Source organism: Microbacterium sp. BDGP8, assembly GCF_029991045.1.
Taxonomy (GTDB): domain Bacteria; phylum Actinomycetota; class Actinomycetes; order Actinomycetales; family Microbacteriaceae; genus Microbacterium; species Microbacterium plantarum.
Genome location: NZ_CP120712.1, coordinates 2,897,379 through 2,951,447, shown reverse-complemented (window position 1 = coordinate 2,951,447; position 54,069 = coordinate 2,897,379). Strand labels below are relative to the sequence as shown.

The window sequence follows — 54,069 nt, the reverse complement described above, 5'->3', positions numbered from 1 at the left end:
GTGTCGCCATGAACCCGGTCGACCACCCGCACGGTGGTGGTGAGGGCAAGACGTCCGGTGGACGTCACCCCGTCACTCCCTGGGGCCAGGCTGAGGGTCGCACCCGCCACCCCAACAAGGAGAGCGACAAGTACATCGTCCGCCGTCGCAACGCCGGCAAGAAGCGCAAGTAGGAGTAGAGGAAGATGCCTCGCAGCCTGAAGAAGGGCCCCTTCGTCGACGAGCACCTGCTTCGCAAGGTGGTCGCGCAGAACGAAGCCGGCTCCAAGAACGTCATCAAGACCTGGTCGCGCCGTTCGATGATCATCCCGGCCATGCTCGGCCACACGATCGCGGTGCATGACGGACGCAAGCACATCCCCGTGTTCGTGTCCGAGACCATGGTCGGCCACAAGCTGGGCGAATTCGCGCCCACCCGCACCTTCCGCGGCCACGTGAAGGACGACAAGAAGGGCCGCCGCCGCTGACGCGGGGGCAGTTCCAGAGAGGACAGAGGAGGAGAGACATGGTGGAATCCACCGCGCGCGTGAAGCACATCCGCGTGACCCCTCAGAAGGCTCGTCGTGTCGTCGCGCTCATCAAGGGAAAGCAGGCTCAGGAGGCACTCGCCATCCTGAAGTTCGCCCCGCAGAGCGCCAGCGAGCCGATTTACAAGCTCGTCGCCTCGGCCGTCGCGAACGCTCGCGTCAAGGCCGATAAGGACAACGAGTTCCTGGACGATGCAGACCTGTACGTGAAGAACGCGTACGTCGACGAGGGCACGACGCTCAAGCGTTTCCAGCCCCGCGCCCAGGGTCGTGCCTTCCAGATCAAGAAGCGCACGAGCCACATCACGGTCGTGCTGTCGACGCCGGAGAACGCGGATGCCGCGGCCGCCGGTACGAGCAAGAAGGCGAGCAAGTAATGGGACAGAAAGTCAACCCGTACGGCTTCCGCCTCGGCATCACCACGGACCACGTGTCGCGTTGGTTCTCGGACTCGACCAAGCCGGGCCAGCGTTACGCCGACTACGTCGCCGAGGACATCAAGATCCGTCGTCTGCTGACCACGTCGCTCGACCGCGCCGGCGTCAGCAACATCGAGATCGAGCGCACCCGTGACCGCGTCCGCGTCGACATCCACACCGCCCGCCCGGGCATCGTGATCGGTCGTCGCGGCGCCGAGGCCGAGCGCATCCGCGCCGACCTCGAGAAGCTCACCGGCAAGCAGATCCAGCTCAACATCCTCGAGGTCAAGAACCCCGAGGCCGACGCCCAGCTCGTCGCGCAGGGCATCGCCGAGCAGCTCTCCGCTCGTGTGGCTTTCCGCCGCGCGATGCGCAAGGGTCTGCAGGGCGCTCAGCGCGCCGGTGCCAAGGGCATCCGGATCCAGGTCTCGGGCCGCCTCGGCGGCGCGGAGATGAGCCGCTCGGAGTTCTACCGCGAGGGCCGCGTGCCCCTGCACACGCTCCGCGCGAACATCGACTACGGCTTCTACGAGGCCAAGACCACCTTCGGCCGCATCGGCGTGAAGGTCTGGATCTACAAGGGCGACCTGACGGCCAAGGAGCTCGCTCGCGAGCAGGCCAACGCGCCGAAGACCTCGCGCGGTCGCGACGACCGCGGTGACCGCCGTCGCGGTCCCCGCAACGAGGCCCCCGTGGCAGAAGGAGCGTCGGCCTGATGCTTATCCCCCGCAAGGTCAAGTACCGCAAGCAGCACCACCCCAAGCGCGATGGCCAGGCCACCGGCGGCACGAAGGTCTCCTTCGGCGAGTTCGGTATCCAGGCACTCACGCCCGCTTACGTGACCAACCGTCAGATCGAGTCCGCTCGTATCGCCATGACGCGTCACATCAAGCGTGGCGGCAAGGTGTGGATCAACGTCTACCCCGACCGTCCGCTCACCAAGAAGCCCGCCGAGACCCGCATGGGTTCGGGTAAGGGCTCGCCGGAGTGGTGGGTCGCCAACGTCAAGCCGGGTCGCGTCCTCTTCGAGGTCGCCGGAGTCAACGAGGAGCTCGCTCGCGAGGCCCTGACCCGTGCCATTCACAAGCTGCCGCTGAAGGCACGCATCATCAAGCGCGAGGAGGGCGACGCGTAATGGCTGTCGGCACCAAGACGCTCGCCCCGAGCGAGCTCGACACGTTCGAAGACCAGCGCCTCGTCGAGGAGCTGCGCAAGGCCAAGGAAGAGCTGTTCAACCTGCGCTTCCAGTCGGCCACCGGCCAGCTCGAGAGCCACGGCCGCATCCGTGCGGTCAAGCGCGACATCGCGCGGCTCTACACGGTGATCCGCGAGCGCGAGCTCGGCATTCGTGCCACGCCCGTCGCGGAGGCGCCGAAGGCGAAGAAGACCAAGGCCAAGAAGGCGGATGACGCCACCGAGGCCGCGAAGGAAGAGACCGAGTAATGGCTACCGACAAGAACGCCGCTGAGGCTGTCGCCGAGGGCCACGAGCACGGCGAGCACGACGTCCGCGACCCGCAGGCCCGCGGTTACCGCAAGGCTCGTCGCGGCTACGTCGTGAGCGACAAGATGGACAAGACGATCGTCGTCGAGGTCGAGGACCGCGTGAAGCACCCGCTCTACGGCAAGGTCATCCGCCGCACGTCGAAGGTCAAGGCCCACGACGAGGCCAACACCGCCGGCATCGGCGACCTCGTCCTCATCAACGAGACTCGCCCGCTGAGCGCCACCAAGCGCTGGCGTCTGGTCGAGGTCCTCGAGAAGGCGAAGTGATCTCATGATTCAGACCGAATCCCGCCTCAAGGTCGCCGACAACACCGGCGCCAAGGAGCTGCTCACCATCCGCGTGCTCGGCGGCTCCGCCCGCCGGTACGCCGGACTGGGCGACATCATCGTCGCCACCGTCAAGGACGCGATCCCCGGTGGCAACGTCAAGAAGGGTGATGTCGTCAAGGCCGTCATCGTCCGCACCGTCAAGCAGACGCGCCGTCCCGACGGCTCGTACATCAAGTTCGACGAGAACGCCGCCGTCATCCTGAAGAACGACGGGGAGCCCCGTGGCACCCGCATCTTCGGACCGGTCGGTCGTGAGCTTCGCGACAAGAAGTTCATGAAGATCGTCTCGCTCGCCCCGGAGGTCATCTGATCATGGCGAACATCAAGAAGGGTGACCTGGTTCAGGTCATCACGGGCGCCAAGCCCGAGCGCGGCGGCGACCGTGGCAAGCAGGGCAAGGTCCTCGAGGTCCTCGTCGAGCAGAACCGCGTCATCGTCGAGGGCGTGAACTACGTCACCAAGCACACCCGCGTCGGCCAGACGCAGCGTGGCACCAAGACGGGCGGCATCGAGACCTTCGAGGCCCCCATCCACATCTCGAACGTCCAGGTCGTCGACCCCGAGACGAAGAAGCCGACCCGCGTCGGCCACCGCGTCGAGGAGAAGACGAAGGACGGCGTGAAGCGCACCGTCCGCGTGCGTTACGCGAAGAAGAGCGGCAAGGACCTCTGAATATGAGCAGCACCACTGCCGCGGCGGCTGGCAAGATCCAGCCCCGCCTGAAGCAGAAGTACCAGAGCGAGATCAAGAAGGCTCTGCAGGAAGAGTTCGGCTACGCCAACGTCATGCAGATCCCCGGTCTCGTGAAGGTCGTCGTGAACACCGGTGTCGGCGAGGCAGCTCGCGACAGCAAGGTGATCGACGGCGCCGTGGACGACCTGACGAAGATCACGGGTCAGAAGCCGATCGTCACGAAGGCCCGCAAGTCCATCGCGCAGTTCAAGCTGCGCGAGGGCCAGGCCATCGGTGCGCACGTCACCCTCCGCGGTGACCGTGCGTGGGAGTTCATCGACCGTCTCGTGAACCTCGCGCTGCCCCGCATCCGCGACTTCCGCGGTCTGTCGCCCAAGCAGTTCGACGGTCACGGCAACTACACCTTCGGTCTGCAGGAGCAGGCGGTCTTCCACGAGATCAACCAGGACCGGATCGACCGCGTCCGTGGTTTCGACATCACGATCGTCACCACGGCGAAGTCGGATGACGAGGGACGCTCGCTGCTCCGCCAGCTCGGCTTCCCGTTCAAGTCGGACGACGCCCAGGCGTAATCCGGTACAATCGATCGTTCGGCCTCGGGGCATGCTCCGGGGCCGAACGACTGCACAACTGAATATGGACATTCATCGAAGGTCGCCTGTCGTGTAACGGCAGTCGAAACCTCATGATCGAAGGAACACACCTATGACGATGACAGACCCGGTCGCAGATATGCTGACCCGTCTGCGCAACGCGAACTCGGCGCACCACGACTCCGTGTCGCTGCCGAGCTCGAAGCTCAAGACCAACATCGCCGAGATCCTCAAGCAGGAGGGCTACATCTCCGGCTGGGAGGTCACCGATGCCCGCGTCGGCCAGACCCTCACCATGACGCTGAAGTACGGCCCCAACCGCGAGCGGTCGATCGCCGGCATCAAGCGCGTCTCCAAGCCCGGTCTCCGCGTGTACGCGAAGTCGACCGAGCTGCCCACGGTCCTCGGTGGCCTGGGCGTCGCGATTCTGTCCACCTCCTCTGGCCTCCTCACGGACCGCCAGGCCGACTCGAAGGGCGTCGGCGGGGAAGTCCTCGCCTACGTGTGGTGATCTGATGTCGCGTATTGGACGTCTCCCCATCGACATCCCTGCCGGTGTGACCGTCGAGGTCACCGGACAGGACGTCCTCGTCACGGGCCCCAAGGGCGAGCTGCGACTCACCGTCGCCAAGCCCATCGAGGCCAAGGTCGAGGAGAACCAGGTTCTCGTCACCCGTCCGGATGACGAGCGCGAGTCGCGTGCCCTGCACGGCCTGACCCGCACCCTGATCAACAACAACATCATCGGCGTGACCCAGGGCTACACCAAGGGTCTCGAGGTCGTCGGCACCGGTTACCGCGTCGCTCAGAAGGGCTCGTCCGTCGAGTTCGCTCTCGGCTTCTCGCACCCCGTCACCGTCGAGGCACCCGCCGGCATCACCCTGACCGTCGAGGGCAACAACAAGCTCACGGTCAGCGGCATCGACAAGCAGGCGGTCGGCGAGACCGCGGCCAACATCCGCAAGATCCGCAAGCCCGAGCCCTATAAGGGCAAGGGTGTGCGGTACGCGGGCGAGGTCGTCCGCCGCAAGGCCGGAAAGGCTGGTAAGTAAGCATGGCTGTGAAGAGCAAGTCCGACGCGCGCGCGCGTCGTCACGCCCGCCTTCGCAAGAAGATCGTGGGCACCGAGGCCCGGCCGCGCCTGGTCGTGACCCGCTCGGCCCGCCACGTCTTCGTGCAGCTCGTCGACGACGCCAAGGGTCACACCGTGGCTTCGGCGTCGACCCTCGAGGCCGACCTGCGCACGTTCGACGGTGACAAGACCGCCAAGGCCCGCAAGGTCGGCGAGCTCGTCGCCGAGCGCGCCAAGGCCGCCGGCGTCGAAGACGTCGTGTTCGACCGCGGTGGCAACCGCTACGCGGGCCGTGTCGCAGCGATCGCCGACGGCGCTCGCGAGGGAGGTCTGAACCTGTGAGCGATGCAGTGACCAACAACAACGGAGAGAACCCTGTGACCGAACAGGCTACGACCGAGCAGGCCGCAGGCACCGCTCCCGTCGAGCGCGAGGCCCGCGAGCCCCGCCGCGGCAGCCGCGAGCGCAGCAACAACCGCGATCGCGGTTCGCGCGACGCCGACAAGAGCCAGTTCCTGGAGCGCGTCGTCACCATCAACCGCGTGTCGAAGGTTGTCAAGGGTGGTCGTCGCTTCAGCTTCACCGCTCTCGTCGTCGTCGGCGACGGCAACGGGCTGGTCGGTGTCGGCTACGGCAAGGCGCGTGAGGTCCCCCTCGCCATCTCGAAGGGTGTCGAAGAGGCCAAGCGCAACTTCTTCCGCGTTCCCCGCACCGGCTCGACCATCCCGCACCCCGTGCAGGGTGAGGCAGCCGCCGGCGTGGTGCTCCTGCGCCCCGCCGCCGCCGGTACCGGTGTTATCGCCGGTGGTCCCGTCCGCGCCGTGCTCGAGTGCGCCGGTATCCACGACGTCCTGTCGAAGTCGCTCGGCTCGTCGAACACGATCAACATCGTGCACGCGACCGTCGAGGCACTGAAGCAGCTCGAGGAGCCCCGTGCGGTCGCCGCACGCCGTGGCCTGGACTTCGACCAGGTCGCACCGGCTCGCCTCGTGCGCGCTGAGGCCGAGGCGAACGCCGCACAGAAGGTAGGTGCCTGATGGCCGCTCGACTGAAGGTCACCCAGGTCAAGTCCAAGGTGAGCGAGAAGCAGAACCAGCGCGACACGCTGCGTTCGCTGGGTCTCAAGCGGATCGGCGACTCGGTCGTCCGTCCCGACGACGCGCAGACGCGCGGCTACGTCAAGACCGTCGCGCACCTCGTGAAGGTTGAGGAGATCGACTGATGGCTGAGAAGAAGGACGACAAGAAGGCGAAGGCCGAGACCACGGCCGCTCGCCCCGGTGTGCTGAAGGTCCACCACCTGCGTCCCGTGCCCGGATCCAACACGGCGAAGACCCGTGTCGGCCGCGGTGAGGGCTCGAAGGGTAAGACCGCGGGCCGCGGAACCAAGGGTCAGAAGGCCCGGTACCAGGTCAAGGCGGGCTTCGAGGGTGGCCAGATGCCGCTCCACATGCGCACCCCCAAGCTGCGCGGGTTCAAGAACCCGTTCCGCGTCGAGTACCAGGTCGTGAACCTGGACAAGCTCGCGGAGCTCTACCCGCAGGGCGGTGACGTCACCATCACCGACCTGGTCGCGAAGGGTGCCGTCCGCAAGAACGAGAAGGTCAAGGTGCTCGGCACCGGCGACATCTCGGTGGCGCTGAACGTGTCGGTCGACAAGGTCTCGGGCTCTGCCGAGCAGAAGATCGTCGCGGCCGGCGGGTCCATCAAGTAATTCGCCAGCGAGGGCCGGAGTTCGCTCCGGCCCTCGCTTCGTCGTATCCGAGGCGCGCCTGTGAACGGCCTGGGATACCCTGGTTGACGGTGTCTTCCCGAGACGCCGCCCATCCCTTGGGAGGAATCCACTTGTTCAGCGCCATAGCGCGGGTTTTCCGCACTCCGGATCTCCGGCGGAAGATCGGCTTCACCCTGGCGATCATCGCCATCTACCGCCTGGGCGCGCATGTGCCGACGCCGTTCGTGAACTTCCCGAACGTGCAGAGCTGTCTCGACCAGAGCGGCACCGCGCAGGGCCTGCTCTCGCTCGTGAACCTGTTCTCGGGCGGCGCCCTGCTGCAGCTGTCGATCTTCGCGCTCGGCGTCATGCCGTACATCACCGCGACGATCATCGTGCAGCTGCTGCGCGTGGTCATCCCGCACTTCGAGACCCTCTACAAGGAGGGTCAGTCCGGCCAGGCGAAGCTCACGCAGTACACCCGCTACCTGACCATCGCGCTGGCGCTGCTGCAGTCCACGACGCTCGTCACGGTCGCCCGCTCGGGTCAGCTGATCCCGGTGACCGGTGTTCCCGAGTGCGCTCAGCTCGTGACCTCGGAGGCCTGGTACGCCCAGCTCCTGATGATCATCACGATGACCGCCGGCACCGGCCTGATCATGTGGTTCGCCGAGCTCGTCACCGAGCGCGGTGTCGGCAACGGCATGTCGATCCTCATCTTCACCTCGATCGCCGCCACGTTCCCCGCGGCCCTCTGGTCGATCGCGATCGCCCGCGGCTTCGAGATCTTCCTGCTCGTGCTCGCGGTGGGCATCGCCGTCGTCGCCCTCGTCGTCTTCGTCGAGCAGTCGCAGCGGCGCATCCCGGTCCAGTACGCCAAGCGCATGGTCGGCCGGCGCACGTACGGCGGCACGAACACGTACATTCCCATCAAGGTCAACATGGCGGGTGTCGTCCCGGTCATCTTCGCGTCGTCGCTGCTGTACATCCCCGCGCTGATCGCGCAGTTCAACCAGAACCCGGATGCCGACGGCAACGTGCCCGGCTGGGTGGCCTGGATCCAGCAGTACTTCACGACCGGCGACAGCCCGCTGTACATGGCGGTCTACTTCCTGCTGATCATCGGCTTCACCTACTTCTACGTGGCCATCACGTTCAACCCGGTCGACGTCGCGGACAACATGAAGAAGTACGGCGGGTTCATCCCCGGCATCCGCGCCGGCCGGCCCACCGCGGAGTACCTCGACTACGTCCTCACCCGCATCACCGCTCCCGGCTCGATCTACCTGGGTCTCATCGCCCTGCTTCCGCTGATCGCGCTGGCGACGGTCGGTGCCAACCAGAACTTCCCGTTCGGCGGCGCCTCGATCCTCATCATCGTCGGTGTCGGACTCGAGACGGTGAAGCAGATCGACGCGCAGCTCCAGCAGCGCCACTACGAAGGGCTGCTGCGATGACGGCTGCACGTCTGCTGATCGTCGGGCCCCAGGGCTCGGGCAAGGGCACTCAGGGAGTGCGCATCGCCGAGGCGCTGGGCATCCCCGCCGTCTCGACGGGCGACGTCTTCCGGGCGAACGTCAAGGAGGGCACCGAGCTCGGCCAGCAGGTCAAGGCGATCATCGACGCCGGCGACCTGGTTCCCGACGAGCTGACGAGCGCGATCGTGCGCGACCGGCTGGAGCAGGCCGACGCTGCCGGCGGCTTCCTGCTCGACGGGTACCCGCGCAACCTGGCTCAGGTCCGCGATCTCGACGGTTTCCTCCAGGGTCGCGGCGAAGAGCTGACGGCCGTGATCGAGCTCGTCGTCCCCCGCGAGGAGTCCATCGCGCGACTCTCCAAGCGTGCGGCCGAGCAGGGTCGCGACGACGACAACGAGGAGTCGATCGCCAAGCGCCTCTCGATCTACGAGAACGAGACCGCCCCGATCCTCGACGTCTTCCGCGAGCGCGGGATCGTCGATCAGATCGACGGTGTCGGCTCGCTCGACGAGATCACCGAGCGGATCACCGCGGCTCTGACGGCCCGCGGCATCACGGCGTGATCGGTCGCCGCTCCATCTACAAGTCGCCTGCCCAGCTGCAGGCGATGGTCGAGCCCGGCCTGATCACGGCCGCGGCCCTGCAGGCGGTACGCGACCACGTGGCGCCCGGCGTGACGACGCTCGAGCTCGATGCCATCGCCGCGGACGTGATCCGCTCACGCGGTGCCGAGTCGAACTTCCAGCTCGTCCGGGGTTACCGCCATACGGTGTGCGCGTCGGTCAACGAGCAGGTCGTGCACGGCATCCCGAACTCGCGTCCGCTGGAGCCGGGCGACATCCTCTCGATCGACGCCGGCGCGCAGTTCCGCGGCTGGAACGGCGACTCCGCGTTCACGATCGTCATCCCCGATCCGGAGCGACCGGAGCTCGTCGCGCCGCGCGAACGGCTGTCGCAGGTCACCGAGGAATCGCTGTGGGCGGGCATCGCCGCGATGGCGAACGCCAAGCGCATCGGCGAGATCGGTGATGCGATCCAGACCTCGATCGAGGCGTCCGGCGAGCAGTACGGCATCCTCCGCGACTACGTCGGGCACGGCATCGGCCGCAAGATGCACGAAGCGCCCTCGGTCTTCAACTACCGCGTGGCCGACCTCGGCCCCGAGGTGAAGCCCGGTCTCGTGCTCGCGATCGAGCCGATGGTCGTGGCCGGCTCGGAGGAGACGTTCACCGAGGACGACGACTGGACGGTCTCGACCATCGACGGCTCGGACGGCTCCCATTGGGAACATAGCGTCGCGGTGCATGATGGGGGCATCTGGGTTCTCACGGCGCCCGACGGTGGCGCCGCGGGGCTCGCCCCGTATGGAATCGTGCCGACGGAAATCGGCTGAGGAGAGAAGTGATGGCTACTGCGGCGACGGGCAAGACCAACTGGTTCGCGATCTGGGTGTCGACGGCCGTGGTGGTCGTGGTGGCCCTCATTGTCGCGCTGGTCGTGTGGATGAACAACAGCGCGACCGACCCCGGCACCCCGCCCACGGGGTCGGGCATCGAGCAGGAGACCGGCGCCGTCGTCGTCGGAGACGGCTCGCAGACGCTCGACACGTATGTCGACTTCATGTGCCCGATCTGCGGTCAGTTCGAGACGACCTACGGACCCGAGATCCTCGATCTCGTGAACGACGGAACGATCACCCTCAAGATCCACCCGATCTCGATCCTCGACCGTGCGTCGCAGGGCACCGAGTACTCGACGCGTTCGGCCAATGCGATGTACTGCGTCGCCGAGGCCGACCCCGACGCCGCCGTCCCGTTCATGCAGGCCCTCTTCGAGCAGCAGCCCGCCGAGCAGTCGACGGGTCTCACCGACGAGCAGCTCCTGCAGATCGCATCCGATGCGGGGGTGACGGGCATCGACTCGTGCGTCACCGACCGCACCTACGAGTCCTACGTCGCCGCGAAGACCAAGGAGACGCCGCTCCAGCCCGGATCGGACCGCGTCGGAACGCCGACGATCGCCGTCAACGGCGAGACGATCTCGAACAGCACGATCCCGGCCCGCGGTTCGTTCGCGACGCTCTTCAACTGAGCGGAGCGGGGCGACGCGCCGTGCGAGATACGGCGAGTTGCTGGAGCGTGCGGTAGCGCGTATGCTTGCTCTTTGGTGCGTTGCGCCTCTCTTGGCGTGTCACCGAAAATCCCATCCAACGCAGACCGACCGGCCTGCACAACTGTAAGCGAGCGTATGGCGAAGAAAGACGGTGTCATCGAGATCGAGGGCGTGATCTCCGAGGCTCTGCCCAACGCGATGTTCCGCGTCGAGCTCAGCAACGGACACAAGGTCCTCGCAACGATCTCGGGCAAGATGCGGCAGAACTACATCCGCATCATCCCCGAAGACCGCGTGGTCGTGGAGCTCAGCCCCTACGACCTGACCCGCGGTCGCATCGTCTACCGCTACCGCTGAGCCCAGCGCACGCCGGTCGAGAAGTAACGCCCCGGAGCCCCTGCTCCGTCGGCGAAGACAGCGAATCAGGAACATCATGAAGGTCAACCCCTCCGTCAAGCCCATCTGCGACCACTGCAAGGTCATCCGTCGCCACGGTCGCGTCATGGTCATCTGCAAGTCGAACCCGCGTCACAAGCAGCGCCAGGGCTGATCGGATGCCGCGTCTACGCGGCACCCGGTACGACGACAACTCAATACACCTCAGGCAGATCAGAACCCGCGCGGCGCAGCCGGCGGGGGACACCTCGGGACGAAGGCCCGAGCACCGATCCTGCTCCACACCTTCGATTACTCCTAGGAGAACCGCATGGCACGTCTTGCCGGCGTTGACATCCCGCGCGACAAGCGCGTGGTGATCGCCCTCACGTACATCTACGGCGTGGGCCGTACCCGCTCGAACGAGATCCTCGCAGCGACGGAGATCGACGAGAACATCCGCGTCAAGGACCTCACCGACGACCAGCTCGTCGCGCTCCGCGACTACATCGAGGGCAACTACAAGGTGGAGGGTGACCTGCGCCGCGAGGTCGCCGCCGACATCCGCCGCAAGGTCGAGATCGGTTCCTACGAGGGTCTGCGCCACCGCCGTGGCCTGCCCGTGCGCGGTCAGCGCACCAAGACCAACGCGCGTACGCGCAAGGGTCCCAAGCGCACCGTCGCCGGCAAGAAGAAGGCGCGCTAAGGCGCGGCCCCCACAGGTTTAGGAGAACACGCACATGGCACAGGCCAAGTCCGCAGCGCGCAAGCCGCGCCGCAAGGAGAAGAAGAACATCGCGCTGGGCCACGCCCACATCAAGTCGACGTTCAACAACACGATCGTCTCGATCACCGACCCGTCGGGCGCCGTCATCAGCTGGGCCTCCTCGGGTGGCGTCGGCTTCAAGGGCTCGCGCAAGTCGACCCCCTACGCCGCCGGCATGGCCGCCGAGTCCGCTGCGCGCCAGGCGCAGGAGCACGGCGTCAAGAAGGTCGACGTCTTCGTCAAGGGCCCCGGTTCGGGCCGCGAGACCGCGATCCGCTCGCTGACGGCCGCCGGCCTCGAGGTGGGGTCCATCCAGGACGTCACGCCGCAGGCCCACAACGGCTGCCGTCCCCCCAAGCGCCGCCGCGTCTGAGCTGACACGGATCCGGATGCCGCATCGCGCGGCATCCGGACTTCCGTCGTTTCCTTGAAAACTCAACACCTCACTGAATTGCACGTGTCATATAGCGGTCACGTGATCGAAAGGAACACATAGTGCTCATCGCACAGCGTCCCACTCTGACCGAGGAGAAGATCGGCGAGTTCCGCAGCCGGTTCGTCGTCGAGCCGCTCGAGCCCGGCTTCGGCTACACCATCGGCAACGCGCTGCGCCGCAGCCTGCTGTCGTCCATCCCGGGTGCCGCCGTCACCAGCATCCGCTTCGACGGTGTGCTGCACGAGTTCAGCACAATTCCGGGTGTGAAGGAGGATGTCACCGAGATCATCCTCAACATCAAGCAGCTGGTCGTCTCGTCCGAGCGCGACGAGCCCATCACGGCGTACCTGCGCAAGACCGGTGCCGGTGAGGTCACGGCCGCCGACATCTCGGCTCCCGCCGGTGTCGAGGTGCACAACCCCGACCTGGTCATCGCGACGCTCAACGACAGCGCGAAGTTCGAGCTCGAGCTCGTCATCGAGCGCGGTCGCGGCTACGTCTCCGCGACCCAGAACCGCAACGAGTACGCCGAGGCCGGTCAGATCCCGATCGACTCGATCTACTCGCCCGTGCTCAAGGTCAGCTACCGCGTCGAGGCCACCCGTGCCGGTGAGCGCACCGACTTCGACAAGCTCGTCCTCGACGTCGAGTCGAAGGCGTCCATCTCGCCGCGCGACGCCGTCGCTTCGGCCGGTCGTACGCTCGTCGAGCTGTTCGGTCTCGCCCGCGAGCTGAACGTCGAGGCCGAGGGCATCGAGATCGGCCCCGCGCCGGTCGCCGAGGTTCTCACCAACGAGCTGTCGATGCCGATCGAGGACCTCGACCTGTCGGTCCGCTCGTACAACTGCCTCAAGCGCGAGGGCATCAACACGGTGTCCGAGCTGGTCGCCCTCTCGGAGACCCAGCTCATGAACATCCGCAACTTCGGTCAGAAGTCGGTCGATGAGGTGCGCGACAAGCTCGTCTCGCTCGGCCTGTCGCTGAAGGACTCGGTTCCCGGGTTCGACGGTGCGCACTTCTACGGCGGATACGACGACGAGAACCTCTGAGCCCCCCTTTCTTCCTGGAGTAATCAAAAATGCCTAAGCCCACCAAGGGTCCCCGCCTCGGAGGCGGCCCCGCACACGAGCGCCTGCTTCTCGCGAACCTCGCCGCGGCCCTGTTCACCCACAAGTCGATCACCACGACCGAGACCAAGGCCAAGCGCCTGCGTCCGTACGCCGAGCGTCTGGTGACTTTCGCGAAGCGCGGCGACCTGCACGCCCGCCGTCGCGTCGCGTCGGTCATCGGCGACAAGAGCGTCGTTCACGAGCTCTTCGCCGAGATCGCTCCGCTCGTCGCCGAGCGCGAGGGTGGCTACACGCGTATCACCAAGATCGGCAACCGCAAGGGCGACAACGCTCCCATGGCTGTCATCGAGCTCGTGCTCGAGCCGGTGAACCCGAAGCCGAAGTCGGCCAAGAAGTCGGCTGCTGCCGCTCCGGCCGCCGCCGAGGAGGCTCCGGTCGAGGAGGCTCCCGTCGAGGAGACCACCGAGGCTCCCGCCGACGACGCCGCGACCGACGCCGGCGCCGAGTCGCCGGAGGAGGGCGCAGCCGCTGAGGCTGCCGCCGAGGACGCCGCTGAGGCTCCCGCCGAGGACGACAAGAAGTAACAGCGCTTCGCGCTGACATCGGGCCCGCACTCTCTTCGGAGGGTGCGGGCCCGATGTGCAAGGGTGGAAGGGTGAGCACGCCGAACGCACCGACCTGCCCCGCCGTCGCGCACTGGCGCACGGCGACCCGCGACGACATCGACGTCATCCACGGCGTGCTGGTGGCCGCCGACCGGGTGGACCACCCGACATGGACGACTCCGCGCGAGGACGTCGCCGAGACGTTCGAGCTGTCGCACGTCGACCATGAACGCGACACGTTGATCGCGTTCGATGAGACCGGCGAGGCGCTCGCGGTCGGTACCGTCACCCTGCATCCCTCGCGCGAGGAGCACCTGCACATCTACCTCACCGGCGCGGTGCGGCCCGACCGGCGCGGCCGCGGGATCGGCACCGCGCTCTTCGGATGGCAGCACGAACGCGCCGAGGAGCAGCTGCGCGAGGCGGCGGCAGCGGATGCCGCGGCGGCGAGCCTGCCCGCCGAGATCCAGGTGTACGCGTCCGAGAAGGACACGGCTCTCGAGCGCATCGCCGAATCGCTCGGCTACCGCACCGAGCGCTGGTTCTCGACGATGCACCGCGACCTGTCCGAACCGATCGCCGAGGTGACGACGCCGGACGGCATCGAGCTGGTGCCGTTCTCGTCCGATCGTGCCGAGGACGCGCGGCTGGCGCGCAACGACGCGTTCCGCGACCACTGGGGCAGCCTGCCGAGCCCGCCGGAGCGTTGGCAGCAGTTCATCGGCGGTCCGTTCCTGCGGCCCGATCTGTGCACCCTGGCCCTCGACGGCGGCGAGATCGTCGCGTTCTGCCTGGCTTCCGTGAACGAGGGCGACTTCGCCGTCCTCGGCCCCAACGCGTACATCGACCTCGTCGGCGTGGTCCGGTCGCACCGCAGGCGCGGGCTGGCGCCGGCGGTGATCTCGCGGTCGCTCGCTGCAATGCGGGAAGCGGGCCTCGGCATGACGGTACTCGACGTCGACACCGAGAGCCCGACGGGCGCCAACGCGCTCTACGGCGGTCTCGGGTTCACGCCGTACGAGCGCGACCGGGTGCTCGTCCGCCGCTACTGATCCTCGGCGCGGCCGAACAGTTCGAGCAGGGTCGTGCGGGTCTGCTCGGCGGCCCACTGTGCCGCCGCGAGCTGGGTCGCGGCACCGTCAACCGCGCGCTTCACCGTGCGCGCGTAGATGTCGCCGCCGGCTGACTCGGGGTGGATCTGATCGCCGGCGAGCAGATCGTCGTGCCCGGAGATCGCCTGCGACCAGTCGGCGACGGCGACGCGAGGGTGCGACGCCGCGAACGCCGTGAGGTCGCTGTTGACGCCGGGAATCCAGTCCCGCGGCCCGTACGCACTCACCAGGATGACGTAGCGATCGGGGCCGGCGGCGTCGACGATGCTCTGCAGCGCCTCGGTCGAGACCGGGCCGTTCGTGCCGAGGCCGACCACGACATACTCGCGCAGTTCGCCCGAGGCGGCCAGACCGTCGATGATCCGCGCCCCGGCCCACAGCGATCGCGACACCTCGGCGTCGACCTCGATACCCGGCATCGCCTGGAGGAGCCCGGGGGCGGAGGCGAGCATGACCGAGTCGCCGACGGCACTCACGCGGGTGCCGTCGACCGTCTGCGCCCCCGGCGCGGGCGCCGGTGTCGGCAGCCGCCGCGCCTGCTCCAGGGCATCGCGACCGGCGTCCACCGCGCTCTGGCTCGTCGTGGTGCGCGGCGCCGCGGCCACCGCCGCCGTCGTGCCGCCGAGGGCGAGCGCGGCGACGAGGGCGACCGCCAGCGTCGCGGCGCGCCGCGACGGGCGCGCGCGCAGCCCGTGGCGGGCCAGGGCGAGCGCACCTCGGAATCCGTGGCGGCGGACGGGCTGCTCGAGCCAGCGGTACGACCCGGCCGCCAGCACGACCGAAGCCAGCGCCACGCCCGCGCCCGCCAGGACCGGGACGCCCGTCTCGGGGCCCGCGCCGGTGAGCTGGAACGACAGCAGCACGAGGAGGGGCCAGTGCCACAGGTACACCGCGTACGACCGTTCGCCGAGCCACCGCAGCGGGGCGATGTCGAGCGCGCGACCGAACCACGAGCCCGGCCACGCCGCGATCAGCAGCACGACGGCGGTGAGGAGCGACGCGGCGAGGCTCGAGGCCGGGAACGTGATCGCCTCGCCGCCGCCCACGGCTGCGGCGGCCACGATGCCCGCGGTCGCGAGCGCTCCGACGATCACGCCCCACACGGGTCCGACGCCGGCGACCGACGACCTCCTGACGACGAGGCCGTGGAGGGCGAACGCGACGGCGACGCCGGTCAGGAGCCCGAAGGCGTGCGTGTCGGTGCCGAAATAGACGCGAGTGAGGTCGGCGCCCGCGGTGACGCTCGTGAACGCCCACGCGGCCGACAGTGCCGCGAGCCCGAGCGCTGCCGCGGCGCGAGAGCGGCGGCCGGGAAGCAGGAGGAAGAGCGGCAGCAGGAGCGGCCAGAGCAGGTAGAACTGCTCCTCGACCGCGAGCGACCACAGGTTGCGGAAGATCTCGGGGTCGGCCGCGGAGAAGTAGGTGCCGCCGTCGGCCATCGACACCCAGTTGTACGAGAACGTGGCCGCCCCCAGCACCTGGAGGCCCATGTCGACGAGGACGTCGCCGCCGACCAGCCAGGCCAGCGAGGCGCTCACGGTGACGACGGCCGCGAGGGCGGGCAGCAGGCGCCGCGCGCGCCTCGCCCAGAAGCGTCGCAGCCGGATCCGCCCCTCGCGTGCACGTTCGCGCAGGAGGAGCGTCGTGATGAGGAAGCCGGAGATGACGAAGAACACGTCGACGCCGACGTAGCCGCTCCGCAGGAAGGCGTCGGGGAAGAGGTGGTACACGACGACGAGCACCACGGCGACGGCGCGCAGGCCGTCGAGTCCCGCGATGCGGGCGCGCGGAAGAGGCGGAGGAGTCATACGGCTGTGTCCGGGGTCGTCGGGGGGGGACGGGCGGCGGCAGCCTCCCAGTGTAGAGCGGGTGCCTGAGGGTGATGTGGTAGACCGGAGGAGAGGCGCGGATCCCGCGCGGACCGTGTCGTGAGAACAGGTGGAACATGGGCGCTCCCGAGGTGCTGGTGCTGGGTGAGGCATTGGTCGACATCGTCGAGACCGACGATGGTGTGACCGAGCACGTCGGCGGCAGCCCGGCGAACGTGGCGGTGGGCGTCGCCCGACTCGGCGTCCCCGCCCGGTTGGCGACGCGGCTCGGACGCGACGAGCGCGGTGAGCGGGTCGCCCGCCACGTGAGCGAGGCCGGCGCCGTGATCGCCGAGGCGTCGTGGACCGACGCCGCCACCGACACGGCGCGCGCCCGCATCCGCCCCGATGGCTCGGCGGAGTACACGTTCGAGGTCGCCGGCGTCGTCGAGCCCGCTCCCCGTGGCGATGCCGTCCTCGTGCACACCGGATCGATCGCGCTGTTCCTCGACCCGGGCGGAGAGACCTGTCTCGCGGCCCTCGAGTCGGCCCGTGGTCACGCCGTCGTCACGGTCGACCCGAACATCCGTCCGGCGCTCGTCGGCTCGCGCGAGAGCGCGCACGCGCGCTTCGCGCGTGCGGCCGCCGCGGCCGACCTCGTGAAGCTCAGCGACGAGGATGCCGCGTGGCTCTGGCCCGGCGCCGACTCGCGGACGGTGCTCGAGACCATCGCCGACCTCGGCGCCTCGGCGGTCGTCATGACCCGCGGGGGAGAGGGAGCGATCGGGCGGGCGCCCGACGGTGCGATCGTCGAGGTCGCCGGGGTCGCCGTGACCGTGGCCGACACGATCGGCGCGGGCGACTCGTTCATGGCGAGCCTCATCGTCACCCTCGTCGAAAGCGGCACGCCGGCCCACGGCGAAGCGCTCGCGCAGGCGATGCGGACCGCTGCGCGCGCCGCGGCGATCACGGTGTCGCGGCCGGGGGCGAACCCGCCCTCGCGCGCAGAGCTGGAAGACTGATCGGGTGCGCCTGAGACTGGACATCGCCTACGACGGATCGGGTTTCTCGGGGTGGGCGCGCCAGCCCGGTCTGCGCACCGTGCAGGGGTCGATCGAGGCCGCCGTCAGCCGGGTCCTCGGCGGCGATGCTCAGCTCGTCGTGGCCGGGCGCACCGATGCCGGTGTCCACGCGTCGGGCCAGGTGGCGCACCTCGACCTGAGCGAGGCGCAGGCCGCGAGACTGCAACGCGGACGCGACCCCGAACCGGCCGCCCTCGCCGGGCGGCTGAACGGCGTGCTCGGACGCTACGCAGACGTGCACGTGCGGGCGACGTCGGAAGCACCCGCCGGTTTCGATGCGCGGTTCTCGGCGGTCTGGCGACGGTACGCCTATCGGGTCGCCGACCGGACGACCGGATACGACCCGCTCGAGCGCTTCCGCACGACGTTCGTGCCCGTCGCTCTCGACAACGCGTCGATGGATGCCGCAGCCCGCAGCCTCACCGGGCTGCACGACTTCGCGTCCTACTGCAAGCCGCGCCCCGAGGCGACGACGATCCGCACGCTGCTCGAGTTCGACTGGCGGCGCGACGAGAGCGGCGTGCTGGTCGCGAACGTCAAGGCCGACGCGTTCTGCCACAGCATGGTCCGCGCGCTCGTCGGAGCCTGCGTCGCGGTCGGCGAGGGGCGGCTGGACATCGAGGATGTGGCGGCGCTGCGCGACGAGCGTCACCGCACCAGCGCCTTCGCGGTGCTCGCCGCTCGCGGGCTCACCCTCACCGAGGTCGGGTACCCCGCCGACGACCTCCTCGCGGCGCGGGCGGAGCAGACCCGCGCCCGCCGCGCAACAGACACCTGACCGAAAGGAAGCGGGCGTAGCCTGGCGGCACCATGAAGGTCATCTCGTACAACCTGCGCAAGCACCGCGCCGCATCCGAGCTCTCGGAGCTCGTCGAGCAGCACGGTGCCGACGTCCTGTGCCTGCAGGAGGCCGACACCAGCGGCATCCCGGATCGGATCGGCGGCCTGCGGCTGGCCGATGCGACGGCCCGCAACCGTCTCGGGCTCGCCGTCTACTACCGCGAGAACACCTACCGGGCAGTCGAGGTGCGTTCGCTCGCGCTGAAGAAGTCGCTGCACGACCGCGTGTTGAAGCCCGCGGAGGAGCGCATGCTCGGTGTTCGGCTCCGCGATATCGACGACGGGCGCGACCTGATCGTCGCGAGCTTCCACGCGGCGCCGCTGACGGCGCTCAACTCGCTGCGACGCAACCAGATCCAGGCGGCGCTCGGTGCGCTGTCCGAACTCGGCGCGGGCCTGCCGATCCTCATGGTCGGCGACTACAACTACCCCGTCTTCAAGGAGAACCTCGGACAGGTGGTGCGCAAGCAGGGGTACGAGCTGACGCTCAGCGATGCCCGCACCTACACGCGGTACAAGTTCTTCCGCGGCCACTACGACTTCGCCACGAGCGTCGGGTTCGACATCTCACGGGTGCAGACGCTGCCACAGGGGGCAAGCGACCACCTGCCGATCCTGGTCAGCGCTGAACCGGTCTGAGCTGAACCGGTCTGAGACGCCCGAAGCGCGCCGAGAACGACGGATGCCCCGGAGCCGAAGCTCCGGGGCATCCGATCATGCGTTGCGCCTGATCAGGCAGCGGCCTCGCCGTTGCGGTGACGGCGGACCGTGCTGGCCACGGCGATGCTGCCGCCGGCGAGGGCGAGAGCGCCACCGCCGATCCACAGGCCGAGGAGAGCGGCGTTGTCGCCACCGGTGGCGGGCAGCGTGCCCGATCCACCGGTGCCGCCCGTGCCGCCGGCGGCGGCCGGAACGGCGATGGTGACGCTGCTCGCGCCGGAGACGGCGCCGTCGGCGGTGAGCGTGTACTCGCCGCTCGCGTTCGCGGGGAGCGTCACCTGGAAGGCGACCTCACCGGCCGCGTTGGCAGCCTTGGTGGTGCTGGTCGAGGTGACCGCGAACTTGACGAACGCGACGCTGCCCGCAGCAGCGTTCTCGCCCGTCAGGGTGCCGGTGACGGTCTCGTTCGGGTCGAAGTTGTTGAAGGCGATCGTCGCGGTGCCGCCGGCGGTGACGGTGACGGACGAGCCGCCCACGGGTGCCGGGGTGTAAGCGTTGGCGATGGCGGGGGCTGCAAAGACAGCCGCTGCTGCGATGGCCGAGGCCGCCGCCGCCTTGATGAGACGGTTCTTCATGAGTCCTGCTTTCCTTGGGGTCATCCGGAGGCTCACACCCAACGGAGAAGTAATACTAAGGATTACGTCAGGAGTGGTCATAGCAAGTATTCAGGGTCTGGGGCCTCTGATGCAAGCTGGAACATTGCGATCGCGTTAACATTTCGCGATCCGGATGCCCGGCGGCGCGCCGTGCATGCGGAAAGACGCGGATTCGGGGTGCGGACGGCGCGTCGGGTGCGATCAGATGCGCGCGTCGCGTGCGCGGCGCACAGCGGAGGCGAGCGCGATCGTCGCGCCCGCGGCCACGAGCGCGCCGCCGCCGACCCACAGTCCGAGCGACGTGCGAGCGTCGCCGCCGGTGGCGGGAAGACCGGCCGCGTCGACGACCGAGGCGCTCGCGGTGCCGCCGGCCGACGATGCCGAGATCGCCTCGATGTTGTAGACGCCGACCGCGTCGGAGGGGAAGGTCAGGGCCACGGGGGCGAGCGCGCCCTCCGCGGACGATTCGCGCACCGTGCTGCCGGTGGAAACGGCGAAGGCGACGCGTGCGAACGTGACGCCGGCGCCGTTCTCGCCGCGGACCGTGATGGTCACGGCCTCTTCCGGACCGAACGTGCCCTCGGCGCAGGCGAACTCGACCGTGCCGCCGGCGACGAACGCGCTCGGCGTGGTCGTGCAGGAGTTCGTCGGCGGGTAGATGGTCGCGCCGGTGGCGGCGGACGCCGCGGCCGGCAGCGCGATGATCGCGGCGGCGAGAGTCGCGACGGCGACGAGGGAGACGGTGCGGCGCATGATCGGTGAGTCTATGCGTCGCCGCAACGAGCGACAACAACGGTAGGCCGGTCCGCGTCGACTGTCGGGGTGACGGCGGCTTTCGCCGTCGTCGGACCGCCCTGCGCGACCACGCTCACGGTGGCCGTGACCGACTCGCCGGGCGCGAGATCGGAGGAGAACACCATCACCTGGCGCCCGGCGTGCGAGCCGCCGCCGAAGCCCGCGCCGTCGGATCGGGCCGCAGACGACAGGGCGTAGCCCTCGGGCAGGTACAGGTAGGCGACGGTGCGGGCGACGCCGGCGGGAACGCCGAAGCTGCCGCCGCCGGTGACGTACGACGGGAGCGAGGTCGCGGCATCCGCCGGGGCGTTGTTCGCGATCGTGACCTCGAGCGTCACGGGCGACGAGGTGCGCCCGTCGCCACCCACCGCGCACGTGTCCCAGGCGAGACGGGTGTCGGCGGTGACGTAGTAGTCCATCTTCGAGCCGGTGCCGTCGTTGAGGAACACTCCGAACCCGGCGGTGTCGGCATCGGTGGTCGGCAGCGGACCCGCCAGCGTCGTGTCGGCCAGGACCGCCTGGTCCTCCGGGATCGCGCTCCACAGCAGCAGCCGTCGCTCGTCGCCGGCACGACCGAGCGCGGCGATCAGCTTGGCCGGGTCGGCGCCGCCGGCCGCGAGCCGCTCGAAGACGGCTGCCGACGCCGAGGCGAAGAACGCGTCCTGCTCGCGCGGGCTCTCGTAGCGCGCGTACACGTCGTTCAGGAGCAGTGAGACGGCGTTGTCGGCGGAGATCACATCGCCCGTCGGAAGCTCGATGGGGCCCGTGGCGTCGAGGATGTACGACAGGGCGACGGGGTCGGTCGCGATCACGCCGTCGACGCTCTGCCCGGTCTGGCGCAGCAGCATCTCTCGCGCGAGCGGGCCGCCGACGGAGAAGTCGGGGATCTGCGTGACGTTCTGGATGTAGCGGCCCGGACGGGTCTCGTAGATGCGCTCGACCTCGGCATCGAGGGGGAGCACCGGCTCGCCGAAGTTCGAGAAATCCGAGGACGAGGCCTGGCCCGCCAGCTCGATCCGGCCGTCGACGGTGCGCACGATCGCCATCGCGCCGACGATGCCGCCCGTCGAGCGCCACTCGGCGTTGTTCTGGAACGCCAAGAGATAGTTGCGTTCGCCGGAGGCGCCGAGCATCGCGGGCAGGAGCGTGGCGGCGCGGGCGAGAGCGTCCGTTGCCGTGGCGCCCGTGTCGAGGAGGTCGGTGACGTCGTCGACGGCGGCGCGCACCGGGCCGATGAGGGGGGTGTCGTCGAGAGCCCGCACGGATGCCGCCGCGGCGGCCACGGTGTCGGCGCCGGCGCGGGCGGGCTCGGCGATCTCGCGGAACACGGCGGTGTCGATGCGGCCGTCGACCGGTCGGAAGGAATCGGGCGAGAAGGCCGACGCGACATCGGCGAGCGGGAGGAGGCCATCACGCGCGATGTCATCGGCCGCCGCGGCGATCGTGCCGACGGCGTGGAGCTGAGGCCCGACCCAGGGGGTGCCCTCGACGAGCGACCAGACCGGGTCGGACGTGAGCTCGCGCGCCCGCTCGGCGTGGTCGGCGACGTCGTTGATGTGCGGTGCGGCCGCCGCGGGGTCGGCGATCAGATCGACGGCGGTGCGGGCGGATGCCTCGACCTCGCGGAGCTCGCCGTAGGCGAGGGCGCCGCGCACCCCGACCCACGCGGCGATCGCGACGAGGGCGATCAGGAGCGCCCCGGCGAAGGCTGCCAAGACGAGCTGCGTCCGGCGCAGAGGGCGGGGCTGGTCAGCGGTGCGCACCCGATCACTCTAAGGGGCGGGGGCGTGCGTACACTTTGCGAGAGGAAGCGGAGGACTCGATGAAGCGACGCTGGGGGACGGCCGCCGCGACAGCGGTGATGGCTGTGGCTCTCGTGGGATGCGGGCCCGCGCCGTGGAACCTCCCGTCCGGTGACGGCGGCGACGCGAGCAGTCCCGCGCCCTCTCCGAGCGTCTCGCGCACCGCCGTACCGCCACCGGTGCCGAACGACCTCTCGAGCGGGTCGACCGAGCGCCAGGTGACTGCCGGCGCCGTGACCGGGTCGCTCAACTACTGGTCGGACCTGTCGATGGATCGGTGGTCGGCGACCGCCCTCAAACCGGTCAGCCTGTCGCTCGTGACCACCGTCAGTCCCGACGACGGACAGAAGGTCTACCTGCAGAAGGCGACGATGATCGCCGTCCCCGGCAACGCCCAGGGCGACCTCAGCCCGCTCGCGCCGACGTCGGACCAGTCGGCCACGAACCCGGGCTACCTCGTGCTCTCGCCCTACAGCTACTCGCAGACCTTCTACGTCGGAGAGGTTCCGCCCGAGGCGACGTTCGTGACCATCCGGTTCACCTACGACTTCCTCGTGCAGACGACGCCGACCTCCGACGAGTTCGCGAAGCAGACCGCGACCGACAGCATCACCGTCGCGATCGCGGCGGCATCCGAGGCCGACGGCGGGTGAAACCTCAAGGTCGCCGCAAGGCAACCTGAAGAGATCGGAAAGCGGCCGGGATCGCGTCGGCCGGGGTGCTTGTATGGCGAGGCCCGCGGCATCCGACGCTGGTCCCGCCTTGAGAAATCCGGTCTGCCATGTCTCCGCGCCGCACACCCGCATCCCGCACTCGTGCCCTCCGCACCGCCGTGTCGGCGGGCGCCATCGCTCTCTCGCTCGTCGCCCTGTCGGGCTGCTCGCAGCTGACCGGGATGATCAACTCGGTCCAGGGCGAGCCGGTGTCGGCGGTTCCGGCCCCCGCGCCGTCGCAGTCGCCCGCCATGGCCTTCAACTCGCAGTTCACCTACGACGGGTCGGTCTCGCTCTCCTCCGACGTGGCGCAGGACCTCGAGCTTCGACTCGACGTGTGGGCTCAGGACCCCAAGCGGACGCAGGAGTGGACTCCCGGCGCCGAGAAGACGTTCGGCTTCGCCGTCAACGTCCACGACAACCGCGTGGACGAGAAGTCGGTCCTCTCGCAGAAGCGACGCGTGTTCATCTCGTCGATCTCGATCACCTCGCAGACCGCGCAGACCTCGGGCCAGGTGCAGAGCCCGTTCCAGTTCAGCGCCGACCCGCGCACGCTCGTTCCCAGTGACACGATCCGTTCCGACCGCGGGCTGCTGCTCAACAGCTTCCAGGGCGGGCTCTACGTGCCCGAGACGGTCATCCACGGGCTGCCGGCCGACACCTACGGCATGACGCTCGAGTTCGCGATGACCGTCTGGGTCGAGGGCAACGCCAACGACGACGCCAGCTTCACCCAGCAGACGGTGTACCAGTACCTGCCGGTCGCGATCTCCAGCGAGGAGCAGGCGGCGGATGCCGCTCCCGCGCCGGCTCCCACCGCGACTCCCTGACCGTCAGACGCCCCGAATTCCTTGCGCAGAAATTGCGGTTGACTTCGTCCTCTCTGAACACGGCGCGTTCCAGAATGGATCCCGGCGGGCAACAGCCGCCCATCACCTCGCACAGGATGTGACCGCATGACTCAGACGCCGTACACGCCGTACACGCCCAGCCCGGCGTTCGGCCAGCAGCAGCACCCCGCCCCGCAGGCGCCGGTGCAGCTGGCCGACCACTTCGAGACGGCGTTCCCCGACGACTTCGAGTCGGTCCTCGAGAACACGACGGTCCACCGTTCCACCATCGGCTGCGTCATCCCGGCGTACAACGAGGAGGAGTCGATCGCCGACGTGATCGAGGGCCTGCTCGCCCAGACGCGCGTGCCGGACGTCATCCACGTCATCGCGAACAACACCTCCGACAACACGGTGAAGATCGCGGCCGGGTACGCCGGGCCGCACGAGGTCACGACCGAGCTCGGCACGCAGTTCACCGAGGTCTTCGTCCACGACATCGGCAAGAACCCCGACAAGAAGGTCGGGGCGCTCAACTACGGCTACTCGCTCGTGGAGGGGTACGACTACCTGCTCGGCGTGGACGGCGACACGATCGCCGACCGGCGCGCGGTCGAGTACCTGGAGTCGGAGGCGGTCGGCGATTCGCGCATCGGCGGCATCTCGGCCATCTACTCGATCGACGACAAGCCCATCAAGGGAACGATCGCCAAGTTCCTCATCGCCGGTCAGCGCACGCAGTTCGCGGCCTTCAACATGCAGAACCTGCTGCGCGGACGCAACATGGCCGTCCTCGGCGGGCAGTTCTCGATCTTCTCGACGAACGCGCTGCGCGACGCGATGAAGCAGAACCACCAGTCGACGCCCTGGGTGAAGGACTCCGAGGTCGAGGACTCGCTGCTGTCGCTGCAGATCAAGAGCGCGGGCTACCTGACGAAGATCAGCCCGTATGCCCGCGCCAACGTCGGCGGCATGACGACCCTCAAGGGGTACGACGCGCAGCAGGTGAAGTGGACCTACGGCGCCATCGAGCTGATGTGGCCGGGCCAGCGCGGCGACACGAAGGGACAGCCCTTCCACCCGAACCTGCGACTGCGCTGGTTCGAGAACTTCGGGATGCTGACGAACCTGTTCGTGCGCGTCGCGTTCCTCATCCTGCTCGCCGGCTCGCTGTCGATCAGCGCGTTCGTCTTCTCGCCGCTGTGGCTGATCCCGCCGCTCGTCGCCGTGCTGCTGAACCTCCGCATGGCCCGCAGCATCAAGGACCACAACCAGCGCGACATCCTCTTCGCGATCCTCGTCTTCCCCGCGGAGGCGTTCATGTGGATCAGGCTCGGCCACTTCATGCGCTCGTGGTCGCGGTTCCTGTCGAAGAAGAAGGTCGACAACTGGGCGATGCAGGCCAAGGCCGAGAGCGGTGGCGGCAGCATCGGTCACTGGATGCCGATGGTCATCCTCGCCGCCGTGCTGCTGGCGATGGCCGTGGTCTGGAACCTCATCGGACCCGTCGCGCAGTCGTCGATCCTGTGGATCGGATGGCCGATCGTCGGCGTCGTGACCGTGCTGCAGACGCTGCTGATGTTCTCGAAGCTCGTCCGTCGTCAGAACGGCTACAAGGTCTGAACCGGATGCCGGTCTGAGCGATCAGACCGCTGCGTTCTCCGACGTCATGCGGTACCCGACGCCCCGAACCGTCTCGATGTAGCGCGGGGTCGTCGGGTTGTCGCCGAGCTTCCGGCGCAGGTTCGTCATGTGCGCCTCGATCGCCCGCTTGTCCGCCTCGCCGACGAAGTAGCTCGTGACGTAGGACTCACCGCGCAGGACGAGCGTCAGGTCGGCCTTCGACCGCACGCGGCGCTTCGAGGCCATCAGGGTCGAGAGTAGATCGAACTCGGTGCGCGTGAGGTCCAGCTCGCGTCCGGACACGTAGGCCAGCCGCGTGTCGGTGTCGACCTGCAGGTCGCGGTGCGCGAGCCAGTGCTCTCCCGCGGCCGGCACGAGGTCGCCGGCGGGCTGGTGGACGACGAGGTCGGCGCCGGCCGTCGGGACCGGGGCGGGCATCGGGGCGTCGCTCGGGTGGTGGACGATGACCTGCTGCGGTGGCACCTGCTGGGGCGGCACCTGCTGGGGCGGCGCGGGCTGCTGCGGCATCGGCTGTTGCGGGGCCGCGCCGGGGAAACGGGCGAGGTACTCCTCGTACGACATCGGCGCAGCCTCGGCGGGTGCCGGTGCCGGTGCCGGCGGTGGCGCCGGGGTGAAGGCCGCGGGGCGGGCACCCGGGAAGGAGGGGCCGACCGAATCCTGCTGCGGAGTCTGCTGGGGCGCGGCGGCGCGCGGGCGTCGCAGCAGCGCGTCCACGCGCGCACGGAACTCGCGCGGGCGGAACGGCTTGACGATGTACTCGTCGGCGCCGGAGCCCAGACCGAGGACGACATCCGCCTCTTCGGACAGGCCGGTGAGCATGATGATGTACGTGTCGCTCTGGGCGCGGATGCGGCGGGCGGCCTCGAAGCCGTCGATGCCGGGCATGTTGACGTCGAGGGTCGTCAGCAGCGGGCGGTACGACAGCACGGCCTGGATGCCGTCGATGCCGTTGCCCACCGAGACGGTGGAGAAGCCGGCCGCCTCGAGCACCTCGACGAGGAGATGGCGGATGTCGGGATCGTCCTCGACGATGACCGCCGTCTTCAGCTGCTCGGACATCATGCTCGACACTCGTCTCCCTCAGGTTCGGGTTATTTTGCCACACGCAAAGGACGAGGTAGTTCCCGGGCGCGGTCGGCGGGTCAGGGCGCGACGCCGCGGGTGAGCTCGACGGCCCCGGCGGGCCACCACACGCCGGCGTCCGGGCCGCCGTTGCACGGCCCGTCGCTCTCTCCCGGCGGCTTGATCCACAGGTTCGTGTCGACGACGTCGTCGCCGTAGGTGCCGCTCGGGTCGCCCACGGCGCGTCCCGGCGGATTGCACCACTCGTCGTCACCGGGAGCGCCTGCGCCGTTGCGCGAGGTGTCGACGAGGGCGTGCATGCCGCCGAGCCGATCAGACAGGGCGTGGGCGTAGGCGAACTCGTCGTACGTGTCGTTGAAGTTCGACACGTTCGTCACGAAGCCGCGGACGCCCGAGACCGCGACCCGCTCGACGAGCTCGGCCATCGCGTCGGCCCCGAGCCAGTTCGAGTGCCCGCCGTCGACGTACACCCAGGTGTCCGTGCCCGTGAGGCGCCCCAGGGCGCCGCGCAGCTGGTCGACGCGTTCGTCGACGTTGCCGCACTGGGGCGCGAGCGCGAGGCTGTCGGGCTCGACGATGACGACCTTCTTCACGTCCGGAACCGACCGCAGGGCCGTGCCGATCTGCGTCGTCCACGTCTCGTAGTCCGCCTCGTCGAGGCCGCCCGCGGAGTGATTGCCGCAGTCGCGTCCGGGGAGGCCGTAGACGACGACGGCCATCGCCGTATCCGTCTCGCGGGCCTCCTGTGCGATGTTGAGCACGCGCTCGCCGACCTCGCCGATGGGGTCCTGTTCGGGGGTGAGCCAGTACGCCGTCGGCTGGGCGGCGAGGTACCGGGCGGCGGCGACCTCGTCGGCCGAGCCGCCCTCGGCGACGGCGCGCGCGGCCTTCGACTCCGCGGGCGCGACGAAAGCGGTGCCCACGCCCGGGGGTCTCGCCGTGAGCGCCTGCACCCCGCCCATCACGAGGGAGACCGCCAGGGCGATCCCGGCGACGATGAGGGCGACGGCGGCGACGATGATCGCGATCCATGCCCAGCGAGGCAGCCGACGTCGCCGGCGAGGGGGCCGAGGCGGTGCGGGCCGTTCGGGACGCGGCGGCGCTTCGTAGTGGCCGCTCACGACATAGGGGCCGGCATCGCGACCGGCATCGGGATGCGATGCATCGGAGCCGGGTCGCTGTGCCACGGACTGACTCTAACCGCTGGCGACCGCGAGGCCCATCGTGCCGGTCCGCCGTGGCCGATACCCTGGGGCCATGGGCGACGTGATCCTGGGAGTGACCGACGCGACCGGCGCGGGGGCGCGCGAATGGGCGGTGCGCCGGGCCGAGGCGCTCGGCCTCGCGCTGCGTGAGCTGCTGATCGCCCCGACGCGCGACGATGTCGATCGGGTCGCCGCGGCCACGGCGGATGCCGAGATCCTCGTGCTCCCCGAAGAGCACGGTCATCCGTATCGCACGCTCATCGCGCACGCGCACTGCCCGATCGCGATCGTGCCCGACCACCGCAGCAGCGACGACGGGGCTCCCGCCGTGGCGAGGGAGGGCGTGCTCGTCGGCGTCGACGCGTCGGACGTCTCGGCCCGCGCTCTCGACTTCGCCGCTCGCGAGGCTCAGCGAACGGGGCAGCCGCTCGTGGCGCTCGCGGCATGGGAGCCGGTCTCGGTCGGCACGGAGCCGGGCCTCGACCTCTGGACGGGGCCGATGCCGGTCGACCTGACGGAAGCGACCGCCGGGATGCTCGACCGCATGCTCGAGCCGGTGCGCGCGGAACACCCGCAGCTCGAGGTGCGCACGCGCATCGACGTCGGCGACGCCTCGACGCTCATCGAGGACGCCTCCCGCGGCGCCACGCTGACGGTCGTCGGCTCGCACGGTCGTACCGGGCTGTCACGTCTGCTGCTCGGGTCGGTCAGCGAGCGCGTGGCCTCGCACGTCGGCTCTCCGACCGTCATCGTGCGGTGACGCGCGCCGCGCGAGTCCTGCTCGCCGGCTACGTCGTCGTCCTCGCGCTCATCGCGTTCTGGCCGACGCCCGTCGACCGCGACGCCGGCCCGATCCTCCGGGCGATCACCTCGGCCGTGCCGTGGCTGACCTATGCCCGCATCGAGTTCGCCGCCAACATCGCCCTGTTCGTCCCGTTCGGGTGGTGCGCGGCCCGGGGCTGGCCCCGCTGGCAGGCGTACGTCATTCCCGCCGGGCTCATCATCTCCGCCGTAATCGAGGTGGCGCAGGGCGTTCTGCTCGCACAGCGGACCGCGAGCGTGTGGGATGTCGTGGCCAACACCCTCGGCGCGACCGCCGGCTGGCTGCTCGCCCGCGGGCGGGTCGTCGGGCGGCGTCAGCCGGCCTCGGGCGACTGAGGCCCCTCCGACGACGAGGAGCCGCCGCGCGCACGGCGCCGCCGGACCTCGGCCTCGAGCTCGGCGATCTCGATCTCGCGTTCGAGGTCGGCGAGCTGCTGCGCGGTCGTGCGGTAGTCGCGGGGCTGCGGACGGCTCGCGGGCGCGGGCGGTGCCGGCTCGTCCCGCGACCACCGGCGCGGGTCGCCGAAGCTCATCGACTCCCGCGGGGCCCTGTCCCACTCGCGCCCGAGGGTGAACCAGAGCACGGAGCCCACGAACGGCAAGAAGATGATGAACAGCACCCAGGCGAACTTGGGCAGGTGCTTGACCTGGTCTTCGCGGCGGGTGATCGCGTCGACGAGGGCGGCGACCATCAGGACGAAGACGAGCAGGGGAAGCAGCAGATACACCCCGCCAGGGTGGCGCAGATCCGCGCGGTCACGCAAGGGAGCGGGGATCAGAACGCGTAGCGGATGCGGCACGACGGCAGCTCGCGCTCGATGAGAGCGCAGAGCGTCGCGACGGCCTCGCCCTTGAGCGGTGAGCGGTACCGGACGTTGATGGCGCCGTTCTGCGAGCGTTTGGTCTCCTGCATCCGCGGGGTCCACAGCAGGTCTTCGCCGCGCGGATGCCACCCGAGGTTGACCTCGTGCAGCCCCTCGTTGTGGGTGAGCATGATGATCTCGCACGCCAGCTGCGCCTTGGCGCGGTCGGAGAGCACGTCGTTCAGCTCGCGCAGCAGCGCGGTCCAGTCGGCCACCCAGGTCGGGGTGAGGATGACGGGCGAGAAGTTCAGGTGCACTTCGTAGCCGGCCTCGACGAAGTCGTTGATCGCGGCGATCCGCTCGGCGACCGGCGACGTCCGGATGTCGGTCACTTTCGCCGTGTCGTGCGGCATGAGCGAGAAGCGGATGCGGGTTCGCCCGAGCGGGTCCCAGTCGAGCAGGTCGCGATTGACGTACTTCGTCGCGAACGAGGCCTTGGCCGTCGGCGACATCCGGAACAGCTCGCACAGATCGCGGACGTTCTCGCTGATCATCGCGTCGACCGAGCAGTCGCTGTTCTCGCCGATGTCGTAGACCCACGCCTCGGGGTCGCACTGGTTCGGCTCGGTCTTGGGGCCCTGCCGGGAGATGTGCCGTGCGAGATGGCGCGAGATCTCGTCGATGTTCGCGAACACGGTCACGGGGTTGCTGTAGCCCTTGCGTCGCGGCACGTAGCAGTAGGAGCAGGCCATGGCGCAGCCGTTCGCCGTCGACGGCGCGATGAAGTCGGCCGAGCGGCCGTTGAGGCGGGTCGCGACCGACTTCTTCACACCGAGCACGAGCGCCTCGGTCTTGATCCGCACCCAGCGGCGCACGTTCGTCTCGTCGCCGTGGATCTCGGGAACGAGCCAGTGCGAGTCGATCGGCACGATCTCGGCATCGGGCCACCGCGCCACGATCTCCTGCCCGCGGGGCAGCGCGAGCGCGGCCTCCTCGGCGTAGATGCGGCTGATCTGCAGCAGCGGGGCCCGATCCCGGGACATCCGGCCGGTCAGCCGGCCTGCTCGAGCTCGATCTCGCCGGCGGCGAGGGCGTCGGCGTACGTGCGGACGTCGGGGCCGGGCTCCCAGTCGATGAACTTGTCCTTCATGTGGCTGACGAGCGCGGCGTAGGCCTTGTCGGCGTCGTTCGCGTCATCGGTCGCGGCGACGGCGGCGACGGCATCCTGCAGGACACGGTCGGCGTCGTCGAGCACCTTCTGGCGGGCTTCGTCGTTCCAGTGGATCTCGCTGATCTTCATAGCGGCACGCTAGCCAGCGGGAACGGATTCGGCGACGGACTTGCGCGAGGCCATCCGACGCCCGATGATCCCGTGTCTCGGGCTGAAGAGGTAGACCGCGGCGAACACGACGCCCTGCACGAGCACGACGAGTCCGCCCGACGAGGCGTCCACCCAGTAGCTCAGGTAGATGCCGACGATCGAGGATGCCGCCGAGAGCACCGGCGCGATGACGAGCATGCGGCCGAAGCGGTCGGTGAGCAGGTGCGCCGTGGCTCCCGGGATGATGAGCATCGCGACGACGAGCACGACGCCCACGACCTGGAGCGCGACGACCGCGGTCAGCGCGAGCACGCCCAAGAGCAGCCCCGAGAGGAGCCGGGGCGAGAGCCCGATCGCGAAGGTGTGGATCGGATCGAAGGCGAAGAGCGTGAGGTCGCGGCGCTTGACGAACAGGATCGCGAAGGCCACTGCGGCCAGGACCGCGATCTGCACGAGGTCGCCGGTGGAGACCCCGAGGACGTTGCCGAACAGGATGTGGTTGAGGTCGGTCTGGCTCGGCGTGACCGAGATGAGCACGAGGCCGAGCGCGAACAGCGTCGTGAACACGATGCCGATGGCGGCATCCTCCTTGACGCGGCTCGTGCCCCGGATGATGCCGATGAGGGCCACCGCGAGGAACCCGAACACGAGGGCACCGATCGCGAAGGGGGCACCGAGGACGTACGCGAGCACGACACCGGGCAGCACCGCGTGACTGACGGCGTCGCCCATGAGCGACCAGCCGATGAGGACGAGCCAGCACGACAGGACGGCGCAGACGATCGCGGCGATCGCCGTGGCCGACAGGGCGCGCAGCATGAACTCGTACCGGAGAGGTTCGAGCAGGATGTCGATGAGGTTCACGGACGCTCCTCGATGGTCAGGCCGAAGGCGCGCGCGAGCAGCTCGGGGCGGAGCGCCTCGTCGACGGCTCCCTGGAAGACGACGCGGCGCAGCAGCAGCACGGCTTCGTCGGCGAGCGAGGGGAGGGCGTGCAGGTCGTGGGTGGAGACCAGCACGGTGCGGCCGTCGGCCGCGATCTCGCGGAGCAGGCGCACGATCGTCGCCTCGGACTTCTTGTCGACTCCTGCGAAGGGCTCGTCGAGGAGCAGGACGCCGGCATCCTGGGCGATGCCGCGTGCGACGAACGCGCGTTTGCGCTGCCCGCCCGACAGCCGGCCGATCTGGCGGTCGGCGAGGTCGCCCAGTTCGACCCGCTCGAGGGCGGCGTCGACGGCGCGATGGTCCTCGGGGCGCGGGCGGCGGGTGAGGCCGAGGCGACCGTACCGGCCCATCATCACGACGTCTCGCACCGAGACCGGGAAGGTCCAGTCGACGTCCTCGCTCTGGGGCACGTACCCGATGACGCCGCGGCGGCGGGCGACCGCGGGGGTCTGACCGGCGATGCTCACCCGGCCGCTCGCGGGACGGACGAGACCCGTGATCGACTTGAACAGCGTCGACTTGCCCGATCCGTTCATGCCGATCAGCGCGGTCACGCGGCCGGGCGTGACGGTGAGGTTGACGTCGTCGAGTGCCACGATGTCGCGGTAGCGCACCGAGACTCCGGTGACCTCGATTCCCGGAGACGCGCCGGCCACGCCGCTCACGAGGCGCTCCCGGTCAGCGCCGCCGTGATGGTCTCGGCGTCGTGGCGGAGCAGGTCGAGGTAGGTCGGCACGGGGCCGTCCTGCTCGGAGAGCGAGTCGACGTAGAGGGTGCCGCCGAAGACGGCATCCGTCGCCTCGACGACCTGCTGCATCGGGCGGTCCGAGACCGTCGACTCGCAGAACACGGCGGGCACGTCATTGTCGTCGACGAACTCGATCGTCTGCCGGATCTGCTGGGGTGTCGCCTGCTGCTCGGCGTTGACGGGCCAGATGTAGGCCTCGGTGAGCCCGGCATCTCGAGCGAGGTACGAGAAGGCCCCTTCGCACGTCACGAGCGCGCGCTGCTCGACGGGCACCGTCTCGAGGTCGGCGACGAGATCGTCGTGGATGCGCTGCAGCTCGTCGTTGTAGGCGGCACCGTTCGCGGCGTAGGCGTCGGCTCCCGCGGGATCGAGCTCGCTGAACGCCGCGACGATGTTCTCGACGTACAGCTGCACGTTCAGGGGGCTCATCCAGGCGTGGGGGTTGGGCTTGCCGGCGTAGGCGTCTCCGGTGATGTCGATCGTCTCGACGCCCTCGGACACGACGGCGTGCGGTGCGTCGGCGGTCTCGACGAACCGCGCGAACCATGACTCGAGGCCCAGCCCGTTGTCGAGGATCAGGTCGGCGTCGGACGCCGCCGCGATATCGCGCGGGGTGGGCTCGTAGCCGTGGATCTCGGCCCCGGCCTTCGTGATCGATCGCACATCGAGTCGGTCTCCCGCGACGTTGCGGGCGATGTCGGCGAGCACCGTGAACGTCGTCAGCACGACGGGCCGGTCGCCCGACGGTTCGCCGGCGACGTCGGCGTTCGAGCCCGTCGCGCAGCCCGCGAGGAGCGCAGCCGTCGCCCCCAGGGCGACCAGCGCGGAAAGGCGGCGAGGTCGATTTTTCGGCATACCGAAAAATTACCCGCTGGCCTCCCGGGCGTGCAATTCCTCGTCGACGACATCGGCCCAGGGTTGACGCGTCGAACGCACGGTGTTACCGGACTCGGCCGCCTGCCGCATCAGCAGCGCGAGGTAGTGGTCCTGGCTGGCCTCGGCCAGCGAATAGACCGGCGCGTGCCCGTCGATGGCGCCCGGCATGCCGTCGAGCATCCGCGCGATCGCGATCTCGTCGTCGTTGAGGCGGGCCGGGAGGAAGGGGTTGCGGAAGACCCACTCGTCGCCGAGGAGGATGCCGCGCAGGAACATCCCCTCCAGGTTGCCGCCCTCGCCCGTCATGACCCGTCGCAGCGAGTCGAAGACGGGCTCGTCGAACCGGCGGAGGTGGCGCACCTCGCCGTTCTCGATCTCGCCGCGCTCGCCGCGGATCAGCAGGCGGTTGCCGCGGATCCACGAGAAGTACTGCTCGCCGGCGAAGTCGTACACGCCCAGGCGGTCGCCGAACGCGAACCGAGCCGTGGTCTGCGTCGCGGTGACGATCCGCTCCGCGGTGGGGTCGCCGTCGCGGCCCGGTCCCGCCACGAGCGGAGACCGGAAGACGGATGCCGTGATCTCGGTCTCGTCGGCGCCGATGCCGAGCGCTCGCCGCATGACGCTGACGCCGTGATAGTCGTGGCACTGCGCGACGAGCGCCTGTGACGGGGTGCCCAGCCGTCCGGAACGGGCCACCGCGAGCTGCGCCGACAGCAGCGGCGACAGGTGGTACTGCTCCGCGACCTGCACCGTCGGCATCCCCGGGCGGGCGAGGTGCTCCCACAGGTCGACGAGGTCGTCGATCCCGGCGGCGGGCGGTGTCTCGGTCAGGACCGGGATGCCGCGGCCGGCGAGGTCGACGATGATCCCGGGAGCCACGTCGCGCGGCACCGAGACGACGACGAAGTCGGGGGTGCCGTCGGCGAGCAGCGCGTCGAGGTCGCTGTAGCCGCGGACGCCCCACCGGTTCTCGATCTCGGCCGCGGTCGCCGCGCTGCGGGTGACGAGGCCGGAGACGCGGAACCGCTCGGGAAGGGCGGCGGCGATGCGCAGGAAGAAGTCACTGCGCCATCCGCTGCCGACGATGGCGAAGGTGAGGGTCATCGGCACAGTCTGCACGGGGCGGCGTGTGAGACGGTAGGGGCATGGTGGAGGGGCGCGCTCGCGGCGGTGAAGATGATATGGAGCCGGCCGACATCGACGTCGAGACGGTCGCGTTCGACGGGGTGCGCACTCGGGTCACGCGGGTGCAGACCGCGTCGTCGGCGGATGTGGGGCGGGCCTTCGTGCTGATCGCGGGCATCGGGGTGGCCGCGACCTACTTCGACCTGCTCGCCCCGACGCTCGCGCAGAACGCGCGGGTCTACGCTCTCGACCTTCCGGGCTTCGCCGGTCAGCGTGCGCCGCGCGACGAGCCGTCGGTGGCGTTCTTCGCCGACCAGGTGGAAGCGGTGCTCGATCGGTTCGAGCTCGATGATCCCGTATTGCTCGGGCACTCCTTCGGCACGCAGATCGTCACGGAGGTGCTCACGCGGCGCCCCGGCATCCGTCAGGCCGTCCTCATCGGTCCGGTCGTGAACGACCGCGAGCGCTCGGTGGTGCTGCAGGCGATCCGGTTCGGGCAGTCATCGCTGTTCGAGCCGTTCCGCCTCGTGATGCTGGCGGTCAGCGCCTACCTGCTCTGCGGCTTCGCCTACTTCATGCGGGTGCTGCCTCACATGATGCGGTATCCGCTGCGCGAGCGCCTGGCGGACGTCTCTGCGCAGGTGCTGCTGATCCGCGGCGCGCGCGACTTCTCGTCGCCGCGGTACTTCCACTCGGAGCTCCTGGCCGTCGCGCGCGACGCGTGGCGGTGGGAGATCCATGGCGCCGCGCACTCGGTCATCAACGGCAACGCGATCGGCGTAGCCAAGCTCATGGACGCCTTCGTCGCGGGCGACCTGCCGCGCCGCGGTCAGATGTCGCAGGAGGAGGCGCGCGTGCCCCGGCCTGCGTACGGCGGGATCGCCCTCATGTGGCGCGCGGCGCGCTACCGCGTGCAGGAGTGGTTCAGCGCGCGGGAGGGCGACGAGGTCGGCGTCGAGCATGCGAAGGAGTCGCACGCCGCCGTCATGTGGCGCGCGTTCACCGGCGGACGCAGCTGAGCCGGCGGGCTCGCGACGTCACTTCCTCGTCGTCACTCCCACACCGCGGTGTCGGGGTCGATGCCGTGCGCGCGGGCGCTCTCGTCGATGCTGCGGCGCAGCCACGAGGTGAGGCCGGGTCGGAGACGATCGTAGTGCGCGGTGAACGCGGCGTCCGCTTCGTACATCCGGCCGAGACAGACCTGCATCGACCGGCTCACCGGGAAGTACTCGCTGATCGCGGCACGATGGCGATCGACGAGCGCCTCGGCCTCCGGCGCGCCGGGCTCGATGCCCGCGTCGGCGGCCGCGGCGAGGTCGGCCTCGAGCGCGGTCATCGTCGCGGTGATCTCCCGCCACTGGTCGGGGGTGCGGGTGGCGGCGCGTTCGGCGTACTGCTGCCACTGCGGGGAGTCGCCGTAGCGGCGCCGGGCGAAGGTGGGCCAGTCGGGGTTCCAGTCGGGGCCGAAGATCGACAGCTGCTCCTCGGCGGTGAGCAGCACGCCGCGCTCGTGCGCCTCGATCATGCGGTCGAGACCGGCGCGGAGGCCCTCGAGCCGGGCGAGCGATCGCGACACCTCGTCGCGTTGCTCCCGGAGAGCCGCGGGGGTGTCGCGACCCGGCTCGTCGAGGATGGTGCGGGTCTGGTCGAGCCCCAGCCCGACCTCGCGGTACACGACGATGCGCTGCAGGCGAGCGATGTCGGCGGCCGTGTACAGCCGGTACCCGGCGTCGGTGCGCAGCGACGGCGAGGCGAGGCCGATCTCGTCCCAGTGGTGCAGGGTGCGCACCGTGACCCCGAGATCGGATGCCGCGCGCCCGACCGTCACCCCGTCCGTGCTGATGTCGCTCATGGGTGCTCCTGCGAGGGTGTGATGCCGATGGCGGCGAGGGAGCGTGCTGCGGCGCTGTCGGGCTCGTAGGGCTTCGCCGCCGTGACGACGATACGCGCGTTCTCCGGGGTGAGGATCTCGACCTCGCGACTGTTCCACGGGGTGTCGCGGGGCTCGCCGACCGCCCCCGGGTCCAGCGCGCGGCAGGCCTCGACGATGCCGTCGAGCTCGGCGAGGACGCAGGCGTAGCTGTAGGTCAGTGCGGGCGGTTCGGACGTCGGCGCCGAGGCCGGGTCGGCGGCGACGAGCAGGACATCCTGGAACGCCCAGCGGCGCAGGTGGATGAGCGTGCCGGGGATCGAGAAGAGCTCGAAGAACCCGAGGCCCGCGGTCCAGAACCGCGACGAGGTCGTCAGATCGTGCGTGGGGATCGTGACGAACGCCGGCATCCCGTAGATGCCGCGATAGGGCTCGGGCGCGACGGCATCCGGTCCGGGCGGGGGAACGGGGCTGATCTCGAAAGCGTCGTAATAGGGGGTCTCGGGGTCGGTCATGCGACCACTCTCGGCCCTCACGTCGCGTGAGGGTCAAGCGGGGGTGCCCCGGTCAGCGGTAGACGCCGCGCGGGAGCAGCATGGCCGCAGCGATGGCGAGCACGACCATCGCGACGCCGCCGACGATGACGCCGAGCATCGGGTTGAGGGTGAGGAGTCCCACCAGGAATCCGAGGGCGATGCCGACGAGAGCGCCGGTGGCGGTGTGGGCGAGTGCTTCGACGTCCATGCTCTCGACGCTACGGATCTCAGCGCCGGGGCGCGTCCCCCATACGGGTGATTTCGACTCGTCCTGCGGGACCATGCTCCCGGCTGTCGCGCAGTACCTGGGCACCGAGCAGACCGGGCAGGCCGCGGCCGCCCTGCGTCGTGAACGTGAGGATCGCGCAGGCCACGAGGAAGACGAAGGCGAGGAAGCCCCAGGGGCCGGGGAGCTGATCCAGCAGCGCGTAGCCGCCGATGCCGCCGAGGAACCGCGTGAGCCGGGTCGCCACGGCGGGGGCCGGGCCACCGGCGTAGCGGAGGCGCACGGTCAGGTCGCCGATCGTCCGGCCCGACACCAGGACGCATCCGCCGACGACCGCGAGCGCGGCGATCGAGCCGGCCTGACCCGCGAGGTCGGTCTCGACGGCGACGTCGCGGTTGCCCGTGAAGACGAGGGCCGCCTGGATGCCGACGCTCACGAAGATGCCGACGAGCGAATAGGCGAGCAGGTCGCACACCATCGCGAGGATGCGGCGGCCGCGCGTCACCGGTCGCGGTGCGTCCGGCTCCTCGGAGACCGGGCGGCGCGGCACGAGGAGCGCGAGGATCGAGCCGATGACCGCTCCGACGGTGTTGGTGAGCAGGTCGTCGACGTCGAAGACGCGGTAGGCGCACGGGTAGACGCCCCAGACTCCGGTCAGCTGTGTGAACTCGACGATGAGCGAGATGCCGAGGCCGGCCGCGAACGCGACGAGGATGCCGCGGCGGGCGAGAACCCGTACGAAGAAGCCGAGCGGGAGGAAGAGCAGGACGTTGAGGGCGAGCTGCAGGAAGGCCGAGTCGGAGAGGAAGGCCCGCGGGCTGCCTCCGGCGCGCTGCGCAGCGCCGCGGATGTCGTCGACGAGCTCGAAGAGGTTCAGGTTGGATCCGGCGCACCGCATGCTCGACGGGTCGGGGAGCGGCAGCAGCGTGTAGGTCCAGATCGCGAAGAAGTAGACGAGGGCCGCGCCCGACAGCACGAGCTGGCCCGCGGTGAGATGCCCCGCGCGCCGGTACTGGACCGCGACGAAGGGCACGAACAGCACGAGGCCGACGAGCGCGCCGATGCCGATCGCGACGGCGCCGAGGAAGACGTTGTCACCCATTCCGACAACTTTTCCAGACCAGGCGGGTTCTTCTGGACACTGTGAGTGTTACCGGTAACATGACGACCGCCGGTCCCGAAGGCGGAGCCGGCTGATTCCGAGAGGCGGAGGAGTCCGATGGAACACGAAGCGGTGGCGCGGGTTCGGGCCGAGGTGGCGTCGTTGCACGCGGAGCTGGTGCGTTACGGGCTGGTCGTGTGGACCGGTGGCAACGTGTCGGGGCGGGTTCCGGGGGCTGATCTGTTCGTGATCAAGCCGTCGGGGGTGTCGTATGACGAGTTGGCTCCGGAGAACATGATCGTGTGCGATCTGGACGGCAATGTGGTGCCGGGGACGCCGGGCAGTGACCGGTCGCCGTCCAGTGATACGGCGGCGCATGCGTATGTGTATCGGAACATGCCCGAGGTGGGTGGTGTGGTGCACACGCATTCGACGTATGCGGTGGCGTGGGCGGCGCGGGGTGAGGAGGTCCCGTGTGTGATCACGGCGATGGCTGATGAGTTCGGGGGGCCGATCCCGGTGGGTCCGTTCGCGATCATCGGTGATGACTCGATCGGCCGGGGGATCGTGGACACGCTTCGGGGGCATCGTTCCCGGGCGGTGTTGATGCAGAACCATGGGCCGTTCACGATCGGGTCGAGTGCGAAGGATGCGGTCAAGGCTGCGGTGATGGTGGAGGACGTGGCTCGCACGGTCCACATCGCCCGGCAGGCGGGGGAGTTGCTCCCGATTCCGCGGGACGCGATCGATGCGCTGTACGACCGGTATCAGAACGTTTACGGACAGACCACCGACGACCGCCGGTAGCCCCGCACCGGTCAGTCGGACTCGGTCGGCGCCTCGTCGGCGATACCGGCGAGGCGCTCGCGGGTCTCGCGTTCGGCGATGATGCCGATGAAGTCCGTGACGCGGGCGTCGGCGTGGCTCTCGACCGAGGCCGCCGCCTCGCGGTGGATGAGCTCGTCGTCGACGTCCGGCATCCGCTTCTTGACCCGGTCGGCGACCTCCTCCGTCACCTCGTGGGCGTCGAACTCTTTCGCAGGCTTGTCCATGGCGACATCATCCGACGTCGGAGCTGCCGGCGAAACCCGTCGACGCGACGCCCCGCGCGTGCGATCATGTGCGGGATTAGGCTGGATCAACGTGAGCGATCAGACGAGTTCCGAATGGCCCTGGTCGGAGGGCGGCATCAACTTCCACACCCGCAAGTGGGTGCGGCCGGAAGACCTGAACGCCAACGGCACGCTCTTCGGCGGCAGTCTGCTTCGCTGGATCGATGAGGAAGCCGCGATCTACGCGATCATCCAGCTCGGCAACTACCGCGTGGTGACCAAGCTCATCTCGGAGATCAACTTCGAGTCGTCGGCGCTGCAGGGCGACCTCATCGAGATGGGGCTGACGGCGACGCACTTCGGTCGCACCTCGCTGACGATGCGGGCCGTCGTGCGCAACATGATCACGCGCAAGCGCATCCTCTCGATCGAGCGTCTCGTGTTCGTGAGCGTCGACGAGGACGGGCAGCCGATCCCGCACGGCTACTCCGCCATCACGTACGACCGGGATCGGATGCCGCGCGAGCACCCCAAGACCGACTCGGTGCGCCTGCCCTGATCACCGGGACGCGGCCCTCGCGCGACGTCGCCACACGAGCAGCGCCAGGCCGAGGGCTGCGACGAGAGCCGCCAGTCCGGCGACCCCGCCGATCGTCCCTGCGTCGGCGCCGGTAGCGGCCAGAGCATCGCTCGACCCGGCATCCGGCCCCGACCCGCCGCCGGAACCGGGCATGCCCGGCCCGCTGTCGCCCGGTGCGCCCGGCCCGCTGTCGCCCGGTGCGCCCGGCCCGCTGTCACCCGGTGCGCCCGGCTCGCCGTCACCCGGTGTGCCCGGCTCGCCGTCACCCGGCGCCGCGACGACCGTGACCTCCACCGTGTCGGTCACCCCGTTCACGGTCACCGAGATCGAGGCATCGCCGGCCGACACGGCGGTCAGCTCACCGGAGGAGGGGTTCAGGCGCAGCGGGCCCGAGGCGGCTGCTTCGGTCTGCGCGCGCTCGGCGCGCCCCGATCGCGCCTCGGCGTCCGCCCGTGCATCCGACCCGACGACGTCGAGCCCGGCGCCGGCCCAGTCCGCGCTCACCGGCCAGGCGACGGGAACCGTGCGCCCGCCGTCCTGTGTCAGCGTCGCCGACACGGGCACCGTCTCGCCGACCTCGAGCACCGTCGGTGCCGCGAGATCGAGCGATTGCACGCGCGGCTTCGTCTCGGCCTGCATCCATCGGATGCGGTCCTCCACCACGGCGGGCCCCGTGCCCACGACACCGGCGCCGGGGTTCACGCCGAGCATGGTCCAGCCGGTGAAGCCGCCGGCATCCGGGGTTCCCGAGGGCCCCTTGCCCGAGTTGCCGTTCAGCACCCGCGAGACGCCGTCGTAGCTCGTCGCGTCGAAGACGCCGACGTGGCCGTTCACCATGGCGACCGACTTGCCGGTGTCGGCGCGGAAGGCCGCGAGCGTCGACACGAACTGCGCCGCCTCGTAGCGGTCGGAGAGCTGGCTCGCCTTCGACGGCAGCGGGTCGTCGGCCGGGTGGTGCGAGAAGACGAGCACGCCCGTCACCGACGAGTCCTCCGCCGCGGCGGCCAACTCGGAGTCCAGGAACTCCAGCTGCTCCATGCCCGACGCCCGGAACGAGCCGGCCGACGAGTTCAGGGTGATCATGCGCGTCGAGCCGAGGTCGACGGATCGGAACGCCGCGCCGAACGCCGAGGTGAAGTTCGAGATCGCGCCGCCCATGATCTCGTGGTTGCCGGGCACGTAGATGTAGGGCACACGGTCGCCGACCTCCTCGTCGAGGATGCGGGCAGCGAGCTCGAAGTCGGCGACGGATGCCTCGTCGACGAAGTCTCCGTTGATGACGAGGTAGTCGGGCTCGGCCGCGACGATCTCGCGCAGTGTCTCGCGTGCGGCGACGACGACCTCGGAATCGGGGTTGCGGGCGACGAACTGCGCGTCGCTCATGACCGCGATCCGCTGGGAGCGGCCGTCGACGCTGCCGTCGGTGACGATCACCGGGTCGAACACCTTCGGGGCCACCGGCTGGTCGACGTCGGGTGCGACGATCGACTCGAGGCCGGAGATGGCGATGTCGCCGTGGTAGGTGGCCGACGACCGGGTCTCCATAATGCGCACACGCTGGAATGTCAGCGGATACGCCGTGCCCGCCGGCACGGTGAAGCGTGCCTGGCGCCAGCCGGTCCAGTCGATCATGGGGCCGTCGAGGTTGATCGTCGTGTCGGTGCCGGTTCGCATCTGCAGGCGGGGCCAGGCGCCCGAGCCGTCGCCGTCGATCCACAGCGTGATCGCTTGCGGCTGGCCCTCGAGCACGCGGCCCGACGCGGCATCGACCTGCTCCGGAGCGATCGCGTAGTAGCCGCGCGTGCTGGTGGTGGTGGTGAAGTCGTAGGTCATGCGCAGCGCGGCTCGACCGTCGGGGCCGGTGGTCGGGGTGAGCTCACCGGTCGCACGCGCGACTCCGGCGGTCCACGACGCCGCGTCGGTGAAATCGGCCACCGAGATGGTGCGGTAGCCGATGGTCACCGCGACGTCGACGCTGCGTCCACCGGCGGTGAAGGTCACCGTCGCCGAGCCGCTGTCGGTGGTCGGGGTGATGAGGAACGCGTCCAGGCCGTTCCGCTCGACGGTCACGTCGGCCCCGTGCTCGACGCTGACGTCGGCGGTCTCGAGCGGCGCGGTGAAGCCGTCGGCGTCCAGACCCGTGAGGCGGACGGTCGCGGTCTGGCCGGGCTCGGGCAGGGCGACGACCGTCGACGACGGGCGCACCCGCTCGAGGTCGCCGAGCACCCGCACCTCGGTGGTCGCGGTCTTGCCCTCGGCCTCGAACGAGACGGTGGCGGTGCCCGGGGTCACGCCCGCGACGAGCGCCGTCGCGTCACCCGACGCAGACACCGTGACAGCGGCATCCGTCGCGGAGAAATCGCCGATGACGTCGACCCCCGTGAGGTTGGCGTCGAGGCCGGTGCCGGCCAGCGTGCGGTGGAGCCCGGGGAAGACGGCGTCGGAGCCGGCCGCGTCGAGGGCCGGTGCGACCTTCACGTCGTCGACGACGCCGGCCGGGGCCGACGAGAAGAAGGCGAGGCTGTTGGCGACGACGCGCTCGCCCCCGTCGGAGGGGCGGTTGTGGATGGACGCCTCGGCGTCACCGGGTTCGCGCACGGCGAGCATCGTCGAGCCGCCGCCGTCGAGGTTGACGGCGTTGTAGACGTCGAGGTCGAGCATGAGGTCGCCGAGCTCTCGGATGGTCATGCCGCGGCTGTCGCCGGCGCGTCCGTCGATGGTGACGACGGTGACCTCCGTGCCGTCGCGGTTGACGCCGATGGCGGTGCGGGCCGCCTCGACCTGGTCTTCGTCGGTCTGCACGCCGTCGACGATCATGCGCTGCGACCCGCTGACGGCGAGGTCGACGTCGGCGGACGCCTCGACCGTGACCTCGACCGTGTCGCCGACCTCGAAGGCGGCCAGCGTGGTGGCGCCGCCGTCACGGCCGATGAGCACGCCGGAGCCGTCGGCGATGGCCGTCGTGCCCGTGACGGATGCCGCGTCGGTGGTGACCTCGGTCACGACGCCGTCCTGCACCGTGACGCGGGCGATCGAGCCGGCGATCTCGGCGGGTCCGCCGAGCGGGCGGCTCAACGGGTGGGAGCCCCACGCGGGGGTGTACCACCCGATGCCGTCGACGCCGATGTCGGGGCTGTTGACGCCGGCCAGTCGGTGCACGGTGCCGTCGACGGCGACCGTGGCGTCCGAGGTCAGGGCCTGCACGGCGGCGAGTCCGTCGGAGATCGTGAACGCCTGGCGCATGCCGGGGGCCGCGGTACGCAGACCTTCGGTCGGTGACACGTTCGTGCCGACCGGTGCGGTCGAGTAGTTCATGTCGAAGTAGTCGCCGTTGATCGCCGCGACCGCACCGGTGCCGGCGATCTGGTCGCTGAGCATGGCACCACCCGACACCGTGCCGGCGTCGAGCACGTCGAGCGACAGGGTCGGTGTCGTGAGGTCGGCGCGCATCACGTGGCCGGTCACCCAGCCGGCGGGTTGCAGCCGGCGGAAGTCGGTGAGCTCCAGTCCGGGCGCGAGCGTCTGAGCGTCGGCGCTGAGCATCGACGAGTTCCCGCCGCCGAGGTCGAGTCCGCCCGTGTCGGGCGCGGCGACGGCGGATGCCGGGCTCAGGGCGCCGATGCTCGCAGCGGTCGCGGTGACGACGGCGAGCAGTGCGACTGCGCCGCGGCGCGTTCTCGGGGCCGGGCGGGAGAGACGTGAGGTGAGGGCGGGCACGCGGAGCACCCTACGGACGGGGGCGTCCGAGAGGATGATGGTCCGGTGGCGGGGGGATGACCCTCAGGTGAACCGTCGGTGCCGCGCCCGGTGACGATGCGCGCGGCCTGAGGACCTCAGTGCCTCAAGGTGACACCTGACCTGAGATGCGCTGGTGCGTCGCGTGGACGAAGGCCGCGTATCCCCCGGGAGTCCGGCCCTCGAACCGGCCCGAGGTCGTGACCTCGTTGACGTCGGTGGCCACGACCCGCGCACCGGCGGCGCGCGCGGCTCGGACCGTCTCGACATCCTCGTGCTCGTCGAGATCGGGGAATCCGCCCGCTGCGCGGTAGGCGGCGGCGCTCATCCCCAGGTTCGCGCCGTGCACGTTGCCGGCGGGTCGTCCCCGGGGGTGCGTGGCGAGCCAGTGCGCGGTGTGGGCCGACGTGAGGTCGGCGAAATCGGGGCGCACGGTTCCGAGGACGACCTCGGCGCCGGCGGCGCGGAGATCGAGCTGGTGGCTCAGCCAGGCGAGCGGCACGGTGGAATCACCGTCGGTCGTCGCGATCCAGGTGTCTTCGGGCGCGGGGTCGCCGAGCTCGGCGAGAGCCGCCTCGACCCCTCTCCGGCGTGCGGTGCCGACGCGGCGCGCGTCGATGCGGCGGATGCCGACGGGCCACGACCTCGCGATCTGCTCCGAGGCGTCGGTGCAGGCGTCAAGGACGACGACGGGTGCGACCCGGATGCCGGGATGGGTTCGACGCGCGTGAGCGACCGCGGCGGTCAGCGCAGCGAGGCAGGCATCGAGCAGCGCCGCTTCGTCGTGCACGGGGACGACGACGGCCACGGCGATCGGGCTCACGGAATGAGGCCCGTCTCGACCGCGACCGATCGTGCATGCGTTCGTCCGAACACCTCGAGGATGAAGTCCTCCTCCTCGTGCCGGGCCAGCCGGGTCAGGGCGTGCTCGGCATCGAGAGCCGCGTGGACCTCATCTCCCGAGAGCGGGTACTCCGCCACGGGGTGACGCCAATGGCAGGCGATGAGGTGGCCGTCGGGCGCGAGAGATGCGGCGATCCGCGTGATCGCCCGGGCCAGGTCAGCGGGGTCCCAGTAGTAGCCCACCTCGGACGCGACGATGAGGTCGAACTCGCCGGCGGGCCACTCGGCGGGCAGCTCGGCGCGAGCGAGATGAACCCCCGCGCGCTCGCCGAGGCGACGTCTGGCGACGGCGAGCGGAGCGTCGGCGATGTCGAGGGCGAGCACGGCCTCGCAGCGGTCGGCGAGGAGCGCGGTGAGCGCACCCGTCGAGCAGCCGAGCTCGAGGGCGGACCGGTAGCGTGCGCGGGGCATGGTCGCCATCGTGATCGTGCGCTTGCGCTGTTCGTACCACCGCGAGTCGAACCCCCAGGGGTCGTCACCGTTTCGGCGGTAGAAGGCGTCGAAGAAGTCGCGGGGGAGGCTGCCGGTGCGGCGCGGGGGACGCGCGAAGACCTCGAACCCGCGCTCGAAGTGCTGCTGCATTCCCCCGTGGAGCATCTCCTCGTCCCCCGCGGCCGCCGAGAGCGGCTCGACCTGTGTGCGGTGGAGGCGCATGGCGGCCCGCTTGCGCTCGAGCGCATCCCCGTCGAGGTCGACGAGGTCGACGTCGTCCCAGGGCGCGTCGTCGGGGGAACCCCAGTGCCAGAGCCAGATCGGGTAGGCCCGCCACGGGACGTCGCGGTCAGCGCATACCGCCGCGGCGACCTCGCCGACGACGCGGTGATCGCGATGGCCGTCACCTGTCCATGTCGAGACCACGAGCGTGCGTTCGGGGACCGGTTCGTCGCCGAGCGCGTCTGCGATCGCGCCGGCGATCTCGTCGCGGTGGTCGTCGGTCCGGCCGTCGGGGAGACCGAGGAAACGCCGTCGGATGGCGGGTGAGAGGTGCTCGAGTGCGCGCTCGGCCTCGTCTCGACGGAGCGTGGCCAGCTCGTCGGGCGTGTGCGTCGGTGAATCGGGATGCGATCCTTCACCGTCGGTCGCGATGATGACGGAGACCGTTGCTCCGCGCCGGGCGGTGCGCGTCATCAGGCCGGCGGCGCCGAGAGTCTCGTCGTCGGGATGGGCGGCGACGACGAGGAGGTGGTCGAAATCCTCGGGCAGCACCGGCAGCGACCGTTCGGCGAAGGCCGCGGCCCACGTCGCTTCGGGGGTGCCGGGATCGCGGTGGCTGAAGCTCACCATTGGCCGCGCCCTTCGCTCACGCTGCCGCCGAGGCGAGCGAGATCGCGTTCGCCGTGGTGCTGACGGATGTAGATCTGCAGATCGGCGACCCGGCGGGCATGGCTCTCGTCGGCCACGAGGGGCAAGGGGCCGAGCGCTCGCGCAGACTCCGTCAGCGCCGTCTCGACGGCATCCGACACGATCGCCCGGACCCGGCCGGCGATCATTGCCGGGTCCGGGTCGGCGTCGATGATCGTGGCCGCGGCTTTCAGCGCCAGTCGTGCGTTCCACAGTGCGGTGTCGACGCGGGCGAGGTGGACCCGTGACAGCTGGTCGGCGCCGGGACGTCGAGTCGCCTCGAGCAGCGCGTCTCGAAGGGGGAGGGCTCCGCCCCACCAGCAGGCGGCGACGCCGATCCCGCCGTGTGCGAAGCCCGGACGACGCAGATACCAGCCGGCTTCTCCGATGGGCACCGCGGGCGCGTCGGCGAAGTCGACCGGCGCACTCACCACCTGCGGGAGCCCGCGGGCGTGCCAGGGGCCGGTGTGCGGGACGACCTCGGGTGGTCGCAGCGCCACGGCGAACAGCCGGCGGTCGTCGCCCACCCAGGCGGTGACGAGTGCATGGGTGAGCTGACCCGCGAGCGAGCACCACGGCTTCGTTCCCGACAGCCGCCACCCGTCGGCGGCGCGGTGGGCATCGAGTCGCATGCCCGGTGCTTCGGCGGCGAACACACCCCAGGTCGAGTTCGCGCTCGCTCCGATGGACTCGAGGGCGACGTCGACGTTCACGTCGAGACGATGCGCCTGGTCGAGGATGTCGAGCGCGTCGAGGTGGGGTTCGAGGATGCGGGCAGCGGCGACGTCGACGCTCGCCACCGATGCCAGCAGTGACCAGTCGTCGACCACCGGGCGCTCGGCGGGCCGTGCGGCGCCGACCGCGACCGCCCAGTCGAGGGTGGCGGCGACATCCGTGCCGAAGCCGTCTATGATCTCAGCGGCGTCGAGTGCGCGGGTGATGCCGTGGTTCAGAGGCCGCTCCGCCAGGAGGGGACTGGTTCTCGGGTCGCGGTGTGCGGGCATCGCTTCATCATCGCCTGCGGGACGAGCGTGCAGGTTGCAGATGCTCGATCCGGCGCGGTGGTGTATGTCGGCGGTGGGTGGGTCAGGGGCGGCCCATGCCGCGGTAGTCCCAGCCGGCCGCGCGCCAGGCGTCGGCGTCGAGGCAGTTGCGGCCGTCGACGATGAGCCGGCCGGCGGTGAGCGTCGCGGCGTGCGCGGGGTCGAGCTCGCGGCGGTACTCGTCCCACTCGGTGACGACGATGACGGCGTCGGCGGCGCGGAGGGCCTCGTCGCGGTCCTCGACGTAGTTCAGCTGAGGGTGGATGCGGCGGGCGTTCTCGATCGCCTCGGGGTCGGTCACGGTGACCCAGGCACCGAGACCGTGCAGGCGTACGGCGACGTCGAGTGCGGGGGAATCGCGGGTGTCGTCGCTGTGCGGCTTGAACGCGGCGCCGAGCACCGTGATGTTCTTCTTGAACACCGATCCGCCGAAGGCGCTGACGACGAGGTCGACGGCGCGGTCGCGGCGGCGCATGTTGATGGCGTCGACCTCGCGCAGGAACGCGACCGACTCGCCGCGGCCGAGCTCCTCGGCGCGAGCCGAGAACGCGCGGATGTCCTTCGGCAGGCAGCCGCCGCCGAAGCCGATGCCGGCCCCGAGGAAGCGGCGGCCGATGCGGGCGTCGTGGCCGATCGCGTCGGCCAGGGTCGTGACGTCGGCGCCGGTGACCTCGGCGATCTCGGCCATCGCGTTGATGAAGCTGATCTTGGTCGCGAGGAATGCGTTCGCGGCGACCTTGACGAGCTCGGCGGTGGCGAGGTCGGTGATGATGAACGGCGTGTTCTTGGCGACCGAGGGGTGGTAGACCTCCCGCAGGATGTCGGCGGCGCGCTCGCCTTCCGGCCCGGCGGGGACGCCCGCGACGAGGCGGTCGGGGTCGACGGTGTCTTGCACCGCCCAGCCCTCGCGCAGGAACTCGGGGTTCCAGACGAGCGTGGCGCCGGTGGGGGTCACGCGCTCGGCGAGCGTGGCCGCGGTGCCGACGGGGACCGTCGACTTGCCCGCGACGATGTCGCCCTCGGCCAGGTGCGGGATGAGCGCGTCGACGGCGGCGTTGACGTAGGTCAGGTCGGCGGCGTAGCCGTCCTTCTGCTGCGGGGTGCCGACGCCGATGAAGTGGACGGTGGCGCCCGCGGCATCCGCCATGTCGGTCGAGAAGCGGAGTCGGCCCGACGCGAGACCCTCGCTCAGGATCTCCTGCAGACCGGGCTCGAAGAAGGGGGCTTCGCCGTTCGAGAGCGAGGCGATCTTGCGCTCGTCGACGTCGATTCCGACGACCTCGTGCCCGATGGATGCCATGGCGGCCGCGTGGACCGCCCCGAGGTAACCGCAACCGATGACCGACAGACGCATCATGCTCTCTCTCCGCGGCCCCGACGGCACCGACACTCTTTCATACCAACTTCCCGTGACGCGGGTGTAAACGACCCACCCGCGTCACGGGAACGATCAGCCTGCCGGAAGCGGGCCGTACAGCGCCGGCGTCGTCCGTGCGCCGGTCGCCTGCTCGAACGAGAACGCCAGGCCCAGCAGGGTGCCCTCGGCGAAATCGCGTCCCAGGAACTCGAGGTTCACGCCGGCGCCGGGGATCTGCTCGGTCGCGCTCGCCTGGCCCATCGGCACCGTCACGGCCGGAAGGCCCGTGTTCGGGCTCAACCGCATGTTGCTGCCGACCGTGCCGTAGGGGGTGCCGCTGGGATAGATGATCGCGTCGATGTCATTCGCGTCGAGGAACTCCGTGACGATCTGCTTTCCGCGGGCGAGTTGCAGCGTGTGCGATCCCGCCGGTCCCGCCCAGTCCTCGTACTGCTGCGGGGTGACGGTCGAGCGCGGCCCGTACGTCGATGGGCCGCGGTTCGGCGCGATGTTCGGCGACTGCGCGATGGCCGCGAGGCTCCGGGCGCCGACCGCCGGGTTCAGGTAGTCGTCGATGTAGGCCTGCAGGTCGTACCCGAACTCGACGGCGCTGCCGCTTCCCTCGCTCAGGATGCCGCTGAATCCCTCGGGCGCCGCGAGCTCGACGACCTCCGCGCCCTGCGCTTCGAGCGTCTCACGCGCAGCGCTGAACAGGCGCTGCGTCGTGGCGTTGCTGCCGACCATGTTCTGCGAGGTCGGCAGACCCGTGATCACGGCGATGCGCGCGCCGCGGAGGGCGTCGGCGTCGAGTGAAGCGGTGTAGCTGGCGGGGACGAGCCCCTCCTGGCGAGCTGTCACCGGATCCGCCGAATCGGCGCCCACGACGGCGTCGAGAGCGACCGCCGCGTCGGTGACCGAGCGCGCCATCGGGCCGCCGGTGTCCTGCGAGAGCGCGAGCGGCACGATGCCGTCGCGGCTCGCGAGTCCGACCGTCGGACGCACGCCCACGAGCTGGTTGTAGGTCGACGGGATGCGGATCGAGCCGCCCGTGTCGGTGCCGAAACCGATCGCGGCGAGGTTGCTCGCAATGGCGGCGCCCGTCCCTCCTGACGATCCGCCGGAGCTGCGGTTCGTCGCGTACGGGCTCGAGACGGTGAGGGCGGTGCCCGCCGGCTGGTAAGCCGACCACTGCGACGACAGGTTGATGGCGAACTCGTCCATGCTCGCCTTGGCGAGGATGACCGCGCCGTCGGCGCGCAGGCCCTCGACCATGTGCGCGTCCGAGGCGGTGCGGTTGTCGTTCCAGCATCCGCAGCCGGCCGTGGTGGGCATGTCGACGGTGTTGTAGTTGTCCTTCACCGCGATCGGCACACCGAGCAGCATGCTCGTCATGCCCTGCTCGGCGCGAACGGTGTCGGCCGATGCCGCGGCGGCGAGGGCGGCGGCGTCGCCGGTCGTGATGATCGAGTTGAGCGGCCGTCCGCCGGGCTCGATCACCGCGCGATCGTAGGCGGCGATGCGGTCGAGATACTGCTGGGTGAGCTCGACCGAAGTGACGACCCCGGCGTTCATCGCCGCCTGCATCGACACGACGTCGGCCTCGACGATCTCGAAGGGACCGTCGTCGTAGATGGCCCGCTCGGAGACGAGGGCGATGTCGGATGCCGTGATCGCCCCGTCCCCGTCGAGGTCGTACGCGCCTGCTTCCGCCCAATCGGCGTCGGTGTCGGTGCTCCCGATGAACGCCGCGACGACGGCGAGGTCATCCGTGGTGACCCTGTCATCGCCGGTGAGGTCGAGCTCGGTGTAGTAGGGCGCGAGGAACGCGGCCCCGACGGTGGGCGCGGCCGCTGCGGCCACGGCGGGCACCGCAGCGGCGGGGGCGGCGACACCGCAGGTCAGCAGCGCGCCGACGGCGGCGGCGGGGACGATCAGCCGGCGGTTCATGCGTTCACCGCCCGACGGCGCAGGACGATCACGGTGCCCGCGGCGAGGAGGGCGGCACCGAGCGCCGCGCTCAGCACGATGGGCGTCGCGTCGCCGCCGGTGGCCGAGAGCGATCCGCTCGCGGCTCCGCCGCCGGAGGCGGAACTTCCGGATCCGGCAGCCGGGGTGCCCACGACGGGCGCGCTCGCCGACGGTTCGGGTTCGGGTTCGGGTTCGGGTTCGGGCTCGGCGACGGGAAGGGCGGCGATCGTGATGTCGGTGGTCGCGGCATCCGTCGCCGTCGCCGTCTCGCCGGTGCCGCCGACGAGGCGGACGCTCGGGAGCGCGATCTCGGCGGCCCCGGCGCCCTCGGCGGTGAACGAGAGCGTTGCGAGCGTGAGGGGAGCGCCAGGGTCGGACGCGAGGCCGGGCGAGGTGCCGAGGCGGGAGTGGGTGACGGTGATCGTGCCGCTCGCGGTCTCGCGTGCAGCGGTGAAGCCGCCGTCGGGACCGGTGGCCGAGTCGTCGACGTAATCGAGCAGAGCGCCCGGCACGGAGACGTCGAGGTCGTAGGCGTAGAGGTCGACGACGTCGGTCGCCGTGAGGACGACGTCGATGCGGTCGCCTTCCGTGGCGGTGGCGGTGGCGGCGACGCCGATCGCGAAGGTCGCGGTGGGTGGTGCGGCCACCGCGGCCGGCGCCGCGGCGAGTGCCGCGGTCAGCGCGACGACGCCGGCGAGGGCGGGCGCGAGGGTGATCGATGGGCGAGCAGGCATGCGGAAGCAGCCCCTTTCCTGGGTCGGGTGCACTCAGGACGACAGGCTCTCGTGGGGCTCCGAGCCCACGGTCCTCGGGGGATGTGCCGAGCTTGGCAGGACAGCGTTTCCTGCCGGTGTCGGTGCGTTACGCGCCGGTTTCGCCAGCCTCGCCGCGGAGGCCGGCCGCGAGCCGGCCGTCGAACTCGCGTCGGCCCGCCTTCGTCAGCGAGGCGGAGGGTGCGGCATCCGCATGCGTGATGCTGACGAGCCCCTCGCGTTCCAGCGCGCTCAGGTGCCCCTGCACGCTCGGCTGCTCGCCGTTCCCGTGCCCGAGGCTCTCTGCCAGGACGTCGACGCGCGCCGACGTGACCGGGCGGAGGGCGGCGCTCAGCCGGAAGCGCTGGGCGTCGGCGAATGGGGCCGCAGAGCGCGGAGCGCGGGCGAACGGGCGGACGACGTCGGCGGCGAAGGTGCGGTCGTAGGCGGTCACACCCAGGAACGAGACGACGAGACCGGCACCGGCCGTCAGCGCGATCCAGCCGCCCTGCCCGATCACCGCGAGGGCCATCGAGGTGACGGCGAGCCCGAGGACGACGACCGCGAGAGCGAAGCCCACGGCCCAGCTGCGCCATCCCGCCGGCAGGTCGATCGCCATGCCGAGGCGGCGGCGGAAGAACATCTCGACACCGACGAGCGCGCCGACGACCACGACGAAGGCGACGATCGTCGGGATGCCGACGCCGAGGGCGGGTACGGCGATGATCAGGGCGAAGCAGACCGATTGCGCGAGCGAGGCGGCCGGCGAAGCTCTGCGGAAACGTTGGGCCAGGCGGCGGCGGTCTTCGGCCACCGTGCGGAACAGGTCGTGGATCGGGGCGGAGTGGTCGGTCGTTTCGATCGCCATCACTCCACTCTGTCAAACCTGCGGCCCCGGTGCGGCGCACCGCGCGTAGCCTCGATTCATGACTCCCGTCACGCTCTCGCTGTCGCACGACTTCGCTGACGCGCTGCCCGCGCTCGCGCGGCCGTGGTCGGCGGATCCGGCGCCCGCGCCGCGGCTGCTCGTGCTCAACGAGGCGCTCGCCGACGAGCTGGGGCTGGATGCCGGGTTCCTGCGCAGCCCCGAGGGGGTCGACCTTCTCGTGGGTGCCGCGCTGCCGGAGGGCGCGCAGCCGGTCGCCCAGGGTTACGCCGGTCACCAGTTCGGCGGTTTCTCGCCGCGGCTCGGCGATGGGCGGGCGCTGCTGCTGGGCGAGCTGACCGCGCCGGACGGATCGCTCCGCGACATCCATCTGAAAGGCTCCGGACCGACGCCCTTCGCGCGGGCCGGCGACGGGCTCGCGGCCGTCGGGCCGATGCTGCGCGAGTACGTGATGAGCGAGGCGATGCATGCGCTCGGCATCCCGACGACCCGGTCGCTCGCCGTCGTCGCGACGGGGCGCGAGGTGCTGCGTGAGGCGGCACTGCCGGGAGCGCTGCTCGTGCGGACGGCGTCGAGCCATCTGCGGGTGGGCAGCGTCGAGTTCGCGCGGGGGACGGGCGACATCGCCGTGCTGCGCGCGGTCGTCGACTACGCCATCGCGCGGCACCACCCCGAGGCGGCGGACGAGGATGTGCCCGCGCTCGGACTGTTCCGCGCGGTCGTGGCGGCGCAGGCCGACCTCGTCGCCCGCTGGATGCTGGTCGGCTTCATCCACGGCGTGATGAACACCGACAACATGACGGTGTCGGGCGAGACGATCGACTACGGTCCGTGCGCCTTCCTGGACGCGTACGACCCGGCGACCGTGTACAGCTCGATCGACACCGGCGGGCGTTACGCCTACGGCAATCAGCCGTACATCGCCGAGTGGAACCTCGCGCGGCTCGCCGAGGCGATGCTGCCGCTGTTCGACGACGACCTCGAACGCGCGGTCGAGCTGGCGCAGGGCGTCCTGGCGGAGTTCCGGCCCCGGTTCGCCGAGGCCCGGGCGGCGGGCATGCGGCGCAAGCTCGGGCTCGCCGATGCGCGAGTCTCCGATGAGCAGGTCGAGGCGCTCGCCGGTGACTTCCACGAGATGCTCGAGCGCAAGCGCGCGGACTACACCTCGACGTTCCGGTCGCTGTCTGCTGCCGGGCGGGGCGACGCGGCCGGTCTCGAGGCGTCGCTCGGCGCGGATCCGGCGCTGGCCGGCTGGCTCGATCGGTGGCGCGTACATGCGCCCGACGCCGAGGTGATGGATGCCGCGAACCCGATCTACGTGCCGCGCAACCATCTCGTCGAGGAAGCGCTCGCCGCGGCGACCGCCGGGAACCTCGAGCCGCTCGGCTGGCTGACGACCGTCCTGTCGACCCCGTTCACCGAGCGCGCGGGCGCGGAGCGGTACGCCCAGCCGGCGGGTCCGGACTTCGCGGCCGGCTACCAGACGTTCTGCGGCACCTGACCGGATCGGAACGCGCGCGGGCGGTCCGTATTGCGACGCTCGTACCGCGCGTGCGTGGCGCGGCGATGCGCGTCCCGCGATGATGACGGCGGGGCCGCGCGGGGGCGCGGCGATGGGGGAGAAGAGAACATGGCCGGATCGAGCCTGCGCGCCGATGGCAAGCCGTCGTTCCTGGCGCGTCCGATGTCGCGCAAGGCGGCGCTGATCACGTCCGGGTCGGCGCTCGTGGCCGGGTTGCTGCTCGGCGGTGGCGCCGGAGGCGCGGGTGCGCAGTCCGAGGTGACGTCGCTGAAGGACCAGGTGGCCTCGCTCGAGACGGATGTCGCCGACGCCGAGACGGTGGCTGTCGAGAACGACACGGCGCTGACCGACGCCCGCGCGGATCTGGATGAGGCGCTCGACGACCTCGCAACGGCGACCGCGGCGCTCGAGACCGCCACCGCTCAGGTGACCGAGATGCAGACCGCGGCGACGGCGTCGCAGACCGAGCTCGATGCTCGCGCGGCCCGGATCTCGGACCTCGAGGGCCAGCTGTCCGCCCGGACGGTGCAAGCCCCCGCTGCTCAGGCACCGGCTGCGCAGGCACCCGCGGCACCGGCATCCACGTACTACGACAACTGCACGGCGGCCCGGAACGCCGGCGCCGCCCCCGT

The 54,069-nt window shown here is 70.2% G+C and carries 66 protein-coding genes (2 of these 66 running past the window's edge); 40 read left to right on the top strand and 26 right to left on the bottom strand.

Features of this window, described 5'->3' with window-relative positions; translation table 11 throughout:
* From rplB to P6897_RS14085, 27 genes are all read left to right on the top strand, one after another.
* Positions 1–173 carry the 3' end of a 50S ribosomal protein L2 gene (rplB, locus tag P6897_RS14215; RefSeq protein WP_023954042.1) on the top strand. The gene continues 667 nt to the left of window position 1, outside the view, so 173 of the gene's 840 nt are visible here — the last part of the coding sequence; the start codon falls outside the window, past its left edge; it ends in the stop codon at positions 171–173.
* Between the two features lie 12 nt (positions 174–185).
* Positions 186–467 (top strand): 30S ribosomal protein S19, encoded by a 282-nt coding sequence (gene rpsS / locus P6897_RS14210; RefSeq protein WP_023954043.1) that lies wholly within the window; start codon positions 186–188, stop codon positions 465–467.
* Positions 468–505: 38 nt separating this feature from the next.
* Positions 506–904, top strand: coding sequence for a 50S ribosomal protein L22 (gene rplV, locus P6897_RS14205; protein WP_036304774.1), 399 nt, complete (start codon positions 506–508; stop codon positions 902–904).
* The gene (gene rpsC / locus P6897_RS14200; protein ID WP_023954045.1) at positions 904–1,662 is read left to right on the top strand and encodes a 30S ribosomal protein S3; all 759 of its coding nucleotides are present in this window, start codon (positions 904–906) and stop codon (positions 1,660–1,662) included. Before rplV ends, rpsC begins: the two co-directional genes overlap by 1 nt.
* Complete coding sequence (gene rplP, locus P6897_RS14195; RefSeq protein WP_023954047.1) at positions 1,662–2,081, top strand: 50S ribosomal protein L16; 420 nt, start codon at positions 1,662–1,664, stop codon at positions 2,079–2,081. Before rpsC ends, rplP begins: the two co-directional genes overlap by 1 nt.
* Positions 2,081–2,389, top strand: coding sequence for a 50S ribosomal protein L29 (gene rpmC / locus P6897_RS14190; protein WP_023954048.1), 309 nt, complete (start codon positions 2,081–2,083; stop codon positions 2,387–2,389). The genes rplP and rpmC overlap by 1 nt, the downstream gene beginning before the upstream one ends.
* Positions 2,389–2,718 carry a 30S ribosomal protein S17 gene (gene rpsQ / locus P6897_RS14185; RefSeq protein WP_023954049.1) on the top strand — a complete coding sequence of 110 codons (330 nt, stop codon included), beginning with the start codon at positions 2,389–2,391 and terminating at the stop codon, positions 2,716–2,718. Before rpmC ends, rpsQ begins: the two co-directional genes overlap by 1 nt.
* 4 nt (positions 2,719–2,722) lie before the next feature.
* Positions 2,723–3,091 (top strand): 50S ribosomal protein L14, encoded by a 369-nt coding sequence (rplN, locus tag P6897_RS14180; protein ID WP_023954050.1) that lies wholly within the window; start codon positions 2,723–2,725, stop codon positions 3,089–3,091.
* 2 nt (positions 3,092–3,093) lie between these two features.
* A complete protein-coding gene (gene rplX / locus P6897_RS14175) occupies positions 3,094–3,453 on the top strand; it encodes a 50S ribosomal protein L24 (protein ID WP_112617789.1) in 360 nt (119 codons plus the stop codon).
* Positions 3,454–3,455: 2 nt separating this feature from the next.
* Complete coding sequence (gene rplE / locus P6897_RS14170) at positions 3,456–4,046, top strand: 50S ribosomal protein L5 (RefSeq protein ID WP_112617790.1); 591 nt, start codon at positions 3,456–3,458, stop codon at positions 4,044–4,046.
* 133 nt (positions 4,047–4,179) lie between these two features.
* Positions 4,180–4,578 carry a 30S ribosomal protein S8 gene (rpsH, locus tag P6897_RS14165; RefSeq protein ID WP_112617791.1) on the top strand — a complete coding sequence of 133 codons (399 nt, stop codon included), beginning with the start codon at positions 4,180–4,182 and terminating at the stop codon, positions 4,576–4,578.
* A 4-nt stretch (positions 4,579–4,582) separates the two neighbouring features.
* Positions 4,583–5,119, top strand: coding sequence for a 50S ribosomal protein L6 (gene rplF, locus P6897_RS14160; RefSeq protein ID WP_112617792.1), 537 nt, complete (start codon positions 4,583–4,585; stop codon positions 5,117–5,119).
* 2 nt (positions 5,120–5,121) lie between these two features.
* On the top strand, positions 5,122–5,481 hold the full coding sequence (gene rplR / locus P6897_RS14155; protein WP_112617793.1) for a 50S ribosomal protein L18: 360 nt from the start codon (positions 5,122–5,124) through the stop codon (positions 5,479–5,481).
* Between the two features lie 35 nt (positions 5,482–5,516).
* Positions 5,517–6,176, top strand: coding sequence for a 30S ribosomal protein S5 (rpsE, locus tag P6897_RS14150; protein ID WP_036305648.1), 660 nt, complete (start codon positions 5,517–5,519; stop codon positions 6,174–6,176).
* Positions 6,176–6,361, top strand: coding sequence for a 50S ribosomal protein L30 (gene rpmD / locus P6897_RS14145; protein ID WP_023954062.1), 186 nt, complete (start codon positions 6,176–6,178; stop codon positions 6,359–6,361). The genes rpsE and rpmD overlap by 1 nt, the downstream gene beginning before the upstream one ends.
* Positions 6,361–6,852 (top strand): 50S ribosomal protein L15, encoded by a 492-nt coding sequence (rplO, locus tag P6897_RS14140; RefSeq protein ID WP_181574259.1) that lies wholly within the window; start codon positions 6,361–6,363, stop codon positions 6,850–6,852. Before rpmD ends, rplO begins: the two co-directional genes overlap by 1 nt.
* 131 nt (positions 6,853–6,983) lie before the next feature.
* A complete protein-coding gene (gene secY, locus P6897_RS14135; protein WP_112617794.1) occupies positions 6,984–8,309 on the top strand; it encodes a preprotein translocase subunit SecY in 1,326 nt (441 codons plus the stop codon).
* Positions 8,306–8,893: an adenylate kinase gene (locus P6897_RS14130; RefSeq protein ID WP_114588836.1), complete on the top strand. Its 588-nt coding sequence runs from the start codon at positions 8,306–8,308 to the stop codon at positions 8,891–8,893. Before secY ends, P6897_RS14130 begins: the two co-directional genes overlap by 4 nt.
* A complete protein-coding gene (gene map, locus P6897_RS14125; protein ID WP_282501554.1) occupies positions 8,890–9,723 on the top strand; it encodes a type I methionyl aminopeptidase in 834 nt (277 codons plus the stop codon). The genes P6897_RS14130 and map overlap by 4 nt, the downstream gene beginning before the upstream one ends.
* Before the next feature lie 11 nt (positions 9,724–9,734).
* Positions 9,735–10,421 carry a thioredoxin domain-containing protein gene (locus P6897_RS14120; protein WP_112617796.1) on the top strand — a complete coding sequence of 229 codons (687 nt, stop codon included), beginning with the start codon at positions 9,735–9,737 and terminating at the stop codon, positions 10,419–10,421.
* Between the two features lie 156 nt (positions 10,422–10,577).
* On the top strand, positions 10,578–10,799 hold the full coding sequence (gene infA, locus P6897_RS14115; protein ID WP_017201569.1) for a translation initiation factor IF-1: 222 nt from the start codon (positions 10,578–10,580) through the stop codon (positions 10,797–10,799).
* Between the two features lie 76 nt (positions 10,800–10,875).
* A complete protein-coding gene (rpmJ, locus tag P6897_RS14110) occupies positions 10,876–10,992 on the top strand; it encodes a 50S ribosomal protein L36 (protein ID WP_005050492.1) in 117 nt (38 codons plus the stop codon).
* Between the two features lie 156 nt (positions 10,993–11,148).
* Positions 11,149–11,523, top strand: coding sequence for a 30S ribosomal protein S13 (gene rpsM, locus P6897_RS14105; RefSeq protein WP_023954076.1), 375 nt, complete (start codon positions 11,149–11,151; stop codon positions 11,521–11,523).
* 34 nt (positions 11,524–11,557) lie between these two features.
* Positions 11,558–11,956 (top strand): 30S ribosomal protein S11, encoded by a 399-nt coding sequence (gene rpsK / locus P6897_RS14100; RefSeq protein WP_023954078.1) that lies wholly within the window; start codon positions 11,558–11,560, stop codon positions 11,954–11,956.
* 122 nt (positions 11,957–12,078) lie between these two features.
* Entirely contained in the window at positions 12,079–13,068 is a 990-nt protein-coding gene (locus tag P6897_RS14095; RefSeq protein WP_023954080.1) for a DNA-directed RNA polymerase subunit alpha, read from the top strand.
* Between the two features lie 29 nt (positions 13,069–13,097).
* Positions 13,098–13,673, top strand: coding sequence for a 50S ribosomal protein L17 (gene rplQ / locus P6897_RS14090; RefSeq protein ID WP_282501553.1), 576 nt, complete (start codon positions 13,098–13,100; stop codon positions 13,671–13,673).
* A 71-nt stretch (positions 13,674–13,744) separates the two neighbouring features.
* Entirely contained in the window at positions 13,745–14,746 is a 1,002-nt protein-coding gene (locus tag P6897_RS14085; protein WP_282501552.1) for a GNAT family N-acetyltransferase, read from the top strand.
* On the opposite strand, the gene P6897_RS14080 is transcribed toward P6897_RS14085, so the two are convergent.
* Positions 14,740–16,614 carry an acyltransferase family protein gene (locus P6897_RS14080; RefSeq protein ID WP_282501551.1) on the bottom strand — a complete coding sequence of 625 codons (1,875 nt, stop codon included), beginning with the start codon at positions 16,612–16,614 and terminating at the stop codon, positions 14,740–14,742. The genes P6897_RS14085 and P6897_RS14080 overlap by 7 nt on opposite strands.
* A gap of 137 nt (positions 16,615–16,751) precedes the next feature.
* Here P6897_RS14080 and P6897_RS14075 point away from each other — a divergent pair, with 137 nt between their 5' ends.
* From P6897_RS14075 to P6897_RS14065, 3 genes are read left to right on the top strand one after another with little or no spacing between them, the layout of a single operon-like run.
* A complete protein-coding gene (locus P6897_RS14075; protein ID WP_282501550.1) occupies positions 16,752–17,636 on the top strand; it encodes a PfkB family carbohydrate kinase in 885 nt (294 codons plus the stop codon).
* Positions 17,637–17,640: 4 nt separating this feature from the next.
* The gene (gene truA, locus P6897_RS14070) at positions 17,641–18,474 is read left to right on the top strand and encodes a tRNA pseudouridine(38-40) synthase TruA (RefSeq protein WP_282501549.1); all 834 of its coding nucleotides are present in this window, start codon (positions 17,641–17,643) and stop codon (positions 18,472–18,474) included.
* 32 nt (positions 18,475–18,506) lie between these two features.
* Complete coding sequence (locus tag P6897_RS14065) at positions 18,507–19,175, top strand: endonuclease/exonuclease/phosphatase family protein (RefSeq protein WP_112617802.1); 669 nt, start codon at positions 18,507–18,509, stop codon at positions 19,173–19,175.
* A 92-nt stretch (positions 19,176–19,267) separates the two neighbouring features.
* On the opposite strand, the gene P6897_RS14060 is transcribed toward P6897_RS14065, so the two are convergent.
* The 3 genes from P6897_RS14060 to P6897_RS14050 all read right to left on the bottom strand — a co-directional run bounded on the left by P6897_RS14060 (position 19,268) and on the right by P6897_RS14050 (position 22,410).
* On the bottom strand, positions 19,268–19,831 hold the full coding sequence (locus P6897_RS14060) for a hypothetical protein (protein WP_282501548.1): 564 nt from the start codon (positions 19,829–19,831) through the stop codon (positions 19,268–19,270).
* A gap of 222 nt (positions 19,832–20,053) precedes the next feature.
* Complete coding sequence (locus tag P6897_RS14055) at positions 20,054–20,605, bottom strand: cell wall protein (protein WP_282501547.1); 552 nt, start codon at positions 20,603–20,605, stop codon at positions 20,054–20,056.
* A gap of 11 nt (positions 20,606–20,616) precedes the next feature.
* Positions 20,617–22,410 carry a DUF4012 domain-containing protein gene (locus tag P6897_RS14050; protein ID WP_282501546.1) on the bottom strand — a complete coding sequence of 598 codons (1,794 nt, stop codon included), beginning with the start codon at positions 22,408–22,410 and terminating at the stop codon, positions 20,617–20,619.
* Positions 22,411–22,469: 59 nt separating this feature from the next.
* On the opposite strand from P6897_RS14050, the gene P6897_RS14045 reads away from it, so the two are divergent.
* From P6897_RS14045 to P6897_RS14035, 3 genes are all read left to right on the top strand, one after another.
* The gene (locus tag P6897_RS14045) at positions 22,470–23,102 is read left to right on the top strand and encodes a hypothetical protein (protein ID WP_274179213.1); all 633 of its coding nucleotides are present in this window, start codon (positions 22,470–22,472) and stop codon (positions 23,100–23,102) included.
* Between the two features lie 128 nt (positions 23,103–23,230).
* A complete protein-coding gene (locus P6897_RS14040) occupies positions 23,231–23,992 on the top strand; it encodes a fructose 1,6-bisphosphatase (RefSeq protein WP_282501545.1) in 762 nt (253 codons plus the stop codon).
* A gap of 126 nt (positions 23,993–24,118) precedes the next feature.
* The gene (locus P6897_RS14035) at positions 24,119–25,615 is read left to right on the top strand and encodes a glycosyltransferase family 2 protein (RefSeq protein ID WP_282501544.1); all 1,497 of its coding nucleotides are present in this window, start codon (positions 24,119–24,121) and stop codon (positions 25,613–25,615) included.
* Between the two features lie 21 nt (positions 25,616–25,636).
* Here P6897_RS14035 and P6897_RS14030 read toward each other — a convergent pair whose 3' ends face one another.
* The gene (locus P6897_RS14030; protein ID WP_282501543.1) at positions 25,637–26,698 is read right to left on the bottom strand and encodes a response regulator transcription factor; all 1,062 of its coding nucleotides are present in this window, start codon (positions 26,696–26,698) and stop codon (positions 25,637–25,639) included.
* A gap of 80 nt (positions 26,699–26,778) precedes the next feature.
* The gene (locus P6897_RS14025) at positions 26,779–27,906 is read right to left on the bottom strand and encodes a glycoside hydrolase family 6 protein (protein WP_282501542.1); all 1,128 of its coding nucleotides are present in this window, start codon (positions 27,904–27,906) and stop codon (positions 26,779–26,781) included.
* A 70-nt stretch (positions 27,907–27,976) separates the two neighbouring features.
* Here P6897_RS14025 and P6897_RS14020 point away from each other — a divergent pair, with 70 nt between their 5' ends.
* Together P6897_RS14020 and P6897_RS14015 are read left to right on the top strand one after the other, a co-directional pair.
* Positions 27,977–28,684, top strand: a complete 708-nt coding sequence (locus P6897_RS14020; protein ID WP_282501541.1) for a universal stress protein — start codon at positions 27,977–27,979, stop codon at positions 28,682–28,684.
* Positions 28,681–29,082, top strand: coding sequence for a VanZ family protein (locus P6897_RS14015; protein ID WP_282501540.1), 402 nt, complete (start codon positions 28,681–28,683; stop codon positions 29,080–29,082). Before P6897_RS14020 ends, P6897_RS14015 begins: the two co-directional genes overlap by 4 nt.
* Here the strand turns inward: P6897_RS14015 and P6897_RS14010 are convergent.
* The 7 genes from P6897_RS14010 to P6897_RS13980 are packed head-to-tail and all read right to left on the bottom strand — an operon-like array spanning position 29,061 to position 34,543.
* Positions 29,061–29,474, bottom strand: a complete 414-nt coding sequence (locus P6897_RS14010) for a PLD nuclease N-terminal domain-containing protein (protein WP_348997228.1) — start codon at positions 29,472–29,474, stop codon at positions 29,061–29,063. The two genes, P6897_RS14015 and P6897_RS14010, sit on opposite strands and share 22 nt — an antisense overlap.
* 47 nt (positions 29,475–29,521) lie before the next feature.
* Positions 29,522–30,592 (bottom strand): spore photoproduct lyase family protein, encoded by a 1,071-nt coding sequence (locus tag P6897_RS14005; RefSeq protein WP_282501539.1) that lies wholly within the window; start codon positions 30,590–30,592, stop codon positions 29,522–29,524.
* Positions 30,593–30,600: 8 nt separating this feature from the next.
* Positions 30,601–30,849: a hypothetical protein gene (locus P6897_RS14000; RefSeq protein ID WP_023954097.1), complete on the bottom strand. Its 249-nt coding sequence runs from the start codon at positions 30,847–30,849 to the stop codon at positions 30,601–30,603.
* A gap of 9 nt (positions 30,850–30,858) precedes the next feature.
* A complete protein-coding gene (locus P6897_RS13995) occupies positions 30,859–31,734 on the bottom strand; it encodes a metal ABC transporter permease (protein WP_274179207.1) in 876 nt (291 codons plus the stop codon).
* A complete protein-coding gene (locus P6897_RS13990; RefSeq protein ID WP_282501538.1) occupies positions 31,731–32,480 on the bottom strand; it encodes a metal ABC transporter ATP-binding protein in 750 nt (249 codons plus the stop codon). The genes P6897_RS13995 and P6897_RS13990 overlap by 4 nt, the downstream gene beginning before the upstream one ends.
* On the bottom strand, positions 32,477–33,418 hold the full coding sequence (locus tag P6897_RS13985; protein WP_274179206.1) for a metal ABC transporter substrate-binding protein: 942 nt from the start codon (positions 33,416–33,418) through the stop codon (positions 32,477–32,479). Before P6897_RS13985 ends, P6897_RS13990 begins: the two co-directional genes overlap by 4 nt.
* 9 nt (positions 33,419–33,427) lie before the next feature.
* A complete protein-coding gene (locus P6897_RS13980; RefSeq protein ID WP_282501537.1) occupies positions 33,428–34,543 on the bottom strand; it encodes a Gfo/Idh/MocA family oxidoreductase in 1,116 nt (371 codons plus the stop codon).
* 77 nt (positions 34,544–34,620) lie between these two features.
* On the opposite strand from P6897_RS13980, the gene P6897_RS13975 reads away from it, so the two are divergent.
* Positions 34,621–35,583 (top strand): alpha/beta fold hydrolase, encoded by a 963-nt coding sequence (locus tag P6897_RS13975; protein ID WP_282501536.1) that lies wholly within the window; start codon positions 34,621–34,623, stop codon positions 35,581–35,583.
* 32 nt (positions 35,584–35,615) lie between these two features.
* Here P6897_RS13975 and P6897_RS13970 read toward each other — a convergent pair whose 3' ends face one another.
* From P6897_RS13970 to P6897_RS13955, 4 genes are read right to left on the bottom strand one after another with little or no spacing between them, the layout of a single operon-like run.
* A complete protein-coding gene (locus P6897_RS13970) occupies positions 35,616–36,416 on the bottom strand; it encodes a MerR family transcriptional regulator (RefSeq protein WP_282501535.1) in 801 nt (266 codons plus the stop codon).
* On the bottom strand, positions 36,413–36,949 hold the full coding sequence (locus P6897_RS13965; RefSeq protein ID WP_282501534.1) for a VOC family protein: 537 nt from the start codon (positions 36,947–36,949) through the stop codon (positions 36,413–36,415). Before P6897_RS13965 ends, P6897_RS13970 begins: the two co-directional genes overlap by 4 nt.
* Positions 36,950–37,001: 52 nt before the next feature.
* Positions 37,002–37,178, bottom strand: a complete 177-nt coding sequence (locus P6897_RS13960) for a hypothetical protein (protein WP_162815494.1) — start codon at positions 37,176–37,178, stop codon at positions 37,002–37,004.
* Between the two features lie 19 nt (positions 37,179–37,197).
* On the bottom strand, positions 37,198–38,298 hold the full coding sequence (locus P6897_RS13955) for a VanZ family protein (RefSeq protein WP_282501533.1): 1,101 nt from the start codon (positions 38,296–38,298) through the stop codon (positions 37,198–37,200).
* Between the two features lie 117 nt (positions 38,299–38,415).
* Here P6897_RS13955 and P6897_RS13950 point away from each other — a divergent pair, with 117 nt between their 5' ends.
* Positions 38,416–39,105 carry an L-ribulose-5-phosphate 4-epimerase gene (locus P6897_RS13950; RefSeq protein ID WP_282501532.1) on the top strand — a complete coding sequence of 230 codons (690 nt, stop codon included), beginning with the start codon at positions 38,416–38,418 and terminating at the stop codon, positions 39,103–39,105.
* A gap of 11 nt (positions 39,106–39,116) precedes the next feature.
* Here the strand turns inward: P6897_RS13950 and P6897_RS13945 are convergent, their stop codons facing one another.
* Positions 39,117–39,350 carry a hypothetical protein gene (locus P6897_RS13945; protein ID WP_282501531.1) on the bottom strand — a complete coding sequence of 78 codons (234 nt, stop codon included), beginning with the start codon at positions 39,348–39,350 and terminating at the stop codon, positions 39,117–39,119.
* 91 nt (positions 39,351–39,441) lie between these two features.
* Here P6897_RS13945 and P6897_RS13940 point away from each other — a divergent pair, with 91 nt between their 5' ends.
* Positions 39,442–39,909: a hotdog domain-containing protein gene (locus tag P6897_RS13940; protein WP_240309703.1), complete on the top strand. Its 468-nt coding sequence runs from the start codon at positions 39,442–39,444 to the stop codon at positions 39,907–39,909.
* On the opposite strand, the gene P6897_RS13935 is transcribed toward P6897_RS13940, so the two are convergent.
* The 8 genes from P6897_RS13935 to P6897_RS13900 all read right to left on the bottom strand — a co-directional run bounded on the left by P6897_RS13935 (position 39,910) and on the right by P6897_RS13900 (position 51,897).
* A complete protein-coding gene (locus P6897_RS13935; RefSeq protein ID WP_282501530.1) occupies positions 39,910–43,647 on the bottom strand; it encodes a phosphodiester glycosidase family protein in 3,738 nt (1,245 codons plus the stop codon).
* Between the two features lie 124 nt (positions 43,648–43,771).
* On the bottom strand, positions 43,772–44,488 hold the full coding sequence (locus tag P6897_RS13930) for a glycosyltransferase (protein ID WP_282501529.1): 717 nt from the start codon (positions 44,486–44,488) through the stop codon (positions 43,772–43,774).
* The gene (locus P6897_RS13925) at positions 44,485–45,852 is read right to left on the bottom strand and encodes a bifunctional PIG-L family deacetylase/class I SAM-dependent methyltransferase (protein ID WP_282501528.1); all 1,368 of its coding nucleotides are present in this window, start codon (positions 45,850–45,852) and stop codon (positions 44,485–44,487) included. Before P6897_RS13925 ends, P6897_RS13930 begins: the two co-directional genes overlap by 4 nt.
* A complete protein-coding gene (locus P6897_RS13920) occupies positions 45,846–46,913 on the bottom strand; it encodes an acyl-CoA dehydrogenase (protein ID WP_282501527.1) in 1,068 nt (355 codons plus the stop codon). The genes P6897_RS13925 and P6897_RS13920 overlap by 7 nt, the downstream gene beginning before the upstream one ends.
* 82 nt (positions 46,914–46,995) lie before the next feature.
* Positions 46,996–48,306 (bottom strand): UDP-glucose/GDP-mannose dehydrogenase family protein, encoded by a 1,311-nt coding sequence (locus P6897_RS13915; RefSeq protein WP_282502601.1) that lies wholly within the window; start codon positions 48,304–48,306, stop codon positions 46,996–46,998.
* A 96-nt stretch (positions 48,307–48,402) separates the two neighbouring features.
* Positions 48,403–50,256 (bottom strand): amidase family protein, encoded by a 1,854-nt coding sequence (locus P6897_RS13910; protein WP_282501526.1) that lies wholly within the window; start codon positions 50,254–50,256, stop codon positions 48,403–48,405.
* Positions 50,253–51,011, bottom strand: a complete 759-nt coding sequence (locus P6897_RS13905; protein ID WP_282501525.1) for a hypothetical protein — start codon at positions 51,009–51,011, stop codon at positions 50,253–50,255. Before P6897_RS13905 ends, P6897_RS13910 begins: the two co-directional genes overlap by 4 nt.
* A gap of 127 nt (positions 51,012–51,138) precedes the next feature.
* Positions 51,139–51,897 (bottom strand): hypothetical protein, encoded by a 759-nt coding sequence (locus P6897_RS13900; protein WP_282501524.1) that lies wholly within the window; start codon positions 51,895–51,897, stop codon positions 51,139–51,141.
* A gap of 58 nt (positions 51,898–51,955) precedes the next feature.
* Here P6897_RS13900 and P6897_RS13895 point away from each other — a divergent pair, with 58 nt between their 5' ends.
* Positions 51,956–53,416, top strand: coding sequence for a protein adenylyltransferase SelO (locus tag P6897_RS13895; protein ID WP_282501523.1), 1,461 nt, complete (start codon positions 51,956–51,958; stop codon positions 53,414–53,416).
* Between the two features lie 129 nt (positions 53,417–53,545).
* Positions 53,546–54,069, top strand: partial view of an excalibur calcium-binding domain-containing protein gene (locus P6897_RS13890; protein WP_205289239.1) — the 5' portion only. 67 nt of this gene lie beyond the right edge of the window; only the first 524 of its 591 coding nucleotides appear in the window; the start codon lies at positions 53,546–53,548; the stop codon falls past the right edge of the window.

Excerpts from the sequence above, each read along its gene's own strand:
- rpsS (WP_023954043.1), top strand. The coding sequence starts at position 186 with ATGCCTCGCAGCCTGAAGAAGGGCCCCTTCGTCGACGAGCACCTGCTT.
- rplV (WP_036304774.1), top strand. The coding sequence starts at position 506 with ATGGTGGAATCCACCGCGCGCGTGAAGCACATCCGCGTGACCCCTCAG.
- rpsC (WP_023954045.1), top strand. The coding sequence starts at position 904 with ATGGGACAGAAAGTCAACCCGTACGGCTTCCGCCTCGGCATCACCACG.
- rplP (WP_023954047.1), top strand. The coding sequence starts at position 1,662 with ATGCTTATCCCCCGCAAGGTCAAGTACCGCAAGCAGCACCACCCCAAG.
- rpmC (WP_023954048.1), top strand. The coding sequence starts at position 2,081 with ATGGCTGTCGGCACCAAGACGCTCGCCCCGAGCGAGCTCGACACGTTC.
- rpsQ (WP_023954049.1), top strand. The coding sequence starts at position 2,389 with ATGGCTACCGACAAGAACGCCGCTGAGGCTGTCGCCGAGGGCCACGAG.
- rplN (WP_023954050.1), top strand. The coding sequence starts at position 2,723 with ATGATTCAGACCGAATCCCGCCTCAAGGTCGCCGACAACACCGGCGCC.
- rplX (WP_112617789.1), top strand. The coding sequence starts at position 3,094 with ATGGCGAACATCAAGAAGGGTGACCTGGTTCAGGTCATCACGGGCGCC.
- rplE (WP_112617790.1), top strand. The coding sequence starts at position 3,456 with ATGAGCAGCACCACTGCCGCGGCGGCTGGCAAGATCCAGCCCCGCCTG.
- rpsH (WP_112617791.1), top strand. The coding sequence starts at position 4,180 with ATGACGATGACAGACCCGGTCGCAGATATGCTGACCCGTCTGCGCAAC.
- rplF (WP_112617792.1), top strand. The coding sequence starts at position 4,583 with ATGTCGCGTATTGGACGTCTCCCCATCGACATCCCTGCCGGTGTGACC.
- rplR (WP_112617793.1), top strand. The coding sequence starts at position 5,122 with ATGGCTGTGAAGAGCAAGTCCGACGCGCGCGCGCGTCGTCACGCCCGC.
- rpmD (WP_023954062.1), top strand. The coding sequence starts at position 6,176 with ATGGCCGCTCGACTGAAGGTCACCCAGGTCAAGTCCAAGGTGAGCGAG.
- rplO (WP_181574259.1), top strand. The coding sequence starts at position 6,361 with ATGGCTGAGAAGAAGGACGACAAGAAGGCGAAGGCCGAGACCACGGCC.
- P6897_RS14130 (WP_114588836.1), top strand. The coding sequence starts at position 8,306 with ATGACGGCTGCACGTCTGCTGATCGTCGGGCCCCAGGGCTCGGGCAAG.
- P6897_RS14120 (WP_112617796.1), top strand. The coding sequence starts at position 9,735 with ATGGCTACTGCGGCGACGGGCAAGACCAACTGGTTCGCGATCTGGGTG.
- infA (WP_017201569.1), top strand. The coding sequence starts at position 10,578 with ATGGCGAAGAAAGACGGTGTCATCGAGATCGAGGGCGTGATCTCCGAG.
- rpmJ (WP_005050492.1), top strand. The coding sequence starts at position 10,876 with ATGAAGGTCAACCCCTCCGTCAAGCCCATCTGCGACCACTGCAAGGTC.
- rpsM (WP_023954076.1), top strand. The coding sequence starts at position 11,149 with ATGGCACGTCTTGCCGGCGTTGACATCCCGCGCGACAAGCGCGTGGTG.
- rpsK (WP_023954078.1), top strand. The coding sequence starts at position 11,558 with ATGGCACAGGCCAAGTCCGCAGCGCGCAAGCCGCGCCGCAAGGAGAAG.
- rplQ (WP_282501553.1), top strand. The coding sequence starts at position 13,098 with ATGCCTAAGCCCACCAAGGGTCCCCGCCTCGGAGGCGGCCCCGCACAC.
- P6897_RS14080 (WP_282501551.1), bottom strand. The coding sequence starts at position 16,614 with ATGACTCCTCCGCCTCTTCCGCGCGCCCGCATCGCGGGACTCGACGGC.
- P6897_RS14075 (WP_282501550.1), top strand. The coding sequence starts at position 16,752 with ATGGGCGCTCCCGAGGTGCTGGTGCTGGGTGAGGCATTGGTCGACATC.
- P6897_RS14065 (WP_112617802.1), top strand. The coding sequence starts at position 18,507 with ATGAAGGTCATCTCGTACAACCTGCGCAAGCACCGCGCCGCATCCGAG.
- P6897_RS14060 (WP_282501548.1), bottom strand. The coding sequence starts at position 19,831 with ATGAAGAACCGTCTCATCAAGGCGGCGGCGGCCTCGGCCATCGCAGCA.
- P6897_RS14055 (WP_282501547.1), bottom strand. The coding sequence starts at position 20,605 with ATGCGCCGCACCGTCTCCCTCGTCGCCGTCGCGACTCTCGCCGCCGCG.
- P6897_RS14045 (WP_274179213.1), top strand. The coding sequence starts at position 22,470 with ATGAAGCGACGCTGGGGGACGGCCGCCGCGACAGCGGTGATGGCTGTG.
- P6897_RS14040 (WP_282501545.1), top strand. The coding sequence starts at position 23,231 with ATGTCTCCGCGCCGCACACCCGCATCCCGCACTCGTGCCCTCCGCACC.
- P6897_RS14035 (WP_282501544.1), top strand. The coding sequence starts at position 24,119 with ATGACTCAGACGCCGTACACGCCGTACACGCCCAGCCCGGCGTTCGGC.
- P6897_RS14030 (WP_282501543.1), bottom strand. The coding sequence starts at position 26,698 with ATGATGTCCGAGCAGCTGAAGACGGCGGTCATCGTCGAGGACGATCCC.
- P6897_RS14020 (WP_282501541.1), top strand. The coding sequence starts at position 27,977 with ATGGGCGACGTGATCCTGGGAGTGACCGACGCGACCGGCGCGGGGGCG.
- P6897_RS14005 (WP_282501539.1), bottom strand. The coding sequence starts at position 30,592 with ATGTCCCGGGATCGGGCCCCGCTGCTGCAGATCAGCCGCATCTACGCC.
- P6897_RS14000 (WP_023954097.1), bottom strand. The coding sequence starts at position 30,849 with ATGAAGATCAGCGAGATCCACTGGAACGACGAAGCCCGCCAGAAGGTG.
- P6897_RS13985 (WP_274179206.1), bottom strand. The coding sequence starts at position 33,418 with ATGCCGAAAAATCGACCTCGCCGCCTTTCCGCGCTGGTCGCCCTGGGG.
- P6897_RS13980 (WP_282501537.1), bottom strand. The coding sequence starts at position 34,543 with ATGACCCTCACCTTCGCCATCGTCGGCAGCGGATGGCGCAGTGACTTC.
- P6897_RS13975 (WP_282501536.1), top strand. The coding sequence starts at position 34,621 with ATGGAGCCGGCCGACATCGACGTCGAGACGGTCGCGTTCGACGGGGTG.
- P6897_RS13970 (WP_282501535.1), bottom strand. The coding sequence starts at position 36,416 with ATGAGCGACATCAGCACGGACGGGGTGACGGTCGGGCGCGCGGCATCC.
- P6897_RS13965 (WP_282501534.1), bottom strand. The coding sequence starts at position 36,949 with ATGACCGACCCCGAGACCCCCTATTACGACGCTTTCGAGATCAGCCCC.
- P6897_RS13960 (WP_162815494.1), bottom strand. The coding sequence starts at position 37,178 with ATGGACGTCGAAGCACTCGCCCACACCGCCACCGGCGCTCTCGTCGGC.
- P6897_RS13955 (WP_282501533.1), bottom strand. The coding sequence starts at position 38,298 with ATGGGTGACAACGTCTTCCTCGGCGCCGTCGCGATCGGCATCGGCGCG.
- P6897_RS13950 (WP_282501532.1), top strand. The coding sequence starts at position 38,416 with ATGGAACACGAAGCGGTGGCGCGGGTTCGGGCCGAGGTGGCGTCGTTG.
- P6897_RS13945 (WP_282501531.1), bottom strand. The coding sequence starts at position 39,350 with ATGGACAAGCCTGCGAAAGAGTTCGACGCCCACGAGGTGACGGAGGAG.
- P6897_RS13925 (WP_282501528.1), bottom strand. The coding sequence starts at position 45,852 with ATGGTGAGCTTCAGCCACCGCGATCCCGGCACCCCCGAAGCGACGTGG.
- P6897_RS13920 (WP_282501527.1), bottom strand. The coding sequence starts at position 46,913 with ATGCCCGCACACCGCGACCCGAGAACCAGTCCCCTCCTGGCGGAGCGG.
- P6897_RS13915 (WP_282502601.1), bottom strand. The coding sequence starts at position 48,306 with ATGCGTCTGTCGGTCATCGGTTGCGGTTACCTCGGGGCGGTCCACGCG.
- P6897_RS13910 (WP_282501526.1), bottom strand. The coding sequence starts at position 50,256 with ATGAACCGCCGGCTGATCGTCCCCGCCGCCGCCGTCGGCGCGCTGCTG.
- P6897_RS13905 (WP_282501525.1), bottom strand. The coding sequence starts at position 51,011 with ATGCCTGCTCGCCCATCGATCACCCTCGCGCCCGCCCTCGCCGGCGTC.
- P6897_RS13900 (WP_282501524.1), bottom strand. The coding sequence starts at position 51,897 with ATGGCGATCGAAACGACCGACCACTCCGCCCCGATCCACGACCTGTTC.
- P6897_RS13895 (WP_282501523.1), top strand. The coding sequence starts at position 51,956 with ATGACTCCCGTCACGCTCTCGCTGTCGCACGACTTCGCTGACGCGCTG.